Raw genomic sequence first — 57,671 nt, 5'->3', positions numbered from 1 at the left:
TGAATCTGTAAAAACGCTGCCATCAACTATACTGAACCCAGGGAAGCCAGGGCAACCCCTCTCTTAACCCTTGGCGCATGCGGTCAGCAGAACCTTGTCGGTAGCCTGCGCAACATCCAATCTAAATTGAATGACGTTCCGGTACACTATTTAAAAATTCATCGTCCAGTTTTTCCATGGCATTATCCACCATTTTAATCGCATCTTCTCTATCCTTTGGAAGCGTTGCATCAAACGTAACCGTGTTAATCCCATGGATACCTAAGTAAGCGGTATCAACTATTATAAGTTCAATAAATTTTTTTTGCTCCTCCAAAACTTCCAGTTCAGTTGCAGGAACGAATTTACCCATTTCAACATCTTTTGTCAGCTGGCTGTCACCAAAAGTGCCCATGGTTGTTATTGAGATCCCCATGGGTTTTGCCGCATTCATCAATTTTGCGTTGGCGATTGCATTTTCGATCCCTTTTCCTCTGCCGGCACCGCCGAATATAAGGATATCAATGTGTCTTATCCCAACTTTGTTCAACCTTCCCAACTGCTCATAAGAATCCTTGAGGCTGAATCCTTTATTCATATATTCAAGGGTTTCTTCATGCCCTGTTTCAGTCCCAATCCACAGGTCATTGATTCTCAAGTTACGCAGTTCTTCAAGTTCCTGGTCTGTCTTACTTTTGATGTTATTGATCGATGCATACATGGTGATAACTTCAACACCAGGAAAATATTTAATTATTAATTTTGCAATTGGTTTTAAACGCCGGGCAGATAAAACAAAGGCATCGCCATTCACCAGAAACACTCTTTTAACATCCCCATAAATCTCATTTGCTTCCTGCAGATCTTTTTCTATCTGCTCAATAGATTCCATTGAAAATTTGACATCTTTGTACATTGTGCAAAATGTGCATTTGTTATGTGTACACCCCACTGTAACCTGAAGCAGTAAACTTTTGGCCTCATACGGCGGTCGATATGTCGGTCCTGTATATTTCATTTTACCTCTCTATCGAAAGCAAGTTCTGGGTTATGTGGATAAGTTTATCAATGTCTGTTTTGGAGTAAGCATCCGGATGGGCAGGCCCGAAACTTTCCTTATCATTATCAAAATATTTTCCCGTAATACCCTTATACACTTCTGAGACTGCCAGATCATACAAAATATCAGCACCTTTATCGGCGGAAGACCAATATTGTCCATAGGCTTCTGCTGCCATTTTTGTATTAAGCAATGACCCGGGATTTACGGCAATTACAGCAATGCCTGGCATCGCTTGGGCCAGATGAAAACTCCACATGGTTAATGCCAGTTTGCTTTGTGCATAAGCCTCTGCCTGGGATAAATTTGCTTTTCCCGATAATGCGTCATGGGATACACAAGATTGTGCTGCCGAGCTTAAATTTATTATACGGGGATCTATCCCATTATTGAGCAAAGGTATCAAATTGCCGGTAAGGAAATATGGCGCTAAATAGTTCACAAGAAACCGTATATCCAAACCTTGTTTATCATGGGATTCAGGGCTTTTAAAAACTCCTGCATTATTGATGAGGATATCAATTTTCGGCAGATCCTTATTTATTTGATCCGCCATTTGTTTTACGGCATCTAAGTCTGAGAAATCCGCTGTAAATCCATCAACGTTTTCGTTTTTTGTTATAGATTTTATTTCAGATATTACTGAATGAAGTTTTTCAGAATCTCGCCCATGCACATAAACGGCATGACCATCACCGGCCAGTTTTATTGCGGCAAGTTTTCCAATACCATCTGTGCTGCCTGTTATTAAAATGGTCTTTTGCATTTTTTGTCTCCTGATTCAAAACGTATTAATGTGTACAACCTCGGCAACGGACTAAATTTCTACAACCACCTTACCAATAGCTTGTCCGCTGGTCAGACGGTCGTATGCGTCCCCGACCTCCATGAGGCCAAACCGTTTTTCATCCAGCAGTGGCTGCAGTGCACCGGCGTCTACAATATCACTAAGCTTGGCCAAAATTTTACCGTGTTCTTCCCGCTTGTAGTTATGCAGCATAGGAATCAACATAAAGACAACATGGATTGACAAGCCTTTAAGGTGAGCCGGCGTCAGATCCAGTTCCAACATTGATACGGTTGTGGCGACACTCCCATTCAGTGCGGCTGCTTCAAAGGAAGCGGTCAGATTGGCCCCGCCAACAGAATCGAAAATGACTTCGAAACCTGCGCCATCGGTATACTTTGTGACATAATCCGAGACCTTCTCAGTTCGATAGTCAATGGCTGTGGCACCATATTGCTCAATGATACCCATCTTCTTGCCGCCACTGCATGTTGCATAGACGTCAGCCCCAAAGTGTCTGGCCAATTGCACGGCAACATGTCCCACGCCGCCCGCACCGCCGTGAACCAAAACTTTCTGATCGGCGTGAATATTCGCTCTTTGCAAACCTTCATAGGCGGTAATACCTACCAGAGGCAGCGCTGCAGCCTCGCGCATCGAAAGGGATTTGGGTTTGTGGGCAATCAATCTGGCATCGGCCAGCATGTACTCTGCAAGTGTGCCTTGCAGATCTGCAAGCCCCCCTGCGCAGCCATAGACTTCATCACCCGGAGCAAAGTTGGTTACCCCCTCACCAATAGCGTCTACGGTACCGGCAAAGTCCATACCAAGCACTGCGGGCAGATCAGGTGAAAGCGGCAGGTTTTCCTGTCCCAGTTGACGGATCATTGTGTCAACCGTGTTCACACTGGTTGCGGCGACTCGTAGGACCACATGTCCAGCCTTTACAGAAGGCTGGGGTAACTGGGTTAATTGGAATTGGGCGTTTTCACCATATTCATTAAGAATCATTGCTTTCATAAAATTTTTACTCCTTTATTTATCTGTCAGTTGCTGTAATAAAAAACTTCATTCATCTAATACAGAATGTATTATACCTTCTTTTTTGTTGACAGCATGCAATATAAAACGTAAACACATTCACATCAAGTAGGCACTATTTAATCATGTAGTATCAAAAAGTATACTAAAGAGGAAAATCAATGGGTCACGACACATATGATTGCAACAAAGGGTGCCCGGTTGAGGCAACATTAGAACTGATCGGCGGAAAATGGAAAGGAATTATCCTGTATCATCTGCTTGAAAAAACATACCGGTTCGGAGAACTGAAAAAGGTCATGCCGGGGATCACTCAGCGTATGCTGACAAAACAACTCCGCGAACTGGAAAGTGACGGCATTATCAATCGTAAAGTATATGCCCAGGTTCCCCCCAAGGTGGAATACTCGCTTACAAAAATTGGAGAAAGCTTAAGAAGCGTCTTGCTGATGATGCGCGACTGGGGAATAAAACATTTCAAAATGTAAACGGATTCCCAAACCACAATATCATGTCCCTTAAAGAACAACTATCCACATTTAAAACACAAAGACTGTCCCAGATTCCGGAAGACATCCAGAAAACCATGTTTGAGGATCTGAAAAAGCTGAGTGAATCAGGCCTTATCGAAGGCGCTGCAGGATATTAAGGATGACGGTATCACATTGGCGGATTTAAACAACAATGCAAAGGTATTTTTGACATAGCAACCGTTATTGACATAGCAACCGTGATTGCCACTGCGTCCCGTCCGGATACCATGGAATGGGTAAAAAGAATGGGTGCCGACCATGTAATCAATCATCGAGAATCACTGAAGGATCAGGTCAAGGCCCTTAACCTTGAACCCCGATACGTCGCTTCCCTTAATCACAGCAGGAAAGCGGCCGCGTCATCGAAAAAAATGTACTCGATGGTTTTTAGCTAGGTTTCCCACCGGTTCTAATCATATAAAACCATTTTTTAATTATATTTAATCAATCAATTGAATAGGGCTTTTGGTACCTGATGTCTAAGACCACCGCCCCCATAACCGGATAGGATTATTTTCCACCAACATGGCCGGCTGGCATAAAAGTTGAAAAATCTCTTTGTATAACACCATTATTTAATATATGGTGCCAGACAATTTTGCTTGAATCTTGCTTAATCCTTTATATTAGGAGAAACCCAGAATATGTTTACAAAAAGGTGTGTTGCTTTTCTCTTTTTTTTCAGTATTTTTTTAACACCCACAGTTTCCAGTGTTCTGGCTTCCCATTCAATAAAATTGCCCGCCCCTTCAACAAACGAACTCTCTGTCCCCCCTGTTGAACTGCCGGATATTCAAATTGTAAAAGGAACCGTTAAAAAGGGAGATACGATCTCTTCCCTGCTCAATAATTATCTTCCCCTGAAAACCATATATGCCCTGGACAGGCAAAGCGCGGATATCTTTTCATTGCGCCGTATCAACAAGGGTCACTGCTACAAAATCATTTTGCAGGAAGGGAACCTGACCGGATTTGAATATGAGATAGACCGAGAAAACAAATTGGTCATTCAAAAGGGAAACCAGGGTTTTTCCATCAACCAGATCCCAATCGATTATGATGTAAGTCTTGAAATGGTTGTTGCCACAATTGACTACAGCTTGTTTGAAGCCGTCAGAAAATCAGGAGAGCGAAGCGAACTTGCCTGGAAACTATCTGATATCTTTGCCTGGGATATTGATTTTATCAGGGACATTCAACCCGGTGACCGATTCAAGGTCCTTGTGGAAAAAAGATACCAGGAAGGAAAGCTCGCGGGTTATGGAAAGATACAGGCTGCCGTTTTTATCAATAAGGGCAACCGTTTTGACGCTTTTTTACATAAAAATTCAAATGGCGTGTCAGGATACTATGACGGAAAAGGGAACTCTCTTCAAAAAGCATTTCTAAAGGCACCCCTTGCATTTTCTCGAATCTCCTCCAAATTTACCGCCAAAAGGTTGCATCCCATATTACACACGGTTCGTGCCCACCCGGGAGTGGATTATGCCGCCCCAATGGGAACCCCCATAAAAACCGTTGGAGACGGTATCATCACGGGAATCGGATACAGCAAGACCAGGGGAAACTATGTCATTATCCGTCATTGTAATGGATACGTCACCCGGTATTACCATATGAGCAAATTTGCCAAGGGCATGAAAAAGAATAAAAGGGTTCTGCAAGGAGAGATCATCGGGCATGTGGGGATGACAGGATTGGCCACAGGGCCCCATCTGTGCTTTGGCATAAAGAAAAATGGCAAATTGCTGGACCCCCTCACCTACAATGCCCCCTCGGCAACCCCGGTCAATCCCCTTGAAATGGAACAATTTCTGGCAAAAGCACAGAAACTATCCCAAAGAATGATAGCGGCCCATAAACAGGATTCTCCAAACAAGGAATCCGTATAGGCCTGTCTGTATAGGAAGGGATACCTGAAATTTTTCCTGCTTTCCCTATTCACACTCAATTTGAAGGAAGTTCCCGTTAAACCCGATCACATCCCCGGCATAAATTTTATTGCGCTTCCGGGTTTCCACCCGACCGTTCACGGTCACAAGCCCATCGCCAACAAAGTGCTTGGCTTCCCACCGCTTCTGATGGCATCGGCCCGAAGCCGCCCCTGAACATAGAGGGACAGCGCGGCAATGGCCTTGTCGCACACGGCAAACACCGGTATTCCTTTGTCCATCAAGGCATTCCGTAAGGGATCATAGAGATTGTTTTTTATACCTGCTGCTGAGAAACACTTCTAAATAGTAAAAAATCCGGCCAACCAATAATGCCACGAAGGCTGGCAAATAAAAATCTGCCAAAGCATCATTTCCGCCGGTTTAAGATGGTTCTTCTTTTGTTTCAAATGACAGGTTGACGGGTTCAGACCTGGTGGATTTTTTCGAAACCATACGGATATCAAGGGGTTTGTTGAGATCCACATGTACATCTTGCTGGGGAAATGCGATTATAATCCCTGCTTTTCTGAACTCACTGTCAATTGTCTTAAGTAATTTATGGCGCATCTTTGTCCAGTCTTCGATGTCTTTGATAAAAACCCGGGCTTCATAATCAAGGGAATTGTCACCGAACCCGAGAAATAAGATACTTGGTTCAGGGGTCTTGAGTATTAGAGGATTGCTTTGAACGGCCTTCATCATAAGCTGTTCCGCCAGATCCGTATCAGCCCCATAAACCAGGCCCACCGGCACCTTTATACGGAGGACCTGATCGGACAGGGTCCAGTTGATGAGCCGACCGGTTATAAATTCTTTGTTGGGGACAATAAGCTCTTTTCTATCCCAGTCTAGGATGGTGGTTGCCCGGATCTGAATCCGGGTCACCGTACCATCTACTTCGCCGATGGTAACCGTGTCCCCCAACCGGAAAGGTCTTTCAAACAACACAATCAGGCCGCAGATAAAGTTGGCAACGATTTCCTGCAAACCGAAACCAAGTCCCACGGAGAGTGCCGCAGCCAACCATTGCAGATTGGACCAGCGGATGCCGATGGCGTTTAATGCAATTAAAACACCCAGGGCGGTTATAGCATATCTGCAGACAGTGAAGCTGGCGTAGCGGGCACCGGGATCCATCTGTAAACGGTTCAGCAGAATTATTTCCACCAGGCCGGGTAAATTACGGACGGCAACAAAGGTTACAAAGACCATGCCACCCCCCATGACAAGGTTCCCCAGTGTGATAGCGACGGTTTTTTCAACACCATTCACCACGGTGTTATAACTCCAGAAATGGATATCCTGTAAAATATGGAATGCCGGAAAAAACGAATCCCATATGTGCCAAAGACACGTCAGGAGAATGATGAAGACAACCAGTTTCAGAATGGAACGAGTATGTGCATCAATTTCATTCATTTTTACAGTGGGCGCAATCATTGCAGGCCTGGAACCGTCGTTTTCACTCCCAACACGTTCACCGAGTGAACTTGTTTTTTCATGCAGTGCCTTGCTCTCAATTGTTTTTTTTGCAACAACCCCTCGACGGGCCAGTTTCAAAGCTCTCAGGGCAAGGGCGTAGAGGAGAAACACCCATACAGATATCGCAAAGGTTTTGTTGACCAGAAAACGCAGTTCAAGTGAAGAGTAATAATATCCGTTTAAGGCCAGCCATAGAATAAAGAGGGGGAAAAGCACGACAAAGGGATACCAGAGGTACCTCAAGCGACACAGCAGGCTTTGGGGGGTTTTTTCAATCAATAAGGCTGTGATGCCTTTTTTAAATCTAAGGGTGCGTGCAAAGAACAGGGATATGGCCAGGGACTGAATCAAAATGGCCAATGTAGCAATATGGTCGCTAAATTCATAATCAGGAAAGCTTTTCATGGTCGCCACAAGAAATGCAGATATGGTTTCGATGGGGATCAGCCAGGTTAAATTCCACTTCAGGGTTTTCCGAACAGACTCCGGCCATTGGAAATGTGCCCGGGCCAGGCCTTCACAGCGACAGATATGATAAAGAAAGATCCAAAAGAAAAGAACCATGGCAGCATAAATCAGACCACTGGCAAAGGCTTGACTGTTCCGATCAGCTCCGGGTAGGTTTGATAATTGAATTGCCGGTAAAGCCAGTAGAAAAGGCCAGCAAACAGACAGAAACAATGTCAGTCCCACGGTTTTGATCGTCACTAAAAAAGTATCTTCATGCTGCTCATCAATGCTTCCTGCCGCCATTTTCATTTTTTTAACGGTCCATCTTTGACTGGCAAATAAAAAGGTAGTCATGAGCAGACCGATGAACCAGGAGAACGGATTGTGGTGGAATGACCGGCCAGTATCCTTTACTACTCTGCCCCAGTAGTCATAACTGAAAAACAATTCCAAAGAGCGGTTCAGTTTTTGAAAATAATCTATTTGGATCGGTTTCGAACTGGGGATCCAGATCAGATGGCGCTCCAGAAGTTCCTCGAAACTTTCTGCGGTATTGACCAGTTTCTTTTTGGCGAATTCGATATCCTGTATCAGGGTGATCACCCGGTCATACCCGGATTTTAATTTTATGATGAGATCCATACGATTCGTTAGCAGCTCATGAATCTTCAATCCAAGTGACTGCTGCTCAGCATCCGAAAGATTGCCCAGGGAATTGGTTAGGGTTTCAGCCATAAACCCGGGTGCTGAAAGTTCTCTCGTATTCCGTTCAAGGACAATCTGTCTTTCGCTGATGTCACTAATCCTGATCAACTGGGCTCTGGAATCAGCCGAATACTGATCCACATTCGGCAAATTGAAGCTCTGGGTGCGCAGGGCCAACCCGATAACCTCGGTGAGCATTTCCAGATCCACCCGTTTCTTTGCTGTTTCAAACTCATCCTCCAGATTTTTAAGACTGGCTTCATGGGCCTTGTGTTCTTCGGATAACCGGGTCTCATCCCTGACAAGAGCTTCAAGCTCTTTGCTTAATTGTACGTTGATATAAAATTGGTCCTGGACTATCTTGGGCCCAAGGGGAGCGTCCAGTATTGCGTCCCGGGCATCTTCGCTTGCCTGAAAGGCCTCCTGCTCTCGCCGTTTCTGAACCTCGGCCTTTAATTGTTGAAACCGTTTTTTGAGGTGTGCAACTGATCTGCGTGCAAGGTCCTGTTCCGCCCGGAACAACTCCACAAGAAGATTATAATTTAGTTTCCGCTGTTCCTTTAAATTTATTTCTGAGGTTAGCTTTTCCTGTTCGGCTTTAAGAGAAACTATTCGGGTACGATTGAACACATCTGTCCTTTCCGTATTGGACAATTGACCCAAATTAGTTTGAACTTCTTTCAGCCTGCTGGTTTTGAGTATAATCTGCTCCGGAAGCTCTTGGGTGGTATTTTTTTCCAATGCCAGGCGGTCACTCCATTCTTTGAATGCGGTTTGTGCTGCTGCAAGTCTTATTTGGGTCCGCTGCACACGTTGTTCCAGGGCCAACTTGCCCGTTCCCTGGATATTATTCGGGGCATTTTTCATGGACAAACTGCTTTTTAACTGGTCCTCCAACTGGTTTAACCGCTCAGGAGCTGTCCGGATCAATCGTGAGAGTTCCACAGCCTTTTGACTGCTGATGTCTGCCATTTCTAAATAAATAATGGCCTGATCAATGTGCGCAAGGCTGCTGTTTTTTACAGTCCCATCGATATCCCCCATGCCTTCGATCATTATACGTTTGGATTTAAGCTCCTCCATGGAGAAGCGTGATGCCTGATTGGCAGTTGAAGGAAGCGTTGCTGATAGCTGCTCACAAATTGACGGCAGCGTTAAGAAAGCCTGCGCTATCGAAACAAGAATGATAAGACCGATTCGTGTTATTTTTTTTTCCAACATGATATGTCACTTTCCGTTGTTACGATTCATCACAAATAAGACCTGGATACTTTCTGATGATCCAGAGAATGGCAAGAACTCTTGGCGTGAAAATACCGGCAAAATTTCCCCAGTGCTCTTTTCTGAAGATGGTCCATAGTTTTATTTCTTTTATTTGAAGGTCAGATCTATGTGCCTAAAAATCATTATCAGTAAAAATATAATTGGGCAACAATCAATTTTGATCCTCCCCCAATATTATGGATATCCTGTTGGGACTTGATAATAAATTTCAGGAAAAAAAAGATGCTTTTGGATCGATGAAAAGCTGCTAATCAATATTCAGGCCTGCTTTACTCAGCCCTTTGACAACACGATCGACAATTTCCTTGAATTTGATATAGCGCCCTATTAATATCCGACCTTTACTTGGAAAATCCGGCTTGAGTTCAAGCAACCTGTTCACATACGCTTCTGCTTTTTCAGATTGCCCCAAAAGACCCAGCGTTGATGCCTTGACCAGGGGATACCAGAATAAATAAGGCATTTGGAGTTTCATTGTTTCTGCATAGGCGCCTTCATAATCCTTTTGGCGAAGACAATTTACCCAAAGGGGATAGTGGACCAAAGGGGAATAGTATGGATTCCTTTTCATAGACTTTTTTATCAGAGCCGTTCCCTTTTCCCAGTCCCCTGAAAGGGTCATGACATAGCCAAAAAAATCTGCGTTTAAAGGCGACCCTGAACTCAGTTTCAACGCCCTGCTGACGGCCTCTTTTGCCAGAGACACATGATCGGACAACAGATAGATAAAAGCCAGTATTACCCATGCCCTCTGATCAGCAGGGGAGATTTGAATCCCTTTTTCTGCATATTTAAGTGCTTTTTCAAGGGGAGTATCAAAACCGGAAAAACCCAGACCATAAATATTTGCATAAAGCTGGCCCAATAGAAACCAGACCTGCCCGCAATCCGGATGATTAATTATTGCATGGTTCAAGGATTCCATTGCATTCAAAAATGCCTCCGGGGTCAAGGTTTTATCATATTCATAAAACATCAGGATGGCCTCATAGGCGGTAAGGCTGTCCAATGGTTTGTTTTTTGATTCATTGAACAGGCGCGTGGGTATGATCCCGTGGCGATCAAAGAGGTTGACGGCAATATTTTGTGCCGTGTCCTCCTGGAATTCCAGCATGGTTTTTGCACCGATACTCATCCGGTAGTTATCTCCCCAAATATGCCTGCCTGTTTTTGCGTCTGTCAACTGACAGGAAATTTTGACGTCTGTAATATTTTTATACACATTCCCATAAAGCGTAAATCTGGGGATTTCTTTTTGAACCGATTGCCTTGCTTCCTTTGTCGCATGTAATACTTTTATTTCCTGATAGCGGGATAGTTCAATGGCCAGGTCAGAAGCAAATCCCATTCCTATAATTTCATTTTCCAAATCTCCTGTCAGGTTGTTAAAGGAAAGTATTTCTACCGCAGGCGATTTTTCCATAAAAATTTTATCTGAATCTTTATCAATCTTTTCCAGACCTGTCACGGGGACTATTTGATTAATAAATACAGGAAGGTAACTTCCCTTTGGAATCTCTATGCGCAAGGGATCCTTTTGACCTGCCATCAAATAATATCTTTCCAGGGCCTGACGCAGTTTCCCCGCCTGAATACTTACAATCGGATTTGAATTGGGATCAAAGTCATCCCTCCGATTGAAAACTTTCCGTGCTATTGTGTACCCTTTAAGTTCATGGGATTTACCGCTGACTGTTTGTGAAATAATAAAATTAAATAACTTGCGCTGACTGGCTGTGGCATGAAATTCAGTGCTGGTCATAATCTTTACCAGTTGCTCCGTAACTTTATCATATCCCTGGATATCGAAATTTTTTTTTGGATTCTTTGGATATATATTATTTTTATTATTATTCAGTCGCATTATTGTCACCTTTCTACTATCAATGATACGTATATGTGGGTGAACATGATAATTCAGAAGACATCCCCATCCATTTTCAGAGAACTCATAATATTAATTATACTTTTATAGAAGGGGTTAAGACAATAAGTTTGAATGCGCTAAAAGTAGCCAGTTAAGACCTATATAAAATGAGTACTATTGTAATGTGGAAAGAAAAGATTGAAGGTTAATTTTTTTATTTTTGAGACCTAACTTCATGCGGATATGCTGCCTATGGTTGGTTATAGTCCGGATTGAACTATTTAATGTTTGAGCCATTTCTTTGTTTGATAATCCTTGTTTCACCATACTGGCTATTTGAATTTCAGTTGGTGTGAGGTTGACCATTGGATCTGATAATTTTTGTGAAAATGGCAGCAGAAACTCTTTTAGATTCGATTCTACAATATCCATGAGGTTTTGTTGATTTCTTTGTGTTAGACTACGCTTCAGTTTTTGAAGAAAAGGTGAAATCAATGATTTATAATTGGTAAATATTTTCTCTTCCATCTCTTTTTTATCGTCATCTCTTTTTTTAAGGAGCACTTTCAAGGCAACATTCATTTCTTGTAGTTCTCCGGTTCTTTCCTTAATTTTTTGCTCGAGATTCTCAATATTTTCCGCTAAAGTATTTTCTGCCAATTTGCGATCGGTGATATCAGTTAACACATTTAACGTGGCAGTTTTGCCCTCCCAATCAATGATGTCTGCTCTGCTTTCGAACCATTTGATAGAACCATCTTTAGTGAGAATACGTAACTCATATGCGCCAGTACATTTTTGTGTATTAAGCCTTTCCAGGTATCGTTGCTTGACCATCTGCCGATCATCAGGATGAACAATTTCAATGAAAGATCTGGACATCAAATCTGCCTCGGAATATCCTGAAATTTCAAGAACTTTCGGATTGATAAATTTAAACACGTCACCTTGATTCACCGTAATAATATCATTCGCATTCTCCACGACACTACGATACTTTTCTCTGCTCTCCTTGAGTGATTTTTCAGCCCGGGTACGTTCAGTTATATCCTCCCCTATTGAGATCAGCATATGTCTATTTTCATCCGCATCATCATACATACCCGTTGCCTGCCATGAAATGATTTTTTTATCATCATTTTTTGATAAGATCGGATTCACATAAGAGTTGAAGTTAGCTCCCCATGCGCTCTCCCAGACCTTACTCATCTCATCGTAGATATCGGGCTCAAAGAATATTTCAAACCAATCCTTGTCAATAACCTCTTTGGATTTGAACCCGGTTATCTTCTCGGCTCCTTTGTTGAAAATTTTAATCTTGTGATTCTTATCGAGACCTACGATTAGTGCATTGCTTGTTTGTACTATCTTTTCATTAAATTCTTTCTGTTTTTTCAAAGCTTCCAAGGCCTGTTCACGCATGATGCTTTCGTGCCGGAGCCGGGCATTTTGCTCTTCGAGCCGGTTTTGCATCAAGCGCAAACCCAAATGGGTTTTAACGCGAACCAGCACTTCTTCTTCCCTGAACGGTTTGGTGATATAATCGGCCCCGCCAACGGAAAAACCCTTGATCTTGTTCGCCACATCCTCCAGGGCGCTGATGAATATAACCGGTATGTCGCGTGTCCGTTCTTCCGCTTTCAGACCCCGGCAAACTTCATAGCCGTCTGTTTCCGGCATCATGATATCCAGCAAAATCAGATCAGGAGGGGCATCGAGTGCGGATGCCATCACCCTTTTCCCGCTGCGCAACTGCCGTACGATATATCCCGCTTCCTTCAATATCGCGGTGAGAAGACGCAGATTTTCCGGCTTGTCATCAACGATCAGAATTTTTGCTTCCGATTGATCCATGTATTGTGTGTTCATTTTTCAACACCCCTGCTTTTTTCTATTAATCTCAAAATATTGTCATGATCAAAATTAGCGACCATTACGGCCAGTGCATCAGCCAACGCCGCATCTATGGATCGTATATCCTCTATCAGACTTTTAACCCTGTCCGTGTCGCCATGTATTGATGCCTGTTCCAGCGCGGCGAGCAGTTCATGCGGTAATGCGCCGAGGGCTTCCGGAGTGACCGCCTTCGGCCTGGCCTTCTCAGAGGATACCGGGTCATGGGCATCCGCATCTTCCTCATACACATACCGTATACCCAGATGTTGGTGCATTAGGTCGAATATCTCCGATTCCTTAAATGGTTTTCTTACAAAATCATCGCATCCAGCGGACAGAACCATGCCCCGCTTCTCCTCATATGAGCTGGCGGTTACGGCAATAACTGTCGTGGTTTGACCTTTTGCACTTTCTTTTATTATCCTGGTCGCCTCGTATCCATCCATTATCGGCATCCGCATGTCCATCCAGATCAGGTGGGGTTCCCATTCCTCCCATATTTCAACCGCATCCTGACCGTTTTCTGCCTCCTTGAGTTCGCATTCAATCGTTTTCAGCAGTTTCACGAGTAGCTGACGGTTATCAGCCCTGTCATCAGCGATCAGTATCCGGTACCGGGGCTGGCCGGGTTTCAATGCGACCACCCGGCGGACCGATCGGGACGGCTTTATGTCGGATAATTCAACCGGTTGTGCCCGGATATCGAATCTGACCAGGGTTCCGCGGCCGATTTCGCTGCTGACAGTGATATCTCCACGCATGAGCTGCACGAAATTCATGCTGATGGGAAGCCCCAGCCCCGTGCCTTCTTGGGACGCTCTGCCGGTTTGTGTCTGCGAAAAAGCTTCAAACAGGCTGTCCAACTCGTCCGGAGCAATTCCGAGCCCCGTATCCCTGACTTCAAAAGTCAGTCTTATTTCAGATTCCGTTTTTCCGGTCGGCTGTTTACCTTTTGCCAGCAACTGCACTTGCCCTTTTTCAGTAAATTTGACCGCATTGTTCAGCAGATTGATGAGCACCTGGCGCAGCTTGAGTTCATCTGTCCGTATATGCCGAGGAACATTGGCAGCGCGTTCAAAAAACAGTTGCAGACCTTTCTCATCCGCTTGTATGCTCAGCATGACCTCCAGCTCATCCAGCATTTGGTGAAGGTCAAAGTCATTCTCAATAAGGGCGGTGCGTCTGGCCTCGATCTTGGACATGTCCAGCACATTGTTGATAAGGCTCAGCAGATGCTCCCCGCTTCGGCGGATGGTGTCGAGATTCTCTTTATCTTCAGGTGAAATATGCGGGCTGCGGGATGTGATCCGGGAAAAACCGAGGATGGCGTTGAGTGGGGTGCGCAGTTCGTGGCTCATATTGGCAAGGAACGTGCTTTTGGCATGATTGGCGGACTCAGCGGTTTCCCTGGCAAGATTCAGGGCTTTTTCTGTGTGCTTGCGCACCGCCACCTCCTTTGCCAGCAGCCGGTTCCTTAAAAAAAAGAAAATAAAAATTAACACAGACCCGGCCAGTATCCACCCGATCAGCCTGTAATCAATATGCGGCCTGTACTCAACGTCACTCCATTTTGAGTTAATGACACTGCGTTCCTCGGCTGTCATGTCAGCAAGTCCCTTGTTAATCAAGGATGCCAGCTCAGGCCAGTCTCTGCGGATTGCCATGGCATTTGTATGTTCGCCAAAGGGGGTGGGAGCAGCCACGACTAGGTTGTCCAGGTGATATTCCCTTATCAGGAAACTTGCATTTCTCAGATTGCCGACATAGGCATCTGCCAGGCCTGTGGCCACAGCACGCAATGCATCCAGAGTCAATGCTGTTTCAAGTATATCAACTTCAGGATATTTCGCCTTCAACCTGCCGGTTATCACAAAATTTTTTTCCGTTGCAACCGTTTTTCCGCTCAGGCTTTCTATGCTGTTGATAAACGGGCTGTCCCTACGGGTATAGATAACCCAGGGAGCAGAAAGATAATCGTTTGAAAAGGCGATCCGGGCTTCACGTTCCGGGGTGCGGGTCAAGGTCAGTATAAGATCGTAATGGGCTCGCTCTCCGGTGAGATCATCAACTGACGCTGACCACCCAAGCTTATCGGGCACATACTCGACCTTGAAACCGAAACGCCCGGCAACAGTGTTGAGATAAGACACGGATATACCTGATGGTGATGGATCTGTAACCATGTACGGCGGCCAATTGCTTATCCTGGCCCGAACCGTATATTTTTTTGCCAGCCATTCTTTCTCATCAGGGCTCAGTTCAATGACTGCATGATTTTGATCTAAGGTTGCCACAGTGCCAAACCAGCGCCTGTTGAGTGTCTGCATTTCCTCGTCGCTGATGTCAGCCAATCCTTTGTTGATAATGGCTGTCAATTCCGGCCAGTCCCTGCGTATCGCTATCGCCACATCTACATGGCTTTCCGTGATCTGAGCTGCGAGCGTGATGCCAAATTGCAGATTCTGCTGACGCCAGTATTCCATCGAAGAACTGCCGATCACCGCGTCAACCTGACCATTCAGTAAAGCACGCATGGCTTCTTCCAGAGAGGAAAAAGGCAGGGCATTAATAGCGGAATGTGCAGATAAGAGCTTTACTACCCCGGCTTTCTGATCAATATATGCTACCCGTCTGCCGTGCAGATCTTCCAGGTTATGAATAGACATTTTTGTATCTGTTCGGCTGAAGATATACTCATAGACTCCCGTAATCGGGGTGGTAAAATCAAAATGGCTGCGCCATACATCCAGGACACGTATCATGGCCAGCCCGTCGATCTCTTTATTTTTCGCCTTGTCAATAATTTCATGAAACGGTCCTGTGTAAATACAGATATCGGTACCCAGATGCCGGTTGAGAAGTTTGTATAAATCCGGCAGATAACCCCTTTGACTGCCATCCTCTTCAATCATAAGTAACGGTGGAAAATCAGTGGAATACCCCAGTTCGATTTTCGAATGTTTGGCCAGCCAGGCGATTTCCGAATCCGTTAAATCAATTCCTTTGGTATCTTTTGCTTTTGCAAGTTCGTTATCTCCTTCACGTACAGCGAGCCAGAAGTTATTGTTATGCAGATCCAGAGACGGATTATGACGAAACTCATCTACCACTCCCCGCTCTTGCAATCGATACTGTATGGCCCCGACATCTCCGACAAAAACCCGGATATCACCTTTCTGTGCAGCGGCAAACATTTCCGGAAACTCGGGATAGGAGACAAGCGGCACCTCAGGCAGATGTTCCTGAATATATTGCTCATAATAACCGCCGCTGACGACACCGACCCTGAACCCTTTGAGACCTCCAGGGCTTTTTAGGTTGGAGATGCTTTTATGGAAAAAAGCACCCCCTTTCGAAGATGCGACAACTGCCGCATAATCCAGATACGCATCCCGTTTCTCGGTATAGTAAAGCGAGGCGTAGATATCTGCCTTCCCATCACGCATCATCTGTAAACCATCATTCCAGATGGCGCTGGAAAATTGGACAGGAATACCGGTCTTTTTTGACCATAAACACAGGAGATCAACGGCAAGGCCCTGAGCCGCCCCCGTGCGGTCTTCAAAAGTATAAGGCGGCATAACAACCGGATAAACAATCCTTACTGGATTATCGTGTGAAAAAGCAGTTGCTGTATTCAGTATTTGCGGTTCATTTCCCATTGCTGTTCCCATACAAATCACAAACAGGCAAAACGCCATAAAAACGGATTTCAGCATGCTGTATAGGTACGGTTTCGAATATAATCTCTCTGTCGGCATCTTATCCTTGTTCGCTATAACCAGTACTTTTACTTTGATTATGAACTTTCAAACGGGTGTGCTCTTGTACTTTCCAGTCCGACGTCACCCTTCCCTATCAACCTTTTCATGTATGACTGCAGCAATACGGACGGTTCCTTCTCTGGAATTGTATTTAATAGCATTTGAGAACAGGTTGATCAATATCTGTTAAGCAGTTGCGGTCGGCCTGGACCCTCATCAATGGGTCGAAAGACCTGGATAGAATTTAAGGGCGTGCGAAGTTCATGGCTCATTGAGGATAAAAATATACTCTTGGCAAGATTGGCTCGTTGGGCTAAATCCCGGGACTCAATTAGAGCATCTTCTGTCTGTTTTCTCTCGGTGATGTCCTGATGTGTCCCTGAAACTGTAAGAAGAACAAAAAAAATTTGATATTTTCATGGACTGATGCCAATAAGGACCGCAGATGAAATAAGCCCTTGACTTAACCATTCTGCTTGGAATATTGAATTATGGTATACACGTAATATTCCATCCATATAACAACTTTAAAGCAGGAACTAAAACGTGATCAATAAAATTTTTAAAAAAAAATTCACCATTTTGCTGGGGCTACTTCTGGTCTACGTCATTGCAACCCCTTTTTTTACATCAGTCATAAAGCAAGAACTCTTTTTGAACATCACCTTTTCTGCTGTCATGCTGTCTTCCATCCTTACCCTGTACCGGGGAAAAAAGAGCCGTATTGCTGTTATCCTTCTGGCACTGCCCTGCCTTGTCCTTCTCTGGCTCCATTTGTCGGACAGTTCCACTGAAATATTTTTGGCCAGAACGGCGCTCCAGGCAGTGTTCAATCTTTTTATGGTCTTTATTATTATGTTGTTTGTTTTTCAAGCGCCTGTTATTACAGGTGATATCCTCTCTGCATCTATTGTGGCCTATCTGTTTGTGGCCTTGTTTTTTTCAAAATCATTTTTGGTGCTGGAATTACTCTCACCGGGATCCTTTTCCATCTCCAGTGACCAGATCATGACAGACCCCTCTGTGATGAAATATTTTAGTTTTGTGACCCTCACCACCCTGGGGTATGGAGAGGTAGTGCCAATCTCTGACCAGGCCAAAACCATGGCCATCTCCGAAGCCTTTATCGGACAGATTTATCTGACGGTGCTGATCGCAAGACTGGTGGGGGTGTATGCGGCAGGAAACCATCGGCAAAAAAAATAGGGAAATTCCCGCTCCCAGACATTAGAAATCAAACCGCCTGCAAACAATAGAATAATAAAGGATATAAATTTTGTAAAATACGATTTCCATTCTTCTCTCTCCTTTGCTTTGCACATCTATTATGTATTGCTGGCTGGGCCATGGCGAAACCGATAATGTGATAATAGTTCTGCTGGCGATTTTGAAATTTCAATGGTAGAGCTTGTGCTGCTCAACATTGGTGTTTTTATCTTTATCGGCCTGATGCTGTGGCTGTTGTTTAAAAAAGACAAAACAAAAGACTGCTGACTCGGAATAAAAAGGAATGCTATTTTTATATAATCTTATATATAAGGACCTAATACAACCTATTTTATTTGTCAAATTAATTTAGAAGTACTAATATTCTTTTGTAATTAAGTCTGAAGGATGGGCCTACAGAATCAACCGATACACAACCATCTGAGGCCCAACCGAAACCTCAAACAACTGAAATAAGATCAGAACCGGAGATGGCAGTCATCATGGAAAAAACAGATTTACCGATATCCATAATAATGTAAAACCATCCATGGACATTTTTAATACAACTTATGATTTCACAAATACTTCCTTGCTGGCTATGACCGGGGGTGCCGTTGTCGCCAAAGAGGTTATTGCCGAGGAGAAAAGATAATGAAAGATACACTGGATGCCCAGGAACTCAAAGCCTTGATCAAGTCTGTCTTCTCTCTGAGTAAGGAGGATCATCATCTTTTGTTCATCGTGGATATACCCGATGACACCCTGCCGGATACTGAGCCCTGGCGCATCCGTCGGAGATTGGCAGAAGATTGGTGCCGGGAGCTGGACGGGATAAAAACCCAAATGGGTCTTAAGAGTGTTCGTCTCATGGCCTATCCCAATGTGCACTCAAATAATGCCGACCTCCCCCAGTGGGGGGTTTTTGTGGACAAGGGACTGGCGGATCTGACCTTTGAAACACTTGCAGCCATGGAAGGCCGGGTCGATATGGATGAGGTCCTGACCGGGGTCCATATCCTCATGGCACCCACCCAGCTCTCTACTACGGCCCCCTTGAAACTGCTTGCCCGGCAGCTGAATTTCAGGGCTGCCACCATGCCGGGATTCTCGCCGGACATGCTTCCGGCCCTGCGCATTGATTACAAGGAGGTCAACCGCAGGGTCGATCTCATCACCGAAGAGATCACCCTGGCCCAGGCCCTGGATATCCAGTTCACAGTTGATAAAACCGATAAATATACGGTTCATTTTGATCTGCGCCACAGGGAAGGACATGCCTCCGGCGGGCGGTTCCCCAAAATGGGGATGGCAGGCAACCTGCCCTCTGGAGAATCTTATATTGTCCCCTATGAGGGCGAGCTGGATACCGTTTCCCAGTCCATGGGCACCCTGCCGGTTCAGCTGGGGGACGAGGTGGTGGTCTACCGTATTGAAAGAAACAAGGCCGTTGAAATTTTCAGTCACGGCCCCCGCTCCATTGAAGAGGCACAGCGGATTCTAAGTGAGCCCGCCTATGCCAATATGGCTGAACTGGGATTCGGGGTACTCAAGGACTTTGGCCTCCGTCCCACCGGGGTGACCCTCCTGGATGAAAAGCTGGGCCTTCACATTGCCTTTGGCCGGTCAGACCATTTTGGCGGCGCCGTAGGGGCAAGGGATTTTTCAAGTCCCGAAGCCGTGGTACATATTGACCGAATCTACATTCCGGAAACCGCCCCCAGGATCCATGTGGATTTTGTCAAGACCCATGGGGAAGGCGGCACAAAGACCCTCATAAAAGACGGGGATTACACCATTTTTTAAACACGTATCTGCATGTTGAATACCCAAAGGAGTAAATTGCAATGTTAGAAATCCTGTTGACCCTGCCGGTGATTGTCTTTGTTATCTACGGAATTATCAAAGGCTGGTACATCCAGACCGTTCTGATCGTGGCCGGCTTTGCCCTGTTAATTGCCGGCTGGCTTACAGGAAACAGCCCCATCATCCCTGAAGCTGCCCCAGGGGGAGTGACGCCAACGGGACTCTGGTTTTTTGATCTTTTTGATAAATTTCGGGGCATGTTCAGTTTTAATGCAGCAGGGCTGGGAATGAATATTATGGCCGTGGGCGGGTTTGCCGCCTATATGTCCGACATGGGTGCCTCCCATGCGCTGGTCCGTCTGTCTACAGCTCCCATGTCCAAGATAAAATCTCCCTATATCGTCATTGCGCTGGGGTATATCATCGGCGTATTTTTAAATATGTTTATCACCAGCGCCACGGGCCTGGGGCTGCTCCTTATGGCGACCATGTACCCGGTCTTCAGGGGCATGGGCTTAAGCCGGCTCTCTGCTGCGGCCCCGATCGCCACGACCGCGGCACTGGAACTGGGGCCGACTCAGTCCAATGTCATCTATGCCGCGGGCCAGTCCGGACTGGAAGTGACCCAGTATGTGTTCGGATACCAGCTGCCTGTGGCCATACCGGCCATGCTGGTCATGGCCTGCCTGCATTTTTTCTGGCAAAATTTCATGGACCGCCGTGCCGGTACACTGCCCGGTGCTGAACAGGTTCAAACAGATAAACCCCAGGCAGAAGACCCTGATATGAAAAAAGCGCCCGGGTATTACGCCCTGTTGAATATGATCCCCCTGGTTCTGGTCATCGTGTTCAGCAAAATGACCAACGTGGGATATACCATCCATCTGGTCACGGCCATTCTGGTCAGTGTCTTTATCTGCATTCTGGTGGACATGATCAATAAAAAAAGTGTTAAAGATGCCTTTCAAAGCTTTAAGGCATTCATGGACGGCATGGGAAACGTTTTCGGATCAGTGGTCACACTGGTGGTGGCCGCCGGTATTTTTGCAGATGGCCTTAAACAGGTCGGAGTGATAGATATGATCCTGAAATCTGCCAGCGAAGCAGGGTTTACGCCGGTAGCCATGATGCTGGTCATTGTCGGTGTCATCGGCATTTCAGCCATCCTCATGGGATCAGGCAATGCCTCCTTTTTGTCGTTTGGTGAGCTGGTTCCAAAGATTGCCGATAAATTCAACATCGCCCCGGTTAACTTGCTGCTGCCCATGCAGGAAACATCCTCTCTGGCCCGGACCGTCTCTCCCATCACCGCTGTGATCATTGCGGTTGCAGGCTTGGCAGAAGTCCAGCCATTTGATCTTGTCAAGCGGACCATGGTTCCCATTGCCGGCGGCACCCTGACGGTTGTGGTACTGGATTACATCTTTTACTTTTAACCCGCTAAAAGACACGTTAATGGCCATTTTCAGGATCGCTATCGTTGTTGTTGTTTTCTTAAATGAAAAAGCTAAGGATTAGGTTTAATTGATAAAAGTGATTTATATACAGAGGGGTTTATTATGAAACAAAAGAACATCTTCACGGGCTCATCAAAACTGATTATAGGACAATTGCTGGTATTTATGGCATTAATGCTGGCATTTTTACTCGTCACTGGCTGCGAAAAAAAAGAGGAAGCCGTTCCCGAAGAGGTTGTCCGGCCGGTGAAGGTTATGACTGTGGCGGGCAGCAGCAGCAATATCCCCCTTGTTTTTCCCGGAAAAACAAGGGCCAATAAGCGGGTGGATCTTTCCTTTAAGGTTCCCGGTCCCATCGTGGAAATGCCTGTGGAAGAGGGGCAGTTTATCAAAAAAGGAAAACTCATCGCCCGTATTCTGCCCAGGGATTTTAAGATTAATCTGGATGCGGCCAAGGCAAAAGCTGTCAATGCGGACCGTCAATATGACCGGTATAAAGAGCTATATGTTCGCAGACAGGTTTCCAAGGCGGATTTTGATCGGTATAAAGCCTCCCGGGACGTTGCAGCAGCTCAACTTGAAGATGCCCAAAATGCGCTGAAAGATACCTATTTGAAAGCACCCTTTGACGGGATCGTGGCCAAGCGGCATGTGCAAAATCTCGAAGATGTCCAGGCCAAACAGCCCATTGTGTTTTTTCAGGACAACTCAAAAATAGAAATTCTGGTGGATGCCCCTGAAACCCTGATTGCCACCCTTGAGCAAAAAAGAAAAATCAAAGCTACTGCCAGTTTTGCCGCAGCCCCGGGTAAAGCATTTCCAGTGACTCTGAAAGAATACTCCACCGAGGCAGATCCCCAGACCCAGACCTACCAGCTGGTTTTGCTTATGGATCAGCCCGAAGGCATCAACATCCTGCCGGGTATGACAGCCACTGTAACCGGTAAGCGTGGAGAAACGGAAAAAATGGCTGTTCTGATTGTCATTCCTGCTATTTCTGTAATGGAGGACCCAAAGGGAAAAGCCTTTGTCTGGGTATTGAAAAAGGAAGGGATGACGGTTCACAAGACTGAGGTTATTGTGGGTGAAATGACCGGTTCAAAAAATATCCTGATCCTCAAGGGATTGACCGGGGGCGAAGTTATTGTCACTTCCGGGCTCACCAAGCTCCAGGACGGTATGAAAGTAAGCATCTGGAAAGAATAATAACAAGGATCTCATCCCATGAATATTGCCGAAGTTTCCATCCGTAAAAGTGTTATCACCTGGACCCTTACCATTGTTATGCTGTTTTTGGGGTACCAGGCTTACCAGAATCTTCCCCGTCTGGAAGATCCAGAGTTTGTGATCAAGGATGCCGTTATCGTCACCCCCTATCCGGGTGCATCTCCTCAAGAAGTCCAGGAGGATGTGACCGAAAGAATTGAGAAGGCTATCCAGGAAATGGGCCAGCTCAAGCGGGTGGAATCTTATTCTTCCCGTGGGTTGTCCATCGTAAAGGTCAAGCTCCAGGCCCACTTTGACAAGTCCAAGATCGCCCAGGTATGGGACGAGATGCGGCGTAAAATTTATGATATGCAACCGGAACTGCCCCCCGGGGCCGGTCCCAGTATCATCAACGATGATTTCGGGGATGTGTTTGGGGTGTATTATGCCCTTTACGGGGAAGGCTATTCCTATGCAGAGCTCAAGAAGGTAGCAGAATTGCTAAAGCGTGAACTGGTAACGGTTACCGATGTTAAAAAAGTTGTTTTCTTCGGTGAACAGAACGAGGCTATCTACGTTGAAATGTCCAGGGAGAAGATGGCGGCTCTGGGCATTACCCGGAAGGAAATATTTGATGCCCTGGGGGCCAAGAATCTGCCAGCGGATGCCGGCAGAATTCAGATCGGCAGTGAGTACGTCCCCATTTTTCCCACAGGTATTTTTAAATCTGAAAAAGATTTTGGAGAGCTGTTCATTGCCAGTAAGGGGGGCAGGCTTGTCTATCTCAGGGATGTTGCCACCATACAGCGCGATTACGTGGATCCCCCGCCCCGGATCCTGCGTTTTAACGGCCATCCTGCCGTTGGGATAGCCGTCTCCACGGTAATGGGCGGGAACGCCGTTACCATGGGGGAGGCCGTGAAAAAACGCCTTGCTGAACTGGCCCCCCAGATACCCATGGGCATGGAACTTGGCACCATCTATATGCAGTCTGACGTGGTCACCAAATCCGTTGACGGATTTGTGGTCAACCTGGTGGAGGCGGTAATCATTGTTATTGTGGTCCTCCTTCTTTTCATGGGCCTTCGCAGCGGACTGATCATCGGGTTTGTTTTGGTGGTCACCATTGCCGCCACCTTTGTGGTCATGGGGTATTATTCCATCACCCTGGAGCGGATTTCCCTGGGGGCGCTGATCATTGCCCTGGGCATGCTGGTGGACAATGCCATTGTGGTGGTGGACGGGATGAAGGTAAAAATGGAACAGGGTATAGACGGGATTCAGGCGGCCAAGGAGGTGGTGGGTCAAAATTCCATCCCCCTGCTGGGGGCGACTGCCGTTGCCGTACTGGCCTTTGCCTCCATCGGCGGCATGGACAACGAGACCGGTGAATACTGTCGGTCTCTATACTATGTGATTCTCATCTCCCTTTCTTTGAGCTGGCTTACGGCGGTCACCATCACCCCCTTGGTCACCAAGATGTTTGTGCTGGGGAAAAAATCCAAGGGAAGTGATCCCGCATCAGATCCCTATACGGGTAAATTTTATCAGATCTACCGGAAACTTTTGGCCCTGGCCATCCGGTTTCGCTGGATCACCATTTCAATTGTGGTGGCCATGTTTGCCGTATCTTTGGTTGGATTTGGCTATGTGGACCAGCAGTTTTTCCCTGATTCCACAAGCCCAATATTCCAGGTGGAGTGTCAGTTCCGGGAGGGCACCCATATCCGGGAAACAGAAACACGTGTGGCAAAAATGGAAGACTATCTGCTGAAGACCCAAGGGGTTAAATCAGTAGCATCAGCAGTGGGGTCGGGTCACTCCCGTTTCCTTTTGACCTACAGTGTTCCTGTGGATGCCTCAACCCATTACTGCAGTCTTATGGTTGAGGTTGAAGACTACGAAGTGATCCAGGATATTTACCAAAAGGTCCAGGAGGATCTGGAGAAAATGTTCCCCGACGCCATCGTCAATGTAAAAAAATTCGTTTTGGGGCCTGGTGAAGGGGGCAGGATCCAGCTCCGCATCAACGGTCCTGATCCAAAAGTGCTGAGGGAAATGGGGGAACAGGCCCTGGCCATCATGGCGGCTGATCAAGATGCCAAGGCGTTCCGCAGTGAATGGGGTACCAGGGTCAAGTTGATTCAGCCCCTGATTGCCGAGGACAGAGCCAGGCGCCAGGGCATTGACCGGCCCATGATCGCCACAGCCCTGCAGTCCAATTTTACCGGAACAACAGCCGGCCTTTATCGGGAAGGAATTGAGCTCATCCCCATCATTGCCCGGGCACCGGCCAATGAGCGCGTGACCATGGAAAATATGCGTGATGTCATGGTGTACAGCCCCATTGCCAATAAGAATATCCCATTACAGCAGGTGGTAAATGGATTTTCCACAAAGACGGAAAATGCACGTATTTCCCGTTGGCATCGCCGTTCAATGATCAAACTCCATGCCGATGCGCGGGAAGGCTTTCCCAGCGATCTGCTTTCCCGCATCAAACCCAAAATTGAACAGGCCCTGGGTGCTGATACAGAAAGCTATCTGGGAAAAGAAGTTGCCCCTGAAAACTACACAGCCGCCACCATTCCCATCAAGTATGACGACATGATTCCCATCAAGGGCAGGCCGGGATACTTCATGGCCTGGGGGGGAGAGGCAGAAGAATCTTCCGATTCCCAGGCAAAGCTTGCCGAAAACATCCCCATCTATTTTGGCATGATGATTCTTGTGGTGATTTTTCTTTTCAATGCCTTTAAGCAACCACTGATTATCTGGCTCACTGTCCCGCTTTCCCTCATCGGTGTTGTCCTGGGCCTGCTGCTCATGAAGCAGCCCTTTGGATTCATGGCCCTGCTGGGGCTGATGAGCCTGTCCGGGATGCTGATTAAAAATGCCATCGTGCTCATCGACCAGATTGATCTGGAGATCCGGGAGGGCAAAGACCAGTTTTCTGCAGTGGTGGATTCCGGGGTCAGCAGGATGCGGCCTGTGATGCTGGCTGCGGCTACCACCATGCTGGGTATGATCCCGTTGTTCATGGATGCCTTTTTTATCTCCATGGCAACGACCATTGTGTTTGGCTTAGGGTTTGCGTCTGTCCTGACACTTGTTTTTGTGCCAACCTTGTATGCAACCTTTTTTAAGATCAAAGCTTAAATAGTATGAAACAGCAAAATCGCAACAGGAGTATTTTTATGAAATTATGCCGGTCTATACCATGTTTTTCATTTGGCCTGATCTTTTTTTTCTCAGTGTTTTTTCTAAATGCCGAGGCATTCGCAAAAACCATTCGTATCGGTATTGTATCAGACGGGGTGTCTGAACGTTTCCCCGGGGCTGTCCAGCTGGTTCAAGATGAAATCCTCGCCGTTACCCGGGGCGAACACACGGTTGCCTTTCCTGAAAGCCAGCAGCTTTCCGGCAACTATGACATCAACAAAATAAATCAGGCGCTGGACAAGGTTCTGGCATCAAAGCAAGTCGACCTTGTTATTACCCTGGGAGAGGTCACAACAAATGAAGTCTGCCAACGAAAAAAACTTGAAAAACCGGTGATAGCCGCCAATATCATCGATGCCAAAACCCAGAAGCTGCCGTCCCAAAAAGGGACCAGCGGTATTGTGAACCTGAACTATATCAATACCTTTTCTGATGTCGATCGCGCTTTTCAGGTTTTTCTGGACATTGCCCCCTTTTCCCGGGTGGCCCTCATGATGGACGGATTTCAGGTGCGATCCATTCCACAGCTCCAGGGACTTGGGCGCAGGCTGGCCAATGAGTTTTCTTTGGATATAACCGTTATCCAGGTGGAAATCCAGGTGGAACCAGCCCTGGAAGAACTCTCCGAAGACGTTGACGCCGTTTTTATTTCACGGCTGCCCCGCCTGTCCGGAACCCAATTTCAAAAACTGGTGGATGGACTGATTAAAAGAAAACTGCCTAGCTTTTCCTTCAGGGGGCGAAGGGATGTGGAACTGGGCCTTCTGACCAGTATTATTCCTGAAGACACTATGCAGCACACGGCCCGCAGTATTGCCATCAACGTTCAGGAGATACTGGATGGAAAAAGGGCAAAAGAGTTGCAGACTACCTTTCCTTTAGGACAAAAGCTGTCAATCAATATGGCTACAGCCCGGGCCATAGGGGTTTATCCCGGATGGGGCATGCTCACGGAAGCGGACCTGATCAATGAAGAGGATGACCGTATTATACGCACGCTTTCCATTCAGCAGGCAGTTGCCGAAGCCATGAGCGCAAACCCGGATCTGGCCGTGGCCAACCGAAACGTCCAGGCAGGTATCCAGCGGGTACAGCAGGCCAAATCAGCATTGCTTCCCCAGGTGGGAATTGGCAGTCGGGCCAGGGTTATTGACGATGACCAGGCGGGAGCATCCCTCGGTGCCCTGCCGGAAAGACAATGGACCGGATCTGTCCAGGCCAACCAGTTGATTTATTCAGATAAAGTATGGGCCAACTATGAGGTTGAGCAATATGGTCAAACTGCGAGGGAACTGGGCCGTGATGCTGTCGAACTGGACATCATTGAAGCAGCATCCGTTTCGTATCTGGATGTTCTCAGGGCCAAGAGCATCGAACGTATCCAGAAGGACAACCTCAAACTGACACGAAAGAACCTGGAACGTGCCCAGATCAGGGTGTCCATCGGTGCTGCCGGGCCCGAGGAGGTCTACCGGTGGGAAAGTCAAATCGCCGAAAGCCGTCGCCAGGTGCTCAATGCTGAATCCGTATCACTGGATACCATCAGCACGGTAAACCGAATCCTGAATCGCCCCCTGCGGGAGATGTTCAATGCTGAAGAAAAAGAATATAAAGACCCCTTTAGTATCCTGCCGGACCGTCACATGCTGACCTACATGGACAACCCCCATGAATTGAAAATCCTGCGTGATTTTCTGATCCAGGAAGGATTGGATCTTTCACCTGAACTGCAGCAGATTGATGCTGCCATTGCAGCCCAAGAGAGATCGATCCTCCTTTCAAAAAGAGAGTTCTGGCTGCCAACTTTTTCCCTCTTCGGCGGTGTAACAGAAACGTTTGGCAAAAGCGGTGCAGGGTCAGACCCTCCCTCATTTGGTTCCCTGAATATATCCGGGAAGGACGATACAGACTGGAACGCTGGTGTCCTGTTGTCTCTTCCTCTTTATAGCGGAGGGGGCAAAACAGCCACTTTGAAACGGTCCCGGGAAGAATTGGCAGGTCTTAAAAACCAACGCCGGGCAACTTCCAACAGCATTGAAAAACGCGTTTTAAATGCTGTTTACCTGATTCGGGTCTCCTATCCAAGTATCCGGTTAACCATGGATGCCGCTGATTCAGCCAATCGAAACCTAACCCTGGTAAGCGACTCCTATGTGCGGGGGATCAAATCGATCATTGACCTGATCGATGCACAAAACCAGGCCTTGGTAGCTGACCAGCAGGCGTCCAATGCCAGTTATAATTTTCTCATCGACATCATGAAAATCCAGCGCAGCATGGGGCAGTTTTTCCTTTTTGGTCCGGAAAAAGAACGGCAGACCTTCATGGAACGACTGAACCAATTCATGAAAAAATAGATAACCCAGTGAAGGCCTATTAAACACGCAAAGAGGTGTAAATGGAAAAAAAGACAGTTCCGCTAAAAACATAAAACTTCGGAAACATAACAATTTATTACTGGCATAAAACTCTAAGAGAAAAGGATAATGTGAGATGGAAATATTAAATGGGTCAAAACATATTATGGCTATTCATCAACAGAAATACCACGCTTTAATAGTACTCATAGTCTTTATTTTTGGGATAAACATTGGAATATGTGGAATGGCCTTGGCGAAAGATGCGACAAAGCAAGAACAACAGACAGAGATTCGCAACATGGCCAAAGAGACCCTGACCCGGCTATACAAAGAACAACCAGCTGCCAAAAAAAATATAGAGACATCAGCAGGCTATGCTGTATTTAGCAATTTTGGTATGAAAATTTTCTTATTCGGTGGTGGTTCAGGAAAAGGGATAGTGGTCGCCAAAGCTGCCCAAAAAGACACCTTTATGAAAATGATAGAAGGCCAGGTTGGGTTTGGCATGGGTGTGAAGAAGTTTAGACAGGTCTGGGTGTTTAAAAGCAAGAAGGCTTTGAACGGTTTTATCAATTCAGGATGGGAATTTGGCGGCCAAGGAACAGCAGCTGCAAAATCCGGTAGCCAAGGAGGTGATCTTGCTGGAGCGATTTCAGTAAATGTAGATATTTTGTTGTACCAGCTTACCGGCGATGGACTCGCTCTTGAGCTTACGGGGAAGGGCACCAAATATTACAAAGATGATGACCTGAATTGATACTCAGCTTGGTAATTTGTCGGAAAGCTATTTTGAAAATATCATTCGCTTCTGGATAATTAAATAGCGAGCCTTATGTCTATCAAACGCCTATGATCTTTATTTGAAAAGCATTGACTTCATCTTCCAGTTCTTAGCAGAGGAAATAATATGAAAATTCAACGAATTTTTTTCCTTGTTTTTTTGGTCGCAGCATCAATGACATTGAGCTGTGCCACCATAAGAACCCGTAATCCTCTGCCCCAGGACTTAAGCCCCGGCGCCCTGGTACTGGGCTCCGACAGGATGAGAATGTGGGGAGATCGGCCGCCGGCTTATGCTCAAGACTTGTATAAATTACAACCGGCCGAGTTAAAAGACCAGTTTTCGGCCCTGTTCAATTCCGCCCACAACTATCTTGCCATATCAGGCGGTGGTGCAAACGGGGCTTTTGGTGCCGGACTCCTGTTGGGTTGGACTGAAAAAGGAGATCGGCCCGAGTTCAGCATAGTGACCGGGGTCAGCACCGGAGCGCTTTCTGCACCTTTTGCTTTTCTTGGACCTGGGTATGATGAGCAGCTCAAGGCCGTGTACACAACAACGTCCACCAAGGATATCCTCAAAATCCGTTCTACATTAAAAATTATCACGGGTGATTCTGCAGTCAATTCTGAAGCGCTGCAAAAAATGCTGGTTAACCATATTGATCAGAATATCATGGAAGCCATCGCGTCCGAGCACTTAAAGGGGCGGCAGTTATTGATCGGCACAGTAAATCTTGATGCCGGGCGGCCGGTCATCTGGAACATTGGTGAGATCGCTGTCAGCAAGGATCCCAATGCCCTTGACCTGATTCGAGATGTTCTTCTGGCCTCGGCCTCTATTCCCGGTATTTTCCCACCGGTGTTTGTAAAAGTTCAATCCAACGGGGTCACATATGATGAGATGCACGTGGACGGCGGTACCGCTTCCCAGGTTTTCTTTTATCCCACTGGACTAAACTGGCGCAAAATTATTGACAAGTTGGAAGTGAAAGGCACGCCGAGAGCCTATATCATTAGAAATTCCCGCCTGGAACCTGAGTGGAAGGCTGTGGAACCCAAACTGAGCCAGATTGTGTTGCGAACCACTGCCACACTTATCAGGAATCAGGGCTATGGTGATTTATATCGTATCTATCTTCGCAACCAGCATAGCGGCGTTGATTTTAATCTGGCATTTATCCCGGACGAATTTAATGAGAAAGCAAAGGAAGCTTTTGATCCGGAATACATGGGTAAATTGTTTGATTTAGGATATCAGATGGGCAAACAGGGGTACCCATGGGAAAAAATTCCACCTGGGATTCTCCCAGCGGGGGAGGGGTTATTTTGAATTCCAGTCTGATCAAAAAATTTATTGATAAAGAACGGGAGATGGGTGAAAACACAACATTCAGTTAAATAGAAATAATTACGGATATCAATAATCGAACCTAAGGGATTTGGGGGAAATTTGGGAGGGCTTGCGTGTTTAAAAATCCACTTTTAGCAGTTGCCGTTGCGATGACTATCGGGGTGGCTATCTGGGGCATATTCGATACCCCTGGACTTACCAGCTTTGCTGCCAATTATGTAGAAATCGCTTTTCGAAGCCGTGGCTGGTTTGTCATGCTGACGGCAAGCATTATGCTCATCTCGAGTATCACACTTGCTGTTTCAAAATACGGGAAGGTAGTGCTGGGAAAAAAGGGAGAAACGCCTGAATTTTCGACAATAAGTTGGATGGCCATGATGTTTGCGGCGGGCATGGGCGTTGGACTTTTATTTTACGGTGCGGCCGAGCCGATATCCCATTACCTGGCCATCAGCCGAAGCGGCGTGGCCCCTGAAAAAGCAGCCTCCATGGCCATGCTCCTCACCGATTTCCATTGGGGACTCCACGCCTGGGCGATTTACGGTTTGACAGGTCTGGTGATCGCGTATTTTGGATTTTGTCGGGGGACTCCCCAGTTGATCAGTGCGCCCCTTGTGAGTGTTTTTGGTGACCGGCCATTGCCAAGGCGTATCGGATGGCTGATGGATCTTCTTTCTATTTATGCCATTGCAATCGGATTGGCCGGTTCTGTTGCCATGGGTGTATTCCAGGTTCAGGACGGCGTGGCAGCTCTGTTTAAAATTGATATGACGGGTATGCAATACTCGCTGATTATTTTTGGTATTTTATTTGTCGTATACATGGTGCCGCTGACAATGGATTTGAGCAAAGGAATGGCGTTGCTTTCAAATATTGCGGTAGGCCTCGCCGTATGCCTGATGGTCTATCTGCTGTTAGTCGGGCCGACCTCTTTTCTAATGAACGGCATCGTTGAGGCGATCGGGCAGTATTTTACGCAAGTCATTCCCCACGGGTTTATGACGTATACCTTCTATGATGAGAAGGTCAGGGGCTGGTTCAGTAACTGGTCCTTAAATTATATGGTCTGGTGGCTGGCCTGGGCACCGTTTGTGGGGGTTTTTATCGCCAGAATTTCCCGGGGCCGTACCATTCGAGAGTTCATTGTCGGTGTATTGCTCGCCCCCACGGTTTTCTCAATTTTCTGGTTCGGTATTTTCGGTGGTCTGGCATTTTACCAGGGAGCGGCCTCCAAAATCGATCCGGTAGTCGTTGAAACCAGAATAAACCAGACAACCTTTATTCTTCTGGATACACTGCCGCTTTCGACGATTACCATTATTGTGACCATCATCGCGGCTTTTTTGTTTATTGTCACCAGCGTGGTCAGCGCCGCTTATGTCCTCTCCATGTTTTCCGAGGGCGGCTCTCAAAATCCGGCGGTTAAAATAAAATTGATCTGGGGGGGTATTCTCGGGGCATTAGGACTTGCCATGATTCTTTCCAACAGCGTGGATGCCGTGCGCCAGATCATTGCCATGAGCGCAGGACCGTTCGTATTTATTGTTCTTGTGTTGCTGGTTTGCCTGGTAAAGGCACTCAAAGAGGATGTAGGTGAAACAGATGGGTAATTTGATTGATACGCTGCTCAACATTGGTGTTTTTATCTTTATCGGCCTGATGCTGTGGCTGTTGTTTAAAAAAGATAAAACAAAAGACTGATGACTCGGTGAACAGTCAGGCAGAGTAAGCGCGACAAAAAAACATATTTATCGGATAAAAATGCAATGAGTTGGGTTTTAAAAGGCCCTTGTTTTATCTGATCTTTTTGGGCCTAATTGGGCTTATAACTGAATTTTTGTCCGCCAATGGCTGCTTCATACATCAGACCACCCTTTGCATGGGTAAACACAACCATTCCTTTGTGATAACTTGTTTCCGCCTGGGCTCCTGTTGCAGGTCCTGCAGTTGCACTGCCAGTGGCGCCTTCTGTACCTGCTTTTGCCTGGACCCCGGCTGTGATGGCAACAGCAGATGCAGATGCGTCAAATTCAAAATTACCGCTGATGAATTCACCATAGGACCGTGCGTCTTGAAAAAAAATCATCTGGCTGAATGCCTGGCCGCCTGCCTGGAATCCAATGCTCATTTTGGCAAGTGAACTCGTTCCGGTTACTTTACCTCCACGATAAACCTTACCATCACCATATGAACCGCCTACTACAAAACCAGCTTTTCCAATGGTGGGAAAAACTGCATAGCCGTAGCAATTCTTAAAAAATGGTTGTACCGCTTCTGATTGCTTGAAGACAGAAATCGTTTTTGAATAATTATCGGCAAGGGCAATGCCCGAAAAAAATGTACCAAAAAGTATTATGGCAAAAAAAGTTTTTAAAATTTTCATAACACACCTCTTTTTTTATTGTTTATTACAAAGATCATTAAAAAAAGGGACAGAGAAAAACGTTCATCTGTATGGATATTCCCTGCCCCTGAGTTTTAATCGATCAAAGAAAAGCTATCTTTTCCCTTTATCGTGGCTGAAGTACAACTCTTCTGTTTAAAGAACGTCCACTTTCAGAGCTATTGGGGGAAAACGGTTTTGTCGATCCAAACCCTTCTGTTTCCAGCCTGTCTTCTGCAATCCCTTTTTTCACAAGATACGCTTTAATGGCATCTGCTCTTTTAAGGGAAAGCCCCATGTTGTACTCAGCACTACCAATATTATCGGTATGACCCTGGAGCGTTACATTCATGGAAGGGTTTTTTTCAAGGATTGTAACAGCTTCGCCAAGCATTGGGTAAGATGCGGTTTTGATCTCTGATTTATCAAAGTCAAACAGAGCTGCGTTACTGAATGCCCAGCAGCCAGCAGCATTGACACTGGCACCATCCGGAGTGTTGGGGCATTGATCGTCTTTATTTAAGACACCATCGTTATCCGTGTCTTTGTTAACAGCAGGAACAACCACTGCTGCAGGAGCAGCTTTAGCGACTTTCTTTGGTTTTTCTGCAAGAAATTCATTTTCAACAAATTCAGCCATGCCGGCACTGGTTAAAAGGCCTTCATATCCTGAATAAAAACCACACCCCCCTATTTTCGCAACTTGCTGTAGAACTTCTTTTCCCTCTGGTGCATCTCCAACCTGGACAGTATAAAAGCAGATGGACGGGCCATATTTATCTTTTAAGCTCTGGGCACTGGCAAGGACAGCTGGGTTCAGGTCAAGCCCATCACTGATGATGATAACGGCATTATGGGCACCGGAAAGTTTTTCAAAGTCTACCTGGGCTGCATCAAGGGCAGCCTCAAGCTTACTCAACCCGCCAGCTTTGGAGATATTAACTTTTTTGCCCAGATCCAGGGAGGAATATTCTGCCATTCCGTATAAAAGGCTGGTATACTCCTTTGATACTTCAGGGGCATGGCCAAATGATCTGAGCCCTGCTGTTTGGCCCATCTCCGGTATGGTTTGATTCATTCGGTCAACAATGGCTTTTGCGATATCCAATTTAACTTCTTCTTTAATTTTATTCTTCATGGAAATAGAGGCATCAAAGACGATAAGAAAATTATCAACCTTGGGCTGATACATGTCAGCGTCAATTGTTGCTGCCGAGAATGACGGTATCGGAACATGCTCCTTTGCTGTACACCCCATTAAAAAAAACAAGGCCATGACTGAAATTAAACCTTTAACTACAGATGTCTTAATCATTTCTTTTCTCCTTTAGTGTTGGTATTTATTATTATTAAATTCAACTGTCTCATTAATACAACTATGTCTCATGGGTTATCTTTAAAAACTATTGAATCACCCAATAAAAAAAATCAAAGTCTATAAAAGCTTTACGAACGAAGTGTTTGTCAAATAAATTACTGCAAATTACATGTTGCCGATTGAAAACAGCAAGATGCGTACCAAAAATTTTCGAATTCATTTTTCTACTTTAAAATAACTTTACAGGATTTAGAAAGAATGATTCAAATGCTTTCAATCAAATTCGCTTCTGCCTTTGCGATAAAAAGAAAATACCAAGAATCCCTTGAGAAAGAGAATCGCTACTTGCACCCCTCTGGATATTTGACCGTTCTATCATCCTGGCCGATCGGGATGGCACAGACATCAGACCCGTCGGCAGGCAGGGCTTTGTTTACCATTCTTTTCGCCGATACAGTCACAGGGCTGACTATAAACTTTAAAGCAGTACCGAACAGCCCGCCAGGCTGGATGCCGACACCCAAATTGGCAAAGCTTCCCTGGATCTGGAGGGGGGTTGCCAAATTAAAATATTCCGGTTTTTTGGGTGTAGGTGCGATATTGATATCGATATATTCTTTATGGAAATCAATCTGACCTTTTCCACAGATTCTGATTTTTGTGGTGTCAATAAGAAAAAGATCCGGAGTGAGCAATCCATCCTTAAGGGTCCAGCGACCCACTACGCAGTTGATGTGGGATTCATTTTCTTTTTCCCTGGACAGGGCAGCTGCAATCAGGTTTACCGCCCACAGGTCCACGATACCAGATTTCAAATTTTCCAGGCGACCGGAATAATCAAAATGACCACTGCCTTTTTTCATGAGATCCTCTTTTTTGCCGGCAGTTGATTTTAAATCCACATCAAGGTTTATAACCCCGCCCATTTCTTCTTCTGGTTTGATGTGTCTCACCCAGATACCGAGATCAAAATTTTTTACCACTGCCTTGAGCGATGCTTCCGGCTTGGCCGGATCAGGTTGCAGGGATGCGGCCAGAAAGAAGTCCCCGCCAGGGATATTCAGCTGAACAGGATCGAGTGCAAGCTTCCCGTCGTTTAAGGAAAACGTCAGGTTGCCGCTGCCCAACTCATCCTTCCCCGACAATACCTTGTCTGCTGTGATATCCATTTTAATATTAATGGCCTTCAACACTTCCGGGGAAATCAGTTCTTTGATTTGACCAGTATCAGCAAGGTTTTTTTTCTGTTCAGATAAATTATTTTTTTGTTCAAGGTTGTTTTTTTCAGGCGACCAGTCGCCTGTTTCGAAGCTATCCAATTGAATCAGAGGTGCCTTCATATTGATGGTTACCATTGGCCGAGTGCCTGATTTGTCGATAGTCACATCACCGTTCAGCCTGCTCTTGCCCACCTGTATAGCAACGTCCGTCAGATCGACCCTGTTCTCCTGCAATAAAAGCGTACCGCTGGTACTGTGATCTTTCAATGGCGGAAGGTCTATTTTCAGCAGACGATTCAGACTGTCCAATTTGTCCCCCTCCACCGAAACTTTGAGTTGAAGGCTTTTTAATACCGTTTCCAATTCTATCCCCCCGGAAAGATTGAAAATAGTGTCTGCAATCTTGGTATTAATGGTTAGCCAGGATTTATTTTTTAAAATAAATTCTTCAAGGGAAGCAATTTTGACGGTTGTTACATATGCCTCTTCAAGCAGTTGTCCCTTAAACGTCAAGTCAAACGGTTGCCCCGCTTTCATTGTACCGTTGCATTCATCAATTTTGAATTGGGCAGGGTCAGTCATTTTGGCATCCTGATAGCTCACAAGGATGTCTTTCAAAAACAGCCGAGAAATGACCAAAGAATTGCCAGCCAGCTTGAATTTGTTTTTATCCGACGGCTTTATTGAAGGCGTCTCTGATTTTGATTTACCTGAAGTTTTGTCCAGCATTTTTCCTTCAGGCGGAAGTGCCCAGTTAACTTCGCCCTGTTTGTTTTCAAGGAGATTTATTGAAAGACCTTTGACATTGATTTCGGCAATATGAATTTTGCCCTGCAGGAGGGGCAACAAAAACACCTTGAACTTGGCAGATTTCATCCTCATGAAATCTTTTTTTTTGAACCCTTCCGGGTTGGCGATTCGCAACCCTTCCATTAGAAAAAACGGCCTGAGTGACGTGGTTAAAATAATCTTTTCTCCCACATTAACCTTACGGCCAAAGGCAAATGTTGCCGCCGATTCCACTGGGCCCTTGTAATTGCTGAGATCAATGGGAATTTTGACAAAGGCCAGCAATACGACAATCAACAGAATACAGCCTAAAAAACCGCCAACGATATAGATGAGCCATTTCAATCCTCTGAATATTTTCATGGTATGTATCTCCGTCAATTCATACGGCCTTGCAGGCCCTTTTTTATCCAAGGTGCGTAATTGATGTCCACGGCACTTTTGTTTATAAGAAGTCGCTTAGCGCAAAGCCGATGCCGATGCTGTTGGAATGCTGATTGTAATCGATCAGGCTTTCACCGTATCCGTTAAACCATTGGACATATCCCTTTAAATACGGATAATTCCAGAGGGGAAAACTCCAGGTTGCCTGGACGGTTCCTTTCTCAAAACCGGATTCGAGGTTGTTGCGCAACATCAGGCTGAAGGTGTGGTCCTTCCACTTGTAGGCCCCGGTCACTTCGTAATGGCCCATAAAATCTGTGATGTCCGGATTGTCATCATCGTCAGCATCCTCTTGAATCCGGTACCACGGTTTTATGCCGAAGACCAAATCCTTATAATTAAACAGAAAATTGGCATACAGTCGATTCCAGCTTCTGGAGAGTACGCCACCCCGCCCATTGGACTGATGGACAAAACCAAATGAATTCACGCTGTTTTTAATGCCGAAAAATTGCCAGTCATTGCGGAACTGAAACCAGGCCTCAGGCTCATGGTTGGTTTCCCTGAAGGGAGATGAAAGGTCATTGTTGTATACCTGCCAGAAAGAGCGGTTGGTGTAAGCAGCAAAAATATCCATCTTGTCTTCGAAAAGGCCGACGGCCAGGGGCATTTTAATACTGATCTGGAATTTGGCCTCTGTATCATCAATCTCAATCGTCGAATCATTATATTGCTCCCGGAAGGGGTCGGGATTATAGCCGCTGGAATTGTTACTGGCAAACAAAATATAGTTAGGTTTGTGGGGCATGAGGGTGTAGGCACGCAGCACATTTACCCTGTCTGCTTCCATCCGCTTATTAAGCGGATCTTTTTCCCCGGATCCCGCCTGTTCCACCGTGCCGGAAGCGACCGGTGGGGGTATATCGGCACCACTTTGTGCCATAAATACGGCCGGGCCGGTGTCAAATGCTTGGATGTTGAGATTTACATAACCGGACGTATCTTGGGGCAGCTCAAGGGAATAATTGGTTTTTAGAAAACCATTTCCAGGCAATTGGGTCTTGCCGACGGATTTTCCATCAATAGGGACTGCGAAGACAATCTGTTCCCTGCCGCCCGCCGAAATGCGGCACGTCAGTTTATCCGGCAAGCTGATATTCATGGCCGCTCCGGATAGATTGGTAAAAAGAAGATAAAACGTTACCGGTTGACCGGCCTGAACCGGTCCTTTTGGCGGCAGGAGGACCGTTTCCATCTGCCCAGCGTTGGCCCATGAAGAAAACAGAACTAACAATAAAAATAGAAAACCCTTTCCGACTTTAATCATCTGTAGCTTCTCCTTTTTCAATAGGTTGACAATGTGATCAATTGTTTGGTGTAATATATCATTAACAAGAACACTAAATTAGAGTCGGCTTAATTTGTTCTCAACGTCACTGGCAAAAAGATATCCAAATGGTATGGAACACAAAGATGAATATAAGCAAGTATAAACGAACAACTTACTTCAATTTATTCAACCAATCCCCAGCGTTAAGCCATTTCAGCTTCAATTCTTTCAGTATTCCGCTTCCTTCAAGATTGTTAAGGGTATTGCGGGTCCAGTTCATCATTAACGGATCATTGGCTGGGATCGCAATGCCGATAGGTTCATAGGTTAACGGGGTGATAACTGAGAGCAGACCGGCTTCTGGATAACGGAATGTTGATACGATACAAATATGATAATCGGCGATCATGGCCTGAGCTTCATCCTGTAACACCATGTCCACTGCTTCGTCATAAGTTCCGGTTGTGAACAGCGTCGTTTTGTCAAGAAAGGTTTCAGCAAATGCTTGGCTTGTTGAGTCTTTGAGAGTCACTATTTTCGTATTGGGGATGTTGACGTCCTTTGCTTCATCCGCATTGGCAATTGTTTTTATTTTAGTGAGAAACGATTTGCCTGAGAGAAAGTAAGGGCCGACAAAAGCAACTTTCAAATTTCGTTTAGCGGTGATAGTCATGCCGGACAAAACCATATCGACCTGTCCACTTTCAAGTGCTGGCAACAATTCGTTAAATGGCTTGATGACAAATTTGACTTTGACATTCATGGCATTGGCCATCAGTCTGGCAAGATCCGGCTCCAGACCAAAAATTTCCCCATCTTTTGACGTCATGTTTAGGGGCGGCATATTCCCCATGGTCCCGACTACCAACTCCCCTCTTTGCTGGATACGGTCCAGCACTGGGGATTCTGTATCACTTGTCTTTTGCTGCATCTGAGCACAGCCAGTAAGAAAAATCAGCCCCAGAATTGTCACAAACAAAACTTTTCTAAACTTCATTTTTATTCTCCTTTTATAATTAATTTAAAGTACATTCTTAAATTGTATAAAAAAAGTAAGCATTACATGATATCAATCGTATTTTGATTCAGCACCTATCTGTATCAAAACACGCCCCATTCCTGTACTGTTTATAATCGTTGAGCCTTTTATGTTTGTTTTTCGTTTACAGATATACTCGGTGATCGGGATCTTGGTGGCAGCGATTAAATTTTTTTTAGATTTTTAACAGAACCAGTTGAAACCAAAACGACTTGGACAGTTTTAGTTTTCTGTGCTTTCATATTCTGTGTACTCTTGGTTTGCTATACCTAATTTTGTTTATACTGTAAAATTTTACCCTGTTATTGTATTAAAAAAGCAGGAACATAGCAAAGAAAAAGTTTGAGGAGGCCATCTCAATTCAGTAATACCTAGTTCATGCCTTTGGGTACCAAACCCTTCGCTTTGTAATTTATTGCATCAGTAAGAGAAATTCCTTGCTGGTTCCAGGCTCCGGCTTCCTTAGCTGAAAAATTTTTAGCACGCCATTTTGTGGCATTCATTGGCATAAAAAAGATTAAAAATTAATCTGCCATTTGATTCCGTAGTAGGTGATTTTCGATCCCGTTCCCAGAAGATTTGTTTTTTCAGAGTCGTGATCAATTACCCCTACTTCAGGGACAAAAAAGACCCCGGGAGCAAGGGTGACGGTTGACTGGATATAATAGGCATCCAAATCATCCTTGTTAGAACCGGCCTGGTCAAGTTCGGCCCGGGTATACCCGTATCCAAGCTCAAAGGAGAAGATATCATTGAGCTTCATTCCCCCCACAATGGCGTATCCCAGGGAGTCGTTGTCGACCAGGGTGGTGCCATCGAAAGCGGGATTATCATCCGCTGCGCAATTGTAATTGTAGGGACCTGTGTTTTGCCCAAACCAGAGATCCGCACCCAAATAGAAAGAATCAAATTTAATCTGCCCTCCCACCGCAAGAATATAACTATCTACATCTTTGGAGATGTTTGTGGCGGTATCGGTTACCTCATAGGTCTGATATCCCCCCTGAAAGTCCAGAAAGGCATTGTCAAGTACCAGGCGATAGCTGGCCTCAAGTTTTGGAATAATGACTTCGGTGGTGCTGCTTGCCACGTCTCCGTCCCAGGTGTCTGTGTTCGGCTGGATGGCGGCAATCTGAAAACCGCCAAAGCTCAACCGGATCATGGGCTGGCGTTTGGCGTCCACATGGCCATAGGGGTCCAGGCTTGTATCATTTCCATAGACCTGATTGCTCAGGGACATATTCAGCGGAGAATCGGTCTGACCCACAAGTAATTTGCCAGGTCCAAAATTCCACTCTCCATAAAGGTGACGGATGTTGGCGTTTCCGCCGCTGGCACCGTATTCAAATCGGCCCATAAGCTCATCACTCACCGTCACATTTGCCCCGATCCGGGCATTGCTCTGAAGGCTTTGGCCATAGTTTGTGGTATCCGCCACCCCATTTTTATTGTCCGTATCTGTGTAAAAAGTCTGAACCCTGGCAGATCCATAAAAATTCCAGTCAGCAGCAGATGCACTCATTGCAAACACTGCCACTATCACAGCAATACCAGCCAACAACCCTAATTTTTTCATCTTTCCTCCTTAAGCTCTTTTCGGGGGGATGGGCAAAGAACCCCTATAAATGAAATTAATGACAGGTCCTTTACGTAGAAAAAATTTTACGCTATTTTACAGTAGGCCCACCCTTGCAGATTTAATTAAAAAAAAGAGTATTACTTTTAAATTAATTATGCAAATATAATAGGTTATATTAATGCCTTATATATAAGATGATATAAAAAATAATATATATCAAAAGAATCCAAAAAAAATTCCGATCTCCAGAGATATGATAAAGTTACGGAGGAACTGGTAAGGATTATGAACAGCCCTGAGTTTCATGCCACAGCCTATAATATTCTCATGAAACTGGACAGTGACGGATAACTGAATCTATTATTAGATAGATTCAATCGAAAAAAAATGTTATGTGATCATTAATCGGAGCATTTGCTTTTGTTCCTTTTCATTTTACTATTTGATCAAAAATTTTGAATAAAATTTCTTGGAAAAATAGATTTATGTCTAATTTTATTGCCGCTGGTTTAAAATTTGTTTTTAAACTGCTGTTGTACTGTCTTTCAATTGTTTTGTTCCTTACATTTATCTTGTTGTTCGTGTATATCAAAAGTCTTCCAAACCTGGACATCTGGCATACCCAGGTCCTTGAATCCGAATATAAGCAAAACACGGATATAAAAACATTTGAAGGCTACCTGGATCTTGAGCAAAGGGTGTTCACAGAACTTGAAGAAAAAATAGTTAAACCGCTGCCGTTGTCCCAGCAAACCCTTCTAAACCGGTTTTACAAAGGCAGTCTTTCCAACCCAGATACTTTTGATGTAAACTGGAACCGTTCATTTGTACTGACAGCACCCTCTCCCAAAGCTGGAGTTCTTCTGTTGCACGGCATGTCTGATTCCCCCTATTCCCTCCGCAGCACAGGACAACATCTGAACAAAGGAGGTGCATTTGTCGTTGGGTTAAGGATTCCCGGCCACGGTACGGCACCCTCTGGTTTGCTTGATGTAAAATTTGAGGATATGGCAGCAGCGGTAAAGCTTTCAATGAAATATTTAGCGGACAAGGCACCTGGCAAGCCCCTTTATATTATCGGATATTCAAACGGAGGTGCCCTTGGTCTTCATTATGCTCTTTCTTCTTTTGATGACCCTTCCCGGGAAAAAATATCAGGACTGGTGCTCATCTCCCCTGCCATAGGAGTGAGCAAAATTGCCGTTCTGGCGCAATTTATGGAAAACCTAAGCAAGGTTTACGGATTTGGCAAATTGGCCTGGAACGATATTCTTCCAGAATACAACCCTTATAAATACAATTCATTTGCTACAAATGCAGGGGATCAGGTTTACCGCCTGACAAAAGAAATAAACCGCCTTTTAGCCGCTGCAAAAAAGAACGACAATTTAAAAAAAATTCCGGACATCCTTGCCTTTCAGTCCATTGTAGATGCGACCGTGTCAACATCTGCCATTGTAAAGGACCTTTTCAATAAGTTGCCGAACGTCGGTCATGAGCTTTTAATTTTTGATATCAACAGAACTTTTGATCTTACACCGCTCATAAAAAAAGATCCGGTTCCGGAAGTCCATCGCCTTTTTAAACAGGATGACCTTGCATTTACCATCAGTTTTATTACCAATAAAAGCAATGAAGACCGGCATGTCTATCTCCGCCAGAAAAAAACCGGGAATTCAGTTGAAACACAATCCAGTTTGGGATTTATTTGGCCTGTCGGGCTGTACTCACTTTCCCATGTTGCCCTACCATTTTCCAAAAAAGATCCATTATACGGGACAGTCGATACCCACAGCAATACAGGTCTTAACCTTGGGGATATTCATTTTAGGGGAGAAAAAGGCATATTAAACATTCCGGCCACAGAATTAATAAGACTTAAATGGAATCCCTTTTATCCTTATATGGAAACCAGGATTTTTAATATGGTATTTCCAATGGATTAAAAGAGTAAAACGAGTACTAATGGTATCTAAAGGGACACGGGCCATTTATAATTCTCTGGGAATTTCAGATACTATTTTGTCTTCCAAACAGATAGATCCATCTCGTTTTCACTCTTTGCAACTATACAGGTGACAGTCAAATCTCCTGTGACATTGGTGACAGTTCGTCCCATATCCAGCAGCGCATCAATTCCAAAAATCATTGCATAGGCCATGGCAACCGGTGTGCCGGTCTCAACTTTCAGCCCCACCGAGTCCAGCACCATCATAAGCATGATGGCACCGGCACCGGGTACCCCTGCCGTACCGATGGATGCAAGCACTGCTGTGGCAATGATGGTCATCTGTTGAGAAAAATCCAGAGGGCTCCCAATGGCAAATCCGATAAAAATGGCGCAGACGCCTTGATAAATCGCGGTACCGTCCATGTTGATGGTTGACCCCAGGGGCAAAGAAAATGAATATACCCCCTTGTCCACTCCCATCTCTTTTTCAGCGATCTCCATACTAACCGGCAGGGTGCCCCCACTGCTTCGGGTAACAAAACCGGTTAGCATGGCCTGTTTGGCTTTCTTAAAAAATTGGATGGGGTTCAGTTTGAACAGAATCAGACCTGTGCCGTATACAAAAATTATATGGGTGGAAAAGGCCAAATACAGTGCCAAGGTGGTCATTCCTAAAGGACCGAACGCCTCAGACCCCTGCTTACCAAAAACCACTGCAATAAGGGCAAAAACACCGATGGGAGCGTATTGCAGGATCCAGTCCACCACGAGGTACATAACCTCGGCAAACCCTTCAAAAAAACGATAGATGGAGGCAGCTGCCTTTTGTATGCGTTCATCATCACTTTGTTTTAAATTGGCAATGGCAATCCCAAAAACAAGGCAGAAAAAAATGGTGGGAAGCACATCTCCGGAGATAATCGCATGAAAGGGATTTACCGGTACAATATTCATGATGGTCTCACCCAGGGACGGGGTCTCCATAACAATCCGTGAAACGGCTGCCCCACTGGTCTCGCCCAGATCCATGCCTTTGCCGGGCTGGAATAGATTACCGAAAAAAAGTCCCACGGCCACGGCAAAACCAGTGGTCAGGGTATAAAGCCCCAACGCCTTGACCCCAACCCGTCCCAACTGCGCCGGATGAATGCTGCCGGCCCCCACAACGAGCGTGGAAATAATCACGGGCATGACGATCATTTTCAATAAATTCACAAAAATATCTCCAGCCGGGCTGATGATATCAATTTGAGGGCCAAAAATCAGCCCGGCTGCTGCTCCCAATATCAGCCCGGCCAGAATTCGTACCAAAAGACTTATTTTGAAATACCATGAAATTAATCGCATATACCGTCCTTATTTTTATAAATTGGAAAGATTATTTATATCTCCCAAAGATCTTAGCAAACGTTAACCCACCCATATTTTACTCCTCCCTATCCAAAGGACCTGACCGGTATACAAATTTGGGAATATGCCAGTCAAATTTAACAGCCAGTATTCTCAGGATAAAACCCGCTGCAAGGGTGATCGGAACAGACAGGGACTCCGGTGCTTCCAGATGTCTTAGGACCAGATAAAGACAAACCGAAAAGATGGATACACTGGCATACAGTTCCGTACGAAATGCCAGGGGAATTTCATTGCAAAGAATATCCCGCATGATACCGCCGAAAACGCCTGTGACCATACCGGTTAAAGAGGCCACCGCCATGCCAAACCCCATGTCCAGGGCCCGCATGGCTCCCACAATACTGAAGGTGATCATACCCAGGGCATCCAGACTTAAGAAAAGCCACCGGAGGGTTTCAAAATACCGGGCAATGACCACCATCACAATGGCGCAAATGGAGGTAAGCAAAAGGAATTTGGGCTCTCCGATAAAAAGGATGGGGTGGCGGTCCAAAAGCAGGTCCCTTACAACACCACCGCCAAATGCGGTAACATTGGCCACCACCAGAACACCAAACAGGTCCATATGTTTTTTCCCGGCGGAAATGGCACCGGTCATGGCTTCCACAATGAGGCCTGTAACAAACAAAACAGTCAACAAAAAATCAGGATTCATAAACAGGTTCTTTATTAATAATATTCAAAAGGAACTCCCCGGCTGCCTGCACAGGCAACCAGGGAAATGGAGACGGTTATTTTTTAGGAATATCCCTGGGATCGGTCATATTTTCCGGTTTCAGCATATCATCCAGTTGTTCCTTGGTGAGTAGGCCTTTTTCCATCACCAGTTCATAAACACTGCCCCCGGTTTTAAGGGCTTCCTTGGCTATGGCTGCCGAGGGCTCATAGCCGATCACCGGTACAAGCGCTGTGACCAGGCCGATACTATTTTCAACATAGCCGCGGCAGACATCCCTATTGGCTTCGATGCCCACAATACAGCGGGAGGCCAGTGTGACACAGCCATTTTTCAAGATCATCATTCCATGGAGCAGGTCATAGGCAATAATGGGCTCAGCCATACACAGTTCCAGTTCACTGGCCTCAGCAGCCATGGAAACCACCGCATCATATCCCATGACCTGATAGCAGATCTGGTTCACCAGCTCTGGAATCACTGGATTGACCTTGCCGGGCATAATGGAAGAGCCTGGCTGCATGGCCGGAAGGTTTATTTCATTGAGCCCGCACCTAGGCCCTGAAGACATCCACCGTAAATCATTGCATATTTTAGACACCTGGACTGCTGCACGTTTCAATGTGGCTGACATCTGAACAAAGGAGCCGGCATTCTGGGTGGCTTCCACCAGATTCTGGGCTCTTTGAAGTCCAAAGCCGCTGATGTCGGCCAAAATCTCAGTGACCCGGTTGGCATACCCTGGAGGGCTGTTGATACCGGTTCCAATGGCTGTTGCCCCCATATTGATCATTAAGAACTCTTCTGCAGATCTTTCAATGGCATTCATGGCGCTGTCAATCATGACAGCGTAGGCAGAAAATTCCTGTCCCAGGGTCATGGGTACGGCATCCTGGTTTTCCGTACGTCCCATTTTAAGGACATCGGAAAACTCCTCAGCCTTGAGAACCAGGGCATCCTTAAGCTCTGTCATGCTTCGTGTCAGATTTAGTTTGGAAAGCAGTACCGACAGCTTGATAGCAGTTGGATAGGCATCATTGGTGGACTGAGAACAATTGACATGGTCATTGGGGTGGAGATGGTCATACTCCCCTTTGTTAAACCCAAGGATTTCAAGGCCCCGGTTGGCAATAACTTCGTTGGCACACATATTGGTGGAGGTGCCTGCCCCGCCCTGGAACATGTCCACGGTGAAGTTTTCATGGAGTTTGCCCGCCAGCAGTTCGTCACAGGCCTTGCAGATGGCATCGGCCTTGGCCTGGTCCAAGACACCCAGTTCCTTGTTCGCCATGGCAGCGGCTTTTTTTACCAGGGCCAGACCGTCAATGAGGTGTTGGAAATTGCTGACATGGACCCCGGAAATGGGAAAGTTTTCCATGGCCCGCTGGGTCTGGACCCCGTAATAGACATGGTCGGAAATTTCCCGCTGACCGAGGGAATCGTACTCCTGGCGAAATCCGCTCACAACGGAGGTGTCCTGTTTGTTGCGGTGAAGCTGGCTGGAAAGCACACGCAGTCTGCGGTTGATGCCCACGGCGATTCTTGACAGGATCCGATAATAAAGTTCTGTCTTATTTTCTTTAAGTGCCTCAATTTTTTCCCTGGATATCTGCCACACCACGGCACCATTTCGGGTATACCCGCTGTTGGAATGGGCATCCCCCTCCAGGAAGGTTCCCTCACTGATCAGGGCACCGGCCAGCATGGTGGCCACATGGCGGGAAGTACCGTGGAGCCCTCTGACCAGCTCAATGTCCCCTTCCAGAATAATCCCTGCCCATTGCCTTGGAGTGGATTCTTGGAACAGCCATTCATTGGGCTCATAGGTTTTTTCCTGGCCTTCGGCAAAAAACTGGGTCAGATCTTCTTCGCTGATGCCTGAAGACTTGGCTGCCCGCTTGAGGATACTCTTTTCTAATATCATCTTAAAACTCCTTAATGTAGGTGAATGAAAAAAATCAGAGGACCATGCCACCAATGACAAATCCAATAATAACGGCAAAAATTATGGTCAGGGTGCCTGGGATCAAAAAGGGATGATCAAATACATATTTTCCAATGCGGGTGGAACCTGTGTCATCAAATTCCACGGCTGCCAGCAGGGTTGGATAGGTCGGCAGAACGAACAGGGCACTGACAGCGGCAAAGGAAGCAATGGCTGCAACCGGGCTGATCCCAAGGGCCAGAGCTGCGGGCATTAAGGCCTTTGTGGTTGCCGCCTGGGAATACAGAAGCATGGCGGCAAAAAAAAGGACAACTGCCAGAAGCCAGGGTTTAGATTCCAGAATATTATCAGCAAACACATTTATTTCATCCATGTGGGCTGTCACAAAGGTGGTACCCAGCCAGGCCACGCCAAGCACGCAGATACAGGCACTCATACCGGATTTAAAGGTGGCGGCATTCAATATATTCTTGGCATCAATTTTACAGAAAAGGGTAATCAGTGTGGCCGCAGCCAGCATAAAGGTAATGATGGCATGATCCCTTGCCAGAACAGGCTCTTTAATCAGTCCCACGGTATCGCTGATGGCCGTGGCATAAAAGACCACACCAAAAATGGCCACACCAAAAATGGCCACGGATAATTTGGCCCTAGACGGCAATTTTTTTGTGGTGGTCTCTTCATCAGCCATCTTGACCTGGCCCTTGGCAAGGCGCTCCTGGTAGATGGGGTCATCCTTCAGGTCCTTGCCTATAAAATTGGTAATCACTGCAGCCAGCATCACCGCAATAAAAGAACTGGGAATGGTAATGAGTAGGAGCTGAACATAATCCACTCCGACCTTTTCAAGTTCTCCTGAGAAAAAGACCACTGCCGCAGAAATAGGAGATGCAGTGATGGCAATCTGGGAGGCTACTGTGGCTATGGCCAGAGGCCTTGACGGTCTGATACCTTCCCGTTTTGCCACCTCAGCAATCACCGGAAGGGTTGAAAAAGCGGTATGGCCTGTACCGGCAAAAAGCGTCATGGAATAGGTTACAATTGGGGCCAAAAAGGTGATATGTTTAGGATTACTTTTTAAGATTTTTTCAGCAATCTGAACCAGATAATCCAACCCGCCAGCTTCCTGCATGGCTGCAATGGCGGCAATTACTCCCATGATGATCAAAATGACATCCGTGGGGATGCTGCCCGGCTTCAAACCAAAAACAACCCCCAACACCAGCACACCGAATCCACCGGCAAAGCCAATGCCGATACTTCCCATTCGAGCACCCAGCCAAATAAAAACCAATACAACTAAAAGTTCAGCAATCCACATGGATCGTCTCCTTAAATTTTTATGAAAAGTATTGTAAATACATCGAAGTTAAAAATTAGGTAATTGAACCTTGCCTTTCAGATCAAGGGTCTGGCCGCTGATGCTGTCTGTTACATCATCCCTGTAAAAGGAGATGGATGACCATTTAAAACTAAGCTCCCCCGTGGCCTTGGCAAATTTTCCCGTACCGCCGACAATCTTTCCTGTTACCAGATCATTGGACTGCATTCTGTCACTTTTCAGAACCAAAAACAGCTCTCTGCCGTCGAGATCCCGCCAGATACAGCGGGCTTCTGTACCTGTCTTTGAATCCGAAATACCAATAACCTCTGACCAGAAATCAAGTTCGCCCCCGATAGTTTCTTTAAGATTTACATGGCCGGCCAGTTTAAAAGTGTATACATTCCTGTCTTTGCCAAAGGGAAAAATCTGCCTGCTCCCATTGGCAATCCAGGAACCGGTAAAAGGGCTGCCCTGTCCTGCCCGGGCTATGTCAGGGAAGGGGCAAAAATTTGCAGCCAGTGTAAGTAAAATAATCAGAATCAGGCATAGCCTATATTTGAATGCCCTGGGCGAATGGATCATTTTAACCTCCCTTGTTAAAAAAAGTTATTTGGTTAATTCCTGAATTATGCAGGCTAAAGTGTATGAACTTTTCCTATTTTAAGAAGTCATCATTTTGATAAGTTGGATTCGGATATTTGTAAAATCCTTCTCCGGCACTTAATCCCATTTTTCCTTTATCGATATAATTCTTTTTAATATAAGCTGCCCTATCCAGCATGGATTGATCTCCAAGTTTCTCTCCCCACAAAATATCAATGTTATATATGGTTTGCATTCCAATTGTATCCATAGTACCGAACGGCCCCATTTTAGTTCCGGCACTTATCATCCAGGTTTTATCAATGCTTTCTACATCTGAAACACCATTAACCAATAGATTTACTGCGGCAGATAATAGAGGTACCAATAATGAATTCAAAACATAACCATTTTGTTCTTTATGGATTAGAATGGGCACCATTCCAATTTCCCTGGCAAATTCAACAACTAAGTCAAAAATTACCGGATCGGTATCAGGGTGCATCATCACTTCTCCTACATTAGCATCCCAAATTCCATTGGCAAAATGTAAGGCTAAAAATTTTGCCGGACGACCGGTCTCTTTTGAATATTCACTTGGTAATGTAGTCGATGAGTTTGTTGTAAAAATGGTCTTTTCAGGTGCTACATTCGCTAACTTGGAATAAAAATCCTTTTTTATTTCAATATTTTCAGGTATGGATTCACTTACTATATCGGCATCTTTAACTGCCTCTTTCAAATCTGTTGTATAGCTTAGTCTGGAAAAAGTTTGGTTTATTTCTGCTTGCCTAGTGCCGCGAGTTTTAAGAAAAAGCTCAGCAAATTGTTTATGAAACGATTTACTTCCTTCTATTCCTTTATCAAACGCATCATAAACAGTTACTTTAAATCCATGAAAGGCAGTTTGCCATGCTATTTGAGATCCTAAGGTTCCTCCACCCGCTATTGTTACATTTTTAATTTTCATATTATCCTGCCTTATTTTTTAAACGTTTATCCCAGCAGTAAAAACATAACGATCATGATAGCAGTGGGAATCAGGGCGCCGCCCAGGATGCCCATCGGCGACACTTCGTCATTGAAATATTTCTTGAGGATAGACACGCCTGCCGGATTGGGTGCGTTGGCGATGATAGTCAGTCCGCCGCCGGACACTGCACCGGCTACCACAGCGTATTTCAAGGAGTCAGTTAATCCCGGCACTAGCGTGCTCAAAAAGGTAATCGCCGCATTGTCATTAAACGCGGTGAGCAGGGTTGCCCCAAGCATCAGAGGTATTTCAGCCAGGTTGCCGAGGATGGGTGCGATCCACCAGCCCTGAACCCCACCGTGGATGACCAACCCGCCGAGAAAAAAGCCCACCAGGATGGCCGGCTTCAAATCGATGCGGTTCTGGTAGGGCTGGGTCACCTGGGCAAACCCCAAAAAGAAAAGGATGCCTGGGATAAAGAGTTCTGGATGATGGGCGTTGAAGATAGTCCAGACCATGAATCCTATATGCACGAGGGTCACCCAGATCGGCACCGAATCGTCGCGGTTGTCCCAGTCCGGGTCGATGAAGGGACCCTGCTGCTCCGGGGTCAGCAAAACCGGAATGGTACGGCGCATTTGGCGCAGCTTGATTTCTTCAAAACGCTCATTAAAAGCCTTATGGACCGATTCTGGTGCATAGCCTTGTTTTATCAGTTGGGGAAGAAAATGCGCTTCCAATTTTTCCCGGGTAGCCTTTTCTATTTTTTCAATTTCCTGATTAACGGTATTTTCTGTACCCAGCCCTTCACTGACTTCATGGGCAATATTATCAAACATGGCATCCATGTTGCGGCGGCTCAGATAGTTTTTCTGGATCTTTTCCTTAAGGCTGACCAGGGCAAACTTGTCTTCCAGTTTTTGGATCTCTTTACGAAATATCACCCAGTAAAAGCCATTGGCAAGTAGAATTCCCAATATGGCTTTCCAGCCAAAATGGCTCAACATATGCAGGTTGGACCATTCCCATGGGCCGGCGACCATTAGCACCGGAGGTGCGGCAAAGTTGGTCAGGGTGCCGCCTACCGAAATGTTAACAAACAATAATCCCAGGGTAGCATATTTAAATTTCTGACTGGGCTCCAGTGCATAGAAGTTTTTGCCCAGCACTATGGCTGATAGGGTCATGGCCGCAGGTTCGGTGATAAAGGAACCCAGAATCGGCCCCATGGTCAGGGTGGTCAGCCACCGGGCGGTCAGTGTTCCGCTCAGCCAGCCGGCAATTGTACGAATGATGCCGTCGGCCAATAGCAGAATGGGCCGGGTGGCTGCCAGGATCATTATCACCACCACAAACAGGGCCTCGGTGAAGTTGACCTTATGGCTGATATAGTTGACCGCAGTTGACCAGTCGTGAAATAGAACAATCGCCAGTAACAGGGCTCCTGCCCATAGACCGAATACGACTTCCACCTCGCCAAAAAAGTGGAACAACTCCGCCCCGTGATGCACGGAGTCGCGGTCTGCCTCGCCATTTTTTATTTTTGTCTTGTGCTGGTGTTCCCAACGATGGGAAATGGCCATGAATTTTCCGGTTAAAAAGGTGTGAATAATAGCCAAAATGAAAATCAGGGTGGCGACCAGATTAAAAGGTTCCTGCCGGACACGATGGCCCAAAATAGCAAGGATGCCTTCCATTTGGCTGTCGTCATAGTTTTCAAGGCTGGGTGGGAAAGCCGCTACATCTGTGGAAACCGGTGTTGCCGCGATAGCATCCACTTTCCAGCATGCCAGCAGTACCAATACGCATAGTATGAATATTGTCCATTGCCATATGTCTTTTTTCTTCATTATGATCTTTTCCCAAGCGTAAGAAGATTTTTGAATCGTGACGATCCTATTCACTCGATGGTCAAGTTTTTGCCGAAATAAGCGGTGAAAAAATGAGGCGTGAAAAAGCGAATCTCAGATGTTCGGCTAAACCTCGGCCCTTAAACGACCCAAAGCATGGCGCCTCAATCGAACAGTACTTAATTACAAAAGAATATTAATACGTCTAAATTAATTTTACAAATAAAATAGGTTGTATTAAGTCCTTATCTATAAGATTTTTACAAAAATAGCATGCCTCTTATTATAGGAGTAGAAAGGTAACAAAAGGGTGCTGCAAGGAGAGATCATCTGGCATGTGGGAATGACAGGCTTGGCCACAGGGACCCATCTGTGCTTTGGCATAAAGAAAAATGGCAAATTGCTGGACCCCCTCACCTACAATGCCCCTGCGGCAACCCCGGTCAAGCCCCTTGAAATGGAACAATTTCTGGCAAACGCACAGAAACTATCCCAAAGAATGATAGCAGCCCATAAACAGAGTCCTCCAAACAAAGAACCCGCATAGGCCTGTCTGTATAGGGAAGGGATACCTGAAAATTTTCCCTGCCTTCCCTATTCACACTCAATTTGAAGGAAATTCCCGTTAAACCCGATCACATCCCCGGCATAAATTTTATTGCGCTTCCGGGTTTCCACCCGACCGTTCACGGTCACAAGCCCATCGCCAACAAAGTGCTTGGCTTCTCCGCCGCTTCCCGCCAGATTCTCAAACTTGAGCACCTTGTACAATTCAACCGGTTCTTGGGTAATTTTAACGATTCTAATATTATCTGTTCCCATGTATTCTCCAGAAGGGTTTAAGCGCAATAACGCAAGCCTGACCCCATAAATTTAAGCCTGACCCCGTAAATTTAAATGGTGGTTTCAATGCCCTCAGCACTTCTGATGGCATCGGCCCGGAGCCGCCCCTGAACGTAAAGGGACAGGGCGGCAATGGCCTTGTCACACACGGTAAACACCGGGATTCCTTTGTCCATTAAGGCATCCCGCAAAGGATCGTAGAGACGCCCCCCGTCCACCACGGTCACAATGGGGGTGGCAGTGGATTTGACCAGGGAATCCATCCGGTGCAGGATACTGTCGGGTCCATGCATATCAAATGCCTTTACAGACGTTTTGTCCAGGGTTTTCATGGCCGGAGACAGTGGATCCAGGCTCACGACCACGGCATCCACATTAGGATCATTGGCCAAAATCTGGGTGATCTTGGCATGGGCCTCATCATCGGCAGCCGGGTTGATATCCAGGGGATTTGACAGGGTCACAAAGGAAGCAAGCCCCTTGGCCACAAGAATGGTTTCAATGGCATCACGGGTTTCAGGTTCAAACCGGGCAAGTTCCATGGTAAAATCATCGGACTGGATGGAATCGGCCATGCCAACGGCCTCAAATCCGGCACCGCTGACGGCCGCCAGGCGATTGCCCCGGATGGGTTTGCGGCTCAATGTCTCGGCCAACAGCATGAGCTCCTGGAACTCGCTAAAATTTCTTGCCACAATGGCACCGGCCTGGGACACGCAGCTTTCACACACCATGTAATCCCCGGCCAGAGAAGCCGTATGACTGCTGGTGGCAGCCTTGCCCTCCAAGGTCCGGCCGGCCTTGTAAAAAACCACTTCCTTTCCTGCCAGCACGGCTTGCTTAACCGCCAGACAAAATTCCAGCCCGTCCAGATCATTGAACCCTTCGGCATAAACGGCAATCACATCCACCCGGTCTGAATTTTTAAAATAGTGAAGCATATCTCCCAGGGTCAAATCCGTCTGGTTGCCCATGGAAATCATATAGGCCGGCCGAAGCTCAGGACACTGGTGACTTCTATGGAGCATAAATGCCCCGCTCTGGCTGACCAGAGCCACCCTGTTGGCCTTGTGAGTCCGCACCTTGGGAAGCTTTTCCTCCGGGATAAACCAGGTATCATATCGTCCCGGTTTTGAAATAACGCCCATGCAATTGGCCCCGAGAAAGACCGGACCGCCCCCCCTGGAGAAATCGACGCTGCTCTGGTTGGCAATACCCTTACCCTGGCTTGCAAGTCCATGGGCGGCATTGATCTGGGCCATGACCTGATCGGCCCTAGTTTTGCTGTCCTGGGTCTCCCCCATGCCGCCGGGAATGAGCATCACACTGTTGGCAGCATCCAGACGAATCACCTCTTCCACCAGATCCGGTACCTGGGCTGCCCCCACAGCCACGATAAACAGATCCAGTTTCTGGGTCATAGCCCCAAGGTTGGGCAGACATTTCACCCCGTCCATATCGCCTGATTCACCTGTGCCCTCCTTAAAGACAACAATATCCTCTCGGGCAAAGCCTTCGGCCAGAATATTGTCCAGGATGATCCGCCCGAAATTTTTCCGTGTGGCAGACACCCCCACAATCCCAATCTTTTTGGGATGGAGCAAGGTATCTATTTTTGCCACGGGCCGTTTTGCGGCAAGCTTCCCCGCTTGGCCAAACCGGCACATACCGTCCAAGGGAACCATGAGATAATCCGTAAAGGCAAAGGGATTTATTTCCAGTTCTTCAATGACAAAGGGAGCCCCAGGGTTGGCCTGGGAATAAAAATTACCGATTCTCACAAAGGACTCGAAACATTCAATGAGCTGTTCATCGGTGACAATACGGCGCTGGCCCCGGGTAAGCCCGGCCAGTTTGCGGTAGGAAATGGTCTGTTTAAACAGCTGGAAAAAAGACTGGCCGTCATTCATGGCAGTGGAGGCAGCCACAATGGCCTGTCCTTTCCTGAACCGACGGGCATAAAGCTCGGTATCGGTTCCCCCAAGCCCGGCACTTAAGATGCTGCCGAATTCCCTTGTATGGCGCAGCCCCACAATGAGTTCATTGCCAAAGGTATCGGAATCCGGGGGCATGAACTGGACCTGGAGAACCCCCTGGATATCCCGGCTGACCGCAGCACTAAGGGCATCCCCGGTCAATCCCTTATAATGGGCAGGCGCCCCGTCGGGATACTGTTGAATCCAGGCGGTGTATTTTTCCGGCACCTCATAGAACATGCGCCGGACAGCAGACCGAATCTGGTTGGGAATTTTTGCGATAATTTGCACCCCCCCAACTTCAGTTTTATGGATAATAAAGGGGGAAACAATTTTTAATACCGCCTTCGCCCCTGGCAGGGCCATCAATTCCTCATCGGAAGACCTTGCCCCCCTGGGGATGAAACTGCTTTTAGGAGGGGTTTCCGCACCAGACCTTGCCAAAAGGGAATAGACCTCATATTCGTATAAAAAATCCCGGCCTTCCTGGCTGGCCCTGACAAAGGTATCTGTAATACTGCTGTAATCAATGGAAAGGTCCATGGATGACTCCATTTTGGTTATCAGTTTAAATCTTTCAATTCCCAGCCCATGGCATAAAATAGGTACTATACCAGGTTAATGCCCGGTATAAAAGCAAGATCATTTCTCCCGGAAATGCCAGGGGGAAATATTGAAAAAAATTTGACTTTAATCTGGTGCTTCTATATATTTTACAAGAGTATTCAAATACAATTTTCATCATTGGCTTATTTATTCACGAATTCTTATTTTTTACTTGACAATCATTCAAGCAAAACCTACTTGTGTTTGCTATTTTGAAACACCTTTTCCATATAAACACTCCAATATAGTCATAGGGATGGGTATATTGGTTTCCGGGACAATGATAAGGCCGGTAAATGGACTTTGATCGTAAATATGTTAATGTAAGGATAATTATTTACCAATTTTAAAAAGGAAACTTTGATGAAAAAATGGTTTAAACCCGTGTTGATGATGGTCTTGACACTGGGAATGACAGTTCCTGCTTTTGGAGGCGGTATTGACAACAAACAAAATTTCTCTGCAGCCTATGCCGGAAGTCTGAGCCGGAATGGGGCCACCGACGGTGCAGATGTGGCCGCTTACAACCCAGCCGGTCTTACGATTTTGGGCAACGGATTTTACCTGGAAGTTGATGCCCAGCCCTTTACCTTTGATTATGATCACACCTATAACGGTGAAACTCACACGTCCAGCCCCTCCCTTGTTGCCCCCACGGCCTTTGCCGTCCATAAATCCGACAACTTGGCCCTCTGGGGCGCGTTCACCATCAACGGCGGCGGCGGGGAAACCAAATATGAGGATGGAAATATCATTACCGAAGGTATCGGAAATGCTTTATCAGCCGGTATGTTTGCAGAAGCAGGTCTTCCGGCAGGAGGCACTCTGGAAAATCAATATGCCTATGCTGAAAGCTTTGATTATACCTTTACCACTGGCGCAACTTATAAAATCAACGATATCTTCTCCATTGCCGGGGGAATCCGGTATATCATAACAGATAAAGAAGTGGACATTCACGGGGATTATCTCGGAACCTATATAGCGGGGAAATACGATCAGGAGGCTGACGGATTCGGTGGTATCTTCGGCCTCAACATTCATCCCGGCAACACGGTTAATATCGGTATCAGATATGAAACCCAGGTAGACCTGGATTGGAAAACAGACACGAGTAAGTCAAACACTGCAGGCGTGGCTCTTCTCAGTGCCTTTGACAGGGTTGACGGCCAGAGTTATGCCAGGGATCTTCCGGCTGTCTTGGCCCTTGGCCTTGAATGGAAAGTACGTCCAAATCTGACCCTAAAGCCCTCCACCTCCCTTTATTTTGAAAAAGATGCGGATTGGGGCACCCAGAACGATGCCGTGGACGGCAACTCCTATGAAGTGGCCCTGGCCGCTCAGTATGATATCAATCAAGCATGGTCTATTACCACCGGGTACATGTTCATTGATGTGGACATGAAACCTGAAAATTTCGGAATCATTGAAAAGATGAACCCCCCCCTGGACTGCCATGCCGTTGCCCTGGGTACCAGGTACAAGTATAATGAAAGGCTGACGTTCACATTCGGATTGACCGGATATTTTTATGTGTCCGATACAGCCCCGGCAACAGCAGTGACACCCGAAGTCACCTACGAAAAGACATTGTACCAGGCCGGTATCGGCCTTCAGTACAAATTCTTTTAAATAAATCAGTCCCCCTTCAGCCGGGTGAATTTTGCCCGGCTGAATAAAAATGCCAATGCCTTCATGTTTATTGATAAACGCGGTATAATATTTGGTTTTTCAGCATTATCCGGCACTGGCTCCCACCGGAACCAACAAAAAAGTTTAAAATGATCCAAAAACAGAAATATCTCAAAGAGAAGGGGATGCTTGTCCTGCTGGCATTTATCAGCGCCTTTCCACCATTATCAACGGACCTGTATCTGCCGGCGCTGCCCCAGATGCAAGACGTCCTGAATACATCACAATCCCAAGTAAATCTCACACTGAGTATGTTCTTTGTGTTTTATGCAATCGGGTTATTGTTCTGGGGACCCTTAAGTGAAAAATATGGGCGAAAACCCATATTGCTGATCGGTATGGTTATCTACATCATTTCCAGCATCATGTGTGGCTTTTCACAACAAGTGGAACAGCTGATAGCCAGTCGAATCCTTCAGGCTTTTGGCGGAAGTGCAGCCACTGCCGTCTCTACAGCCATGGTAAAAGATCTATACAGCGGACGAAAGCGGGAAAAAATTATGGCGCTGATCATGTCTATGGTGATTATCGCCCCAATTGTAGCACCGGTTATCGGTGCTCTCCTACTTGAGTATGTTCCATGGGAAGCTATTTTTTTTGTATTAGCCGGAGTTGGGGCAGCCGCCTTGATGGCGGGTGCTTTGCTGGAGGAAACCATAGGAACTCGGTATACCGGTTCAGTATGGCGCTCCTGGGGACGTCTTACAGTGGTCCTGAAAAATCCGGATTTTTCAACCTTGCTTGCAATTTTCTCCACAATATCCATGTTCATCATGACCTTCCTTGCCGCCTCGTCCTTTATCTACATTAATGGCTTTGGCCTGAACGAACGCGAATATAGCTATTTCCTTGCCTTGAATGCTATTTTTGCCATGATCGGTCCGATATTGTATGTGAGACTATCCCGACATTTCAAACCAAATACAATCATCTCTGTTGGATTTCCTATTTTCATTTTGTGTGGTATCGCAGTAGTCATGGTCGGACATGTTTCCCCATGGGCATTTGCATTACCTGCAGCCCTGGCTACCTTAATTGTAGACGGCATGCGAGTACCGGGAATCAACCTTATGCTCGAACAACAAAAAAACGACAGCGGTTCTGCCTCAGCCTTAATTAATTTTTCCGGCATGATCTTAGGCAGTCTTGGAATGTATCTGGTTTCACTTAACCCGGATGACCTAATACTAACCCTGGGCTACATCCAGATCATGATTGGTCTGACCAGTGGCATCTTATGGTTTTTGATCCGTAACAGACCATTTGTGCAGTATGACTCCCAATTATTTTAATACTCATATTTTATTTCAAAAATATTCTCGACCGCTTTTTCTTCCGCCTCAAGACTGATTTCAGTCCTTCTTTTGCAACCTTTTTGCCTTGAGTCTCAATGGAAAGTACAAAATTTATAGCATTTATCACATCAATATTTTTTTTGCTTTTCGTTTCAAATGGTTCCTCTTTAAGAACATCCATAAAAATAATTTTAAATTCCGCGAGTCTCTCGTTTGTGAAAATCTTCTTAAAAATATTTTGAGGCAGACCGGTATATCCTGATTCAACAAACCGCTTCTCTAAATATGTCAGCGTTCTAACCGTAGGTTTAAATCCAAACGTATTCTTCAGTA

The 57,671-nt window shown here is 46.0% G+C and carries 40 protein-coding genes (1 of these 40 cut by a window edge); 15 read left to right on the top strand and 25 right to left on the bottom strand.

The features are described from left to right. Positions 1–121: 121 nt before the first annotated feature. From ACZ45G_RS01735 to ACZ45G_RS01725, 3 genes are read right to left on the bottom strand one after another with little or no spacing between them, the layout of a single operon-like run. The gene (locus ACZ45G_RS01735; RefSeq protein WP_464174896.1) at positions 122–997 is read right to left on the bottom strand and encodes a radical SAM protein; all 876 of its coding nucleotides are present in this window, start codon (positions 995–997) and stop codon (positions 122–124) included. A 1-nt stretch (position 998) separates the two neighbouring features. Continuing rightward, the gene (locus ACZ45G_RS01730; RefSeq protein WP_464174894.1) at positions 999–1,805 is read right to left on the bottom strand and encodes an SDR family NAD(P)-dependent oxidoreductase; all 807 of its coding nucleotides are present in this window, start codon (positions 1,803–1,805) and stop codon (positions 999–1,001) included. A gap of 51 nt (positions 1,806–1,856) precedes the next feature. After that, positions 1,857–2,846: a zinc-dependent alcohol dehydrogenase family protein gene (locus tag ACZ45G_RS01725; RefSeq protein WP_464174893.1), complete on the bottom strand. Its 990-nt coding sequence runs from the start codon at positions 2,844–2,846 to the stop codon at positions 1,857–1,859. A 182-nt stretch (positions 2,847–3,028) separates the two neighbouring features. On the opposite strand from ACZ45G_RS01725, the gene ACZ45G_RS01720 reads away from it, so the two are divergent. Both ACZ45G_RS01720 and ACZ45G_RS01715 read left to right on the top strand, forming a co-directional pair. Next, a complete protein-coding gene (locus ACZ45G_RS01720) occupies positions 3,029–3,355 on the top strand; it encodes a winged helix-turn-helix transcriptional regulator (RefSeq protein ID WP_464174892.1) in 327 nt (108 codons plus the stop codon). 689 nt (positions 3,356–4,044) lie between these two features. Further along, on the top strand, positions 4,045–5,292 hold the full coding sequence (locus tag ACZ45G_RS01715) for a peptidoglycan DD-metalloendopeptidase family protein (protein ID WP_464174891.1): 1,248 nt from the start codon (positions 4,045–4,047) through the stop codon (positions 5,290–5,292). A gap of 45 nt (positions 5,293–5,337) precedes the next feature. On the opposite strand, the gene ACZ45G_RS01710 is transcribed toward ACZ45G_RS01715, so the two are convergent. The 6 genes from ACZ45G_RS01710 to ACZ45G_RS01685 form a co-directional block, all read right to left on the bottom strand. After that, entirely contained in the window at positions 5,338–5,544 is a 207-nt protein-coding gene (locus tag ACZ45G_RS01710) for an RNA-binding S4 domain-containing protein (RefSeq protein WP_464174890.1), read from the bottom strand. Positions 5,545–5,715: 171 nt separating this feature from the next. Further along, on the bottom strand, positions 5,716–9,192 hold the full coding sequence (locus ACZ45G_RS01705) for a mechanosensitive ion channel domain-containing protein (protein ID WP_464174889.1): 3,477 nt from the start codon (positions 9,190–9,192) through the stop codon (positions 5,716–5,718). Between the two features lie 310 nt (positions 9,193–9,502). Then, complete coding sequence (locus tag ACZ45G_RS01700; RefSeq protein WP_464174888.1) at positions 9,503–11,119, bottom strand: hypothetical protein; 1,617 nt, start codon at positions 11,117–11,119, stop codon at positions 9,503–9,505. A gap of 177 nt (positions 11,120–11,296) precedes the next feature. Further along, positions 11,297–12,991 (bottom strand): PAS domain S-box protein, encoded by a 1,695-nt coding sequence (locus ACZ45G_RS01695; protein WP_464174887.1) that lies wholly within the window; start codon positions 12,989–12,991, stop codon positions 11,297–11,299. After that, complete coding sequence (locus tag ACZ45G_RS01690) at positions 12,988–16,680, bottom strand: transporter substrate-binding domain-containing protein (protein WP_464174886.1); 3,693 nt, start codon at positions 16,678–16,680, stop codon at positions 12,988–12,990. The genes ACZ45G_RS01695 and ACZ45G_RS01690 overlap by 4 nt, the downstream gene beginning before the upstream one ends. A 278-nt stretch (positions 16,681–16,958) precedes the next feature. After that, entirely contained in the window at positions 16,959–17,069 is a 111-nt protein-coding gene (locus ACZ45G_RS01685) for a histidine kinase dimerization/phospho-acceptor domain-containing protein (RefSeq protein WP_464179837.1), read from the bottom strand. A gap of 259 nt (positions 17,070–17,328) precedes the next feature. Here ACZ45G_RS01685 and ACZ45G_RS01680 point away from each other — a divergent pair, with 259 nt between their 5' ends. The 9 genes from ACZ45G_RS01680 to ACZ45G_RS01640 all read left to right on the top strand — a co-directional run bounded on the left by ACZ45G_RS01680 (position 17,329) and on the right by ACZ45G_RS01640 (position 31,780). Beyond that, positions 17,329–17,988: an ion channel gene (locus ACZ45G_RS01680; protein ID WP_464174885.1), complete on the top strand. Its 660-nt coding sequence runs from the start codon at positions 17,329–17,331 to the stop codon at positions 17,986–17,988. A 654-nt stretch (positions 17,989–18,642) separates the two neighbouring features. Continuing rightward, entirely contained in the window at positions 18,643–19,794 is a 1,152-nt protein-coding gene (locus tag ACZ45G_RS01675; RefSeq protein ID WP_464174884.1) for a M29 family metallopeptidase, read from the top strand. Positions 19,795–19,835: 41 nt separating this feature from the next. Continuing rightward, positions 19,836–21,230, top strand: a complete 1,395-nt coding sequence (gene dcuC / locus ACZ45G_RS01670; RefSeq protein WP_464174883.1) for a C4-dicarboxylate transporter DcuC — start codon at positions 19,836–19,838, stop codon at positions 21,228–21,230. A gap of 123 nt (positions 21,231–21,353) precedes the next feature. Continuing rightward, complete coding sequence (locus tag ACZ45G_RS01665; RefSeq protein WP_464174882.1) at positions 21,354–22,457, top strand: efflux RND transporter periplasmic adaptor subunit; 1,104 nt, start codon at positions 21,354–21,356, stop codon at positions 22,455–22,457. An 18-nt stretch (positions 22,458–22,475) separates the two neighbouring features. Beyond that, the gene (locus ACZ45G_RS01660) at positions 22,476–25,616 is read left to right on the top strand and encodes an efflux RND transporter permease subunit (RefSeq protein ID WP_464174881.1); all 3,141 of its coding nucleotides are present in this window, start codon (positions 22,476–22,478) and stop codon (positions 25,614–25,616) included. A gap of 38 nt (positions 25,617–25,654) precedes the next feature. Further along, positions 25,655–28,036, top strand: a complete 2,382-nt coding sequence (locus ACZ45G_RS01655) for a TolC family protein (RefSeq protein WP_464174880.1) — start codon at positions 25,655–25,657, stop codon at positions 28,034–28,036. Between the two features lie 136 nt (positions 28,037–28,172). After that, on the top strand, positions 28,173–28,796 hold the full coding sequence (locus tag ACZ45G_RS01650; RefSeq protein ID WP_464174879.1) for a lipid-binding SYLF domain-containing protein: 624 nt from the start codon (positions 28,173–28,175) through the stop codon (positions 28,794–28,796). Between the two features lie 150 nt (positions 28,797–28,946). Continuing rightward, a complete protein-coding gene (locus ACZ45G_RS01645) occupies positions 28,947–30,149 on the top strand; it encodes a patatin-like phospholipase family protein (RefSeq protein WP_464174878.1) in 1,203 nt (400 codons plus the stop codon). 134 nt (positions 30,150–30,283) lie between these two features. Further along, positions 30,284–31,780, top strand: coding sequence for a BCCT family transporter (locus ACZ45G_RS01640; RefSeq protein ID WP_464174877.1), 1,497 nt, complete (start codon positions 30,284–30,286; stop codon positions 31,778–31,780). A 203-nt stretch (positions 31,781–31,983) separates the two neighbouring features. Here ACZ45G_RS01640 and ACZ45G_RS01635 read toward each other — a convergent pair whose 3' ends face one another. The 6 genes from ACZ45G_RS01635 to ACZ45G_RS01610 form a co-directional block, all read right to left on the bottom strand. Continuing rightward, a complete protein-coding gene (locus ACZ45G_RS01635) occupies positions 31,984–32,553 on the bottom strand; it encodes a lipid-binding SYLF domain-containing protein (RefSeq protein ID WP_464174876.1) in 570 nt (189 codons plus the stop codon). A 127-nt stretch (positions 32,554–32,680) separates the two neighbouring features. After that, positions 32,681–33,868, bottom strand: a complete 1,188-nt coding sequence (locus ACZ45G_RS01630; protein WP_464174875.1) for an OmpA family protein — start codon at positions 33,866–33,868, stop codon at positions 32,681–32,683. 344 nt (positions 33,869–34,212) lie between these two features. Next, a complete protein-coding gene (locus ACZ45G_RS01625) occupies positions 34,213–36,243 on the bottom strand; it encodes an AsmA family protein (protein WP_464174874.1) in 2,031 nt (676 codons plus the stop codon). An 82-nt stretch (positions 36,244–36,325) separates the two neighbouring features. Then, positions 36,326–37,591 (bottom strand): phospholipase A, encoded by a 1,266-nt coding sequence (locus ACZ45G_RS01620; RefSeq protein ID WP_464174873.1) that lies wholly within the window; start codon positions 37,589–37,591, stop codon positions 36,326–36,328. Positions 37,592–37,766: 175 nt separating this feature from the next. Next, positions 37,767–38,591, bottom strand: coding sequence for a transporter substrate-binding domain-containing protein (locus tag ACZ45G_RS01615; protein WP_464174872.1), 825 nt, complete (start codon positions 38,589–38,591; stop codon positions 37,767–37,769). A gap of 559 nt (positions 38,592–39,150) precedes the next feature. Beyond that, positions 39,151–40,209 (bottom strand): hypothetical protein, encoded by a 1,059-nt coding sequence (locus ACZ45G_RS01610; protein ID WP_464174871.1) that lies wholly within the window; start codon positions 40,207–40,209, stop codon positions 39,151–39,153. 488 nt (positions 40,210–40,697) lie between these two features. On the opposite strand from ACZ45G_RS01610, the gene ACZ45G_RS01605 reads away from it, so the two are divergent. After that, positions 40,698–42,158 (top strand): alpha/beta hydrolase, encoded by a 1,461-nt coding sequence (locus tag ACZ45G_RS01605; RefSeq protein ID WP_464174870.1) that lies wholly within the window; start codon positions 40,698–40,700, stop codon positions 42,156–42,158. Between the two features lie 71 nt (positions 42,159–42,229). Here the strand turns inward: ACZ45G_RS01605 and ACZ45G_RS01600 are convergent, their stop codons facing one another. The 7 genes from ACZ45G_RS01600 to ACZ45G_RS01570 all read right to left on the bottom strand — a co-directional run bounded on the left by ACZ45G_RS01600 (position 42,230) and on the right by ACZ45G_RS01570 (position 50,926). Next, positions 42,230–43,510, bottom strand: coding sequence for a dicarboxylate/amino acid:cation symporter (locus tag ACZ45G_RS01600; RefSeq protein ID WP_464174869.1), 1,281 nt, complete (start codon positions 43,508–43,510; stop codon positions 42,230–42,232). Between the two features lie 79 nt (positions 43,511–43,589). Further along, positions 43,590–44,231, bottom strand: coding sequence for a trimeric intracellular cation channel family protein (locus ACZ45G_RS01595; RefSeq protein WP_464174868.1), 642 nt, complete (start codon positions 44,229–44,231; stop codon positions 43,590–43,592). A 76-nt stretch (positions 44,232–44,307) separates the two neighbouring features. After that, positions 44,308–46,176 (bottom strand): aspartate ammonia-lyase, encoded by a 1,869-nt coding sequence (locus ACZ45G_RS01590; RefSeq protein WP_464174867.1) that lies wholly within the window; start codon positions 46,174–46,176, stop codon positions 44,308–44,310. A gap of 34 nt (positions 46,177–46,210) precedes the next feature. Beyond that, positions 46,211–47,518, bottom strand: a complete 1,308-nt coding sequence (locus ACZ45G_RS01585; protein WP_464174866.1) for an anaerobic C4-dicarboxylate transporter — start codon at positions 47,516–47,518, stop codon at positions 46,211–46,213. A 48-nt stretch (positions 47,519–47,566) separates the two neighbouring features. Beyond that, positions 47,567–48,103, bottom strand: a complete 537-nt coding sequence (locus ACZ45G_RS01580; protein WP_464174864.1) for a hypothetical protein — start codon at positions 48,101–48,103, stop codon at positions 47,567–47,569. A gap of 73 nt (positions 48,104–48,176) precedes the next feature. Next, a complete protein-coding gene (locus ACZ45G_RS01575) occupies positions 48,177–49,073 on the bottom strand; it encodes a 3-hydroxyacyl-CoA dehydrogenase (protein ID WP_464174863.1) in 897 nt (298 codons plus the stop codon). Positions 49,074–49,099: 26 nt separating this feature from the next. Beyond that, on the bottom strand, positions 49,100–50,926 hold the full coding sequence (locus ACZ45G_RS01570) for a putative Na+/H+ antiporter (protein WP_464174862.1): 1,827 nt from the start codon (positions 50,924–50,926) through the stop codon (positions 49,100–49,102). A 310-nt stretch (positions 50,927–51,236) separates the two neighbouring features. Between ACZ45G_RS01570 and ACZ45G_RS01565 the strand changes: the two genes are divergently transcribed. Continuing rightward, entirely contained in the window at positions 51,237–51,473 is a 237-nt protein-coding gene (locus tag ACZ45G_RS01565; protein ID WP_464174861.1) for a M23 family metallopeptidase, read from the top strand. 47 nt (positions 51,474–51,520) lie between these two features. On the opposite strand, the gene ACZ45G_RS01560 is transcribed toward ACZ45G_RS01565, so the two are convergent. Both ACZ45G_RS01560 and ACZ45G_RS01555 read right to left on the bottom strand, forming a co-directional pair. Continuing rightward, positions 51,521–51,748 (bottom strand): RNA-binding S4 domain-containing protein, encoded by a 228-nt coding sequence (locus ACZ45G_RS01560; protein WP_464174860.1) that lies wholly within the window; start codon positions 51,746–51,748, stop codon positions 51,521–51,523. Positions 51,749–51,819: 71 nt separating this feature from the next. Further along, the gene (locus ACZ45G_RS01555) at positions 51,820–54,288 is read right to left on the bottom strand and encodes an acetate--CoA ligase family protein (RefSeq protein ID WP_464174859.1); all 2,469 of its coding nucleotides are present in this window, start codon (positions 54,286–54,288) and stop codon (positions 51,820–51,822) included. Positions 54,289–54,714: 426 nt separating this feature from the next. Here ACZ45G_RS01555 and ACZ45G_RS01550 point away from each other — a divergent pair, with 426 nt between their 5' ends. Then, entirely contained in the window at positions 54,715–55,983 is a 1,269-nt protein-coding gene (locus tag ACZ45G_RS01550) for an OmpP1/FadL family transporter (protein WP_464174858.1), read from the top strand. Positions 55,984–56,132: 149 nt separating this feature from the next. Continuing rightward, entirely contained in the window at positions 56,133–57,335 is a 1,203-nt protein-coding gene (locus ACZ45G_RS01545; protein ID WP_464174857.1) for a multidrug effflux MFS transporter, read from the top strand. A gap of 10 nt (positions 57,336–57,345) precedes the next feature. On the opposite strand, the gene ACZ45G_RS01540 is transcribed toward ACZ45G_RS01545, so the two are convergent. After that, on the bottom strand, positions 57,346–57,671 hold the 3' portion of the coding sequence (locus ACZ45G_RS01540; RefSeq protein WP_464174856.1) for a GTP pyrophosphokinase. 778 nt of this gene lie beyond the right edge of the window; 326 of the gene's 1,104 nt are visible here — the last part of the coding sequence; its start codon lies off the right edge, out of view; its stop codon occupies positions 57,346–57,348.

The organism is Desulfoconvexum algidum, from assembly GCF_055382125.1.
This window is presented reverse-complemented; position numbering and strand designations above follow the sequence as displayed.

Excerpts from the sequence above, each read along its gene's own strand:
- ACZ45G_RS01735 (WP_464174896.1), bottom strand. The coding sequence starts at position 997 with ATGAAATATACAGGACCGACATATCGACCGCCGTATGAGGCCAAAAGT.
- ACZ45G_RS01730 (WP_464174894.1), bottom strand. The coding sequence starts at position 1,805 with ATGCAAAAGACCATTTTAATAACAGGCAGCACAGATGGTATTGGAAAA.
- ACZ45G_RS01725 (WP_464174893.1), bottom strand. The coding sequence starts at position 2,846 with ATGAAAGCAATGATTCTTAATGAATATGGTGAAAACGCCCAATTCCAA.
- ACZ45G_RS01720 (WP_464174892.1), top strand. The coding sequence starts at position 3,029 with ATGGGTCACGACACATATGATTGCAACAAAGGGTGCCCGGTTGAGGCA.
- ACZ45G_RS01715 (WP_464174891.1), top strand. The coding sequence starts at position 4,045 with ATGTTTACAAAAAGGTGTGTTGCTTTTCTCTTTTTTTTCAGTATTTTT.
- ACZ45G_RS01705 (WP_464174889.1), bottom strand. The coding sequence starts at position 9,192 with ATGTTGGAAAAAAAAATAACACGAATCGGTCTTATCATTCTTGTTTCG.
- ACZ45G_RS01700 (WP_464174888.1), bottom strand. The coding sequence starts at position 11,119 with ATGCGACTGAATAATAATAAAAATAATATATATCCAAAGAATCCAAAA.
- ACZ45G_RS01695 (WP_464174887.1), bottom strand. The coding sequence starts at position 12,991 with ATGAACACACAATACATGGATCAATCGGAAGCAAAAATTCTGATCGTT.
- ACZ45G_RS01690 (WP_464174886.1), bottom strand. The coding sequence starts at position 16,680 with ATGGGAAATGAACCGCAAATACTGAATACAGCAACTGCTTTTTCACAC.
- ACZ45G_RS01675 (WP_464174884.1), top strand. The coding sequence starts at position 18,643 with ATGAAAGATACACTGGATGCCCAGGAACTCAAAGCCTTGATCAAGTCT.
- dcuC (WP_464174883.1), top strand. The coding sequence starts at position 19,836 with ATGTTAGAAATCCTGTTGACCCTGCCGGTGATTGTCTTTGTTATCTAC.
- ACZ45G_RS01665 (WP_464174882.1), top strand. The coding sequence starts at position 21,354 with ATGAAACAAAAGAACATCTTCACGGGCTCATCAAAACTGATTATAGGA.
- ACZ45G_RS01660 (WP_464174881.1), top strand. The coding sequence starts at position 22,476 with ATGAATATTGCCGAAGTTTCCATCCGTAAAAGTGTTATCACCTGGACC.
- ACZ45G_RS01655 (WP_464174880.1), top strand. The coding sequence starts at position 25,655 with ATGAAATTATGCCGGTCTATACCATGTTTTTCATTTGGCCTGATCTTT.
- ACZ45G_RS01650 (WP_464174879.1), top strand. The coding sequence starts at position 28,173 with ATGGAAATATTAAATGGGTCAAAACATATTATGGCTATTCATCAACAG.
- ACZ45G_RS01645 (WP_464174878.1), top strand. The coding sequence starts at position 28,947 with ATGAAAATTCAACGAATTTTTTTCCTTGTTTTTTTGGTCGCAGCATCA.
- ACZ45G_RS01635 (WP_464174876.1), bottom strand. The coding sequence starts at position 32,553 with ATGAAAATTTTAAAAACTTTTTTTGCCATAATACTTTTTGGTACATTT.
- ACZ45G_RS01630 (WP_464174875.1), bottom strand. The coding sequence starts at position 33,868 with ATGATTAAGACATCTGTAGTTAAAGGTTTAATTTCAGTCATGGCCTTG.
- ACZ45G_RS01625 (WP_464174874.1), bottom strand. The coding sequence starts at position 36,243 with ATGAAAATATTCAGAGGATTGAAATGGCTCATCTATATCGTTGGCGGT.
- ACZ45G_RS01620 (WP_464174873.1), bottom strand. The coding sequence starts at position 37,591 with ATGATTAAAGTCGGAAAGGGTTTTCTATTTTTATTGTTAGTTCTGTTT.
- ACZ45G_RS01615 (WP_464174872.1), bottom strand. The coding sequence starts at position 38,591 with ATGAAGTTTAGAAAAGTTTTGTTTGTGACAATTCTGGGGCTGATTTTT.
- ACZ45G_RS01610 (WP_464174871.1), bottom strand. The coding sequence starts at position 40,209 with ATGAAAAAATTAGGGTTGTTGGCTGGTATTGCTGTGATAGTGGCAGTG.
- ACZ45G_RS01605 (WP_464174870.1), top strand. The coding sequence starts at position 40,698 with ATGTCTAATTTTATTGCCGCTGGTTTAAAATTTGTTTTTAAACTGCTG.
- ACZ45G_RS01600 (WP_464174869.1), bottom strand. The coding sequence starts at position 43,510 with ATGCGATTAATTTCATGGTATTTCAAAATAAGTCTTTTGGTACGAATT.
- ACZ45G_RS01595 (WP_464174868.1), bottom strand. The coding sequence starts at position 44,231 with ATGAATCCTGATTTTTTGTTGACTGTTTTGTTTGTTACAGGCCTCATT.
- ACZ45G_RS01590 (WP_464174867.1), bottom strand. The coding sequence starts at position 46,176 with ATGATATTAGAAAAGAGTATCCTCAAGCGGGCAGCCAAGTCTTCAGGC.
- ACZ45G_RS01585 (WP_464174866.1), bottom strand. The coding sequence starts at position 47,518 with ATGTGGATTGCTGAACTTTTAGTTGTATTGGTTTTTATTTGGCTGGGT.
- ACZ45G_RS01580 (WP_464174864.1), bottom strand. The coding sequence starts at position 48,103 with ATGATCCATTCGCCCAGGGCATTCAAATATAGGCTATGCCTGATTCTG.
- ACZ45G_RS01575 (WP_464174863.1), bottom strand. The coding sequence starts at position 49,073 with ATGAAAATTAAAAATGTAACAATAGCGGGTGGAGGAACCTTAGGATCT.
- ACZ45G_RS01570 (WP_464174862.1), bottom strand. The coding sequence starts at position 50,926 with ATGAAGAAAAAAGACATATGGCAATGGACAATATTCATACTATGCGTA.
- ACZ45G_RS01560 (WP_464174860.1), bottom strand. The coding sequence starts at position 51,748 with ATGGGAACAGATAATATTAGAATCGTTAAAATTACCCAAGAACCGGTT.
- ACZ45G_RS01555 (WP_464174859.1), bottom strand. The coding sequence starts at position 54,288 with ATGGACCTTTCCATTGATTACAGCAGTATTACAGATACCTTTGTCAGG.
- ACZ45G_RS01550 (WP_464174858.1), top strand. The coding sequence starts at position 54,715 with ATGAAAAAATGGTTTAAACCCGTGTTGATGATGGTCTTGACACTGGGA.
- ACZ45G_RS01545 (WP_464174857.1), top strand. The coding sequence starts at position 56,133 with ATGATCCAAAAACAGAAATATCTCAAAGAGAAGGGGATGCTTGTCCTG.